This is a genomic window from Paenibacillus sp. J53TS2 (assembly GCF_018403305.1).
Lineage (GTDB): Bacteria > Bacillota > Bacilli > Paenibacillales > Paenibacillaceae > Fontibacillus > Fontibacillus rhizolycopersici.
Window position 1 is genome coordinate 173015 of record NZ_BOSK01000008.1, and the last position, 57671, is coordinate 230685.

Sequence of the window (57671 nt, forward strand, 5' to 3'; positions counted from 1 at the left end):
ACGGGCAAACCCGGATCGTCGTGTCCAAAATTCCGGGCGACTTCGTCGTCTGCAACCTGAACTCGATCCACCTGGCCCGCGCGGTGCCGGCTGGCGTGCTGGAGCGGCTCGTACCGATCCAGACGCGGATGCTGGACAACGTCATCGATATCAACAATATCGAAGTGCTGCAGGCGCAATACACGAACAGCCAATATCGGGCAATTGGCCTTGGCACGTTTGGCTTGCACCATCTGCTCGCGCTCGAGGGCATCCGTTGGGAATCCAAGGAGGCCGTGGAGTACAACGATGCGCTTTATGAGAAAATCAACTACCTGCTGGTCAAATCCAGCATGGAGCTTGCCATAGAAAAAGGGAAATATCCGAAGTTTGCCGGTTCCGACTGGGAAACGGGGCATTACTTTGAAGCTCGGAACTACACGGACGGCACGCGCGAAGGCAAATACGTAACGACCGAACAGTGGCGCGAGCTGCAGAAGGAAGTGAGCTTGAACGGCGTCCGTAACGCCTGGATGTTCGCCATCGCGCCAAACGGCTCGACCTCGATCATCGCCGGTTCCACCGCCAGCATCGATCCGTTGTATGAGCTGCTCTCCTATGAGGAGAAGACGACGTACAAGATCGCTAACCCGGCACCGGATCTGTCCGAAAAAACGATCTGGTATTACAAGACAGCGTTCCTGATCGACCAACACTGGTCGATCGACATGGCCGGCGCTCGCCAGCGCCACGTCGACCAAGGGCAAAGCTTCAACCTGTACGTGCGGCCGGACATCAAAGCCACCGAATTCCTGGAGCTGCACCTGCATGCTTGGAAGGCCGGGCTGAAGTCGACGTATTATGTGCGCAGTCGGGCGTTGACGATTGAGGAGTGCGAAAGTTGTGCCTCATAGGGGACTCATCCCTCCCCACCCCTCCCTTACCGTAAGGGAGGGCGCCCGAGGGCCTGCTGCCCTCTGGGCTCCCGCAATGAGAGGAACGTTGGAGTGACTGAGGCGCTCCTGCACGCTCTCCCCTGCGGGGATACGCTTTAGGTTGGCTCGTGGAACGCTTTTCCCCCTTCGGGTACGTCTTACTTTGGGCGCACCCGGGTGACCTGGTAAACCGCGTGCTGCTCATAACTGCTGCTTTCGTCGCACCCGAGGGACGTGGGCGGGATGAGCGCTTCTCGCCCTTCGGGCCCGCTCTACTGTGGCGCTCCTGCGGGGCGGGAACTGCGACAGTGGCGGTAAACGGTGCTGCAGCGTGCGTACCCCTCGTTGTCCCCTTCGGGGATGCACTTACTTTAAAGAATTGTGAGCGGCAGGGGCGGTTGTAATGCCACTGCGTGCTAGGCGGCGCCACCCCCTGCAGGGGATGCGCTCACGGCTTTGTAATAAAACATGCGGGGAATGGGCCAGAGGGTGAAATGATTCTGAAGAAACGGTAGTGGTCGCCTTTGCGAGTGGATTTCTACAACTTCTGAATCCAGTTCAATCAGAGAAATCCGCGAGCAACAGCGATCGTAAGAACATTTCAGCCGGCGGCCCCCTCCCGCATGATCCACTACAAATTAAGGAGCGAAATCCCATGCAACTTCAAACGATATTCAACACCGAAGCCCCCAACAAATCAACGCGGATCATCGGCGGCGAAAGCTCGGGCATCTTGAACTGGAACGACATCCGCATGCCGCATATGTACAAGCTGTACAAAGTGCTGCTGCTCAACCACTGGATCGCGGATGAGATCCCGATGGCCAAGGACGCGCAGCAATTTGCCCTGCTCGATTCGGAAGAGCAGCGCACCTTTAAGATCAACATCTCGCTGCTGGCGGTACTCGATTCGATGCAAACGATGTTCGTTGGCGACGTAAAACGTTACTTCACCGACTCGTCGCTGGAGGCGATTTCGGCGATCATCGGTCAGCAGGAAGTGGTACACAACCAATCCTACTCCTACGTGTTGTCCTCGATCGTATCGGAGCAGGAACAGAAGGAGATTTTCGAATACTGGAAGCATGACCCGGTGCTGTTGGATCGCAACAAGTTCATCTCTGACATCTATCAGAACTTCCGTAATAACGCGACGCCGCAGACGTTTTTTGAAGCCCTGGTTGCTGACCTTATTCTTGAAGGCATCTTCTTCTACAGTACATTCGCCTTCTTCTACAACCTGGCGCGCGATCAGAAAATGATGGGCACCAGCCAAATGATTTCGTATATCCAGCGGGACGAGAATCAACATTGCTACTTCTTTGCCGAAGTGTTCAAGCAATTGCTGGTCGATTATCCGGAGCTGAACACGAAAGAAAACATCGACTACACCTATCGCACGATCGACCGGGCGGTCGAGCTGGAAACGAATTGGGCGCATTATACGCTAAAAGATGTGCAAGGCATCGACTTGAACGAATTGTCCGATTACATCAAATATATCGCCAACAAGCGACTGACGTTGATGGGTCTGGACAAAGCGTACCAAGGCGTCGATATCAACTGCATGCCATGGATCAAGCCGTTCTCAGACGAGGCGCTGAACGCGACGAAAACGGACTTTTTCGAGGCCAAATCCCGTAACTATGGCAAGGTTGGCGACGACAACGGGTTCGACGACCTGTAAGGACAAGAACGGCGCTACAAATGATGGCGGCTCTTCTGCATTAGCTCTGCGGAAGAGCATTTTTTCGCAAAAAAAGTTTGTCCCATTTAACTTCGGTTTAAAAAAACGGGATATGCTATGATTAACTACCAAATCGGCCCAGTGCCGGAACATCGGAAGGACGTTAGCATTTATGGATTTACTGATTACCGTAATTATGCTTCTGATCTGTCTTGTAGCCTCCAACATCATCAGCCACTATATCCCGTTGATCCCTACCGCGTTGACGCAAATCGCTCTTGGGATTCTGATTGCGCTGGCCTTTAACGGGTTTTCACTGGAACTCGAGACAGAATGGTTCTTGCTGCTGTTCGTTGCACCATTGTTGTACAACGACGGCAGGTATTTCCCCCGCGACCAACTATGGAATATGCGCGGGGCGATTCTGGGGAACGCAATTATCTTGGTGGTATTAACTACATTGGGTGGCGGTTACCTCATTCATGCGGTGATTCCCGACATTCCACTGGTCGCGGCGTTCGCACTGGCCGCGATCCTGTCCCCTACCGATCCGGTGGCGGTCAATGGGATCGCCAAGCGGATTCATCTCCCCGAGAAGGTGCTGAATCTCGTCCGAGGGGAATCGCTAATCAACGACGCCTCGGGCCTGGTAGCCTTTAACTACGCGGTTGCTGCGGTTGTTACGGGGTATTTTTCGCTGCGGGAAGCCGTGTTCGATTTCTCCTATATGTTCGTGACCGGAGCCTTACTGGGACTGGTGCTCAGCTTAATCATGACCTGGATTCGGTTCTCCCTGCTCAAACAAGGGATCAAGGATGCCACGCTGCATTCCCTGCTGCAAATTCTGACGCCGTTCCTGATCTTTATCGTCACGGAGGAATTCCTGCACGCTTCCGGTGTTATTGCTGTGGTTGTGGGCGGTATCGTGCATTCCCTATTGCGGGAGCGGACGGAAACGATGCTGGCGGAGGAACAGGTGTTAACGGAAAATATCTGGTCCACCGTGCTCTTCATCCTGAACGGGATTGTCTTCCTGCTGCTTGGATTGAACATCCCGTCAACGATGCAGGCTACCGTCGACAACCCGAATATTAACAATGTGCTGGCAGTCGGTTATGTGCTTGTTGTTGGGATCGGGATTTTGGCGATTCGCTTCATCTGGTCGCATTTCTTTGCCATTTATGAATACCGGAAGGCTAAAGTCGGCGAGGTTGACAAACCTACGATAAAATCCAGTTTGGTTCTGACCCTGACCGGGGTTCGCGGCGCAGTCACGATGGCCGGGGTATTGTCGATCCCTTATGTGGTCGCCAGCGGGGGTCCGTTCCCGGAACGGTCGTTGATCTTGTTCTTGGCGGCAGGCGTCATCTTGTTTACGTTGATTGTGGCCACGATCTTTTTGCCTATGCTTAGCAAAGGGGGCGCGCCCGGCGAAGAGACCGACGAGTTCCTCGATATGAATGAAGCCCGTACCCGCGTGCTGCGGGTAGCGATGAACAAGATCAAGGAAGAAATGAACGACGACAACAAGACAGCGGCCTACCAGCTCATGGACGAATATAGCCGGCTGCTTCAGCCGGCCTTGGATCAATGGGGAGCTCAGCGTCCGGATCGTCCGGCCATGCTGGGTAAAATCACCGAATTGCACCGGGTCGCACTGAAGGTGGAACGCGGCTACATCCAACAGGTGATGGCAAACGGAGGCATGGACAAAGAGATGTTCGAGGCTTTCGAGAAGGCGCTGGAGTTACGGGAAGAGAAGCTGTCGCAAAGCGGCCGTGCTCGCTTCTTTTTCCTGGTTGGTAGTGCGGTTCGAGACTTTCGGCGCGCGAAACGAAAATACAAGGAGTTCGCCATGAAGGCCGAGGGAAGAACCATCCAAATCCACGCGCTGCAAGCCGCACTTGAGCACTTGCAGGGGCTGAAGAAAGGGAACGAATCGGACAACCTGATCCAATTCGTCATCCTGGATTACAAGCGTGGGATCGCCCGGCTTAAAGGCACCGCGGATCCATTCAGCGAGAAAACGGAAGCGCAGAAGGAAGAGCTGCGGTTGCTGGTCATGGACGCTGAACGCGCGGAAATCAGCCGCATGTTCGAGAATGGCGACATTAACCGGGAACAAGCCCGGGAACTGCGCCGAGCGATTAACCAGATCGAAAGCCTCACCCTCTACGAGCACGAGGAATAGCGATGATTAAGGAGACGGCGGTGCCGCGCGAGCGTAACGGAACGTAACGCGCTTATTCGGCGAAAATGGGCAACACAGAAATCTAACGGAACCAGAAGACGCTATTGGGACTATTTAGCCTGGGATCAGGCCTTAAATAGCCAAATAGCGTCTTTTCGTTCCGTTAGACTGGGTAACTGGCGTTTTTCGCCGAAATAAGGTCTGCTCGTTCCGCTACGCGAGCGTTCCAGCGTTGAGCGCGCCGACGCGCAGCTCCGCCCACGGGAGCGGTAAACCGCCGGGATGCCGCAGGCGGACCGTCCGGCTCTCGCCAGGCAGCAGGTCGAAGTAGTTGTCGCTGAAGCGGACCCCGCCCAGCGGCAGCTCCAGCTTGACCAGCCGGGCAACGCCCTGGCCGGAGGCCGTGACCGTGACGGTCTGCGCTGCTTCATCAATCTGCACGTCCAGCTCGGCGGCAGGCAAGCGCAGCTCCTTCGGGTCGCGCAGATAATAGCGATTCACCGGTGCGGCGAATCCGGTGGTCCTCAGCTCCACCAGCACCTCTTCCGGCGCCAAACCGGCCAGCGCCTTCGCCTCTTCCAAGCCTCCGAACGACAGCGCCGTTTGCGGTGGTATCTTCGCCGCAAACGAAAACCGACGAACGCCTCCCGGAGGAGTGTCCTGCACGCCTGCGGATCCGCCTCCCATTCCCCCGACTTCCTGCGCCCCAGCCAAATCGCCGCTCTGGGCCAACGGATGCACCGTTAACGTCACAGTTCCCTCCAACTCCTCCAACGTGTCGTTGACCACCCACACGCGTAGCGGCTCACCCGGTTCATGTTCCAACGACAGGAGCACGGGATGAAAGAAGGTCTTGCCATAATAATACGAAGCCTTCGGTAGCAGCTCGTAATCGATCATCGACCAGCTCGTCCCCGGCCAGCTGTCATTCAGTTGCCACACCAGCGCGCCGCTGTTGCGGTGACGGTGGCGGCGGAAATGCTCGATTCCGTACTTCAGCCCTTCCGCTTGGGTCAGCATGGAGAAATTCATGTACTCCTCGATGTCCTGCGGAATCCCCGTGTAGCCTTCCATCAGCAAAATCCCTTTGCGATGGTTCGTATCCTTGTTCCGATACGCCATCTCGGCGCTCCCCCAGGTAAACTTCCCTTCGGGAATGTTCTTCGCCAACGTATATCGATTCGCCGAAGCATGCATACCGAACTCACTGCTAAACAAAGCAAGGTCTTGCTTATAGTTCTTAAACGTAACCCCTTCGATGCTATAATCGAGCCGCGGCTTCTCGCCTTGCATACGCGGGTACACCGACCCATGCCACACTTGCCAGTTATGGCGGTCCCCCTGATTCGGATCGTTGGCGTCATACCCGTCCTGCGCGCCATAGGGCGACGAAGGCCAATACGGACGATACGGGTCCAGTTCGGCCAAAAGTCCGGGTATCAGTTCATGATAGATCGTCTCGCCGAAAAAAGCTCCGGTAATGTCACCCGCTGCCGACTTCATGTCAACCAGCCAGTCGATTTCATTGTTGCCGCACCAAAGCGCAAGCGAGGCGCGGTTCCGCAGCCGCTTGACGTTATCGATGATTTCCTGACGCACATTGTCCATGAAGTCGCGGTTAAAGTCCGGAAATAGCGCATTGGCAAAAGCGAAATCCTGCCACACGAGCACCCCACGACGGTCGCATTCCTCGTAAAAAATCTCCTTCTCATAAATGCCGCCGGCCCAAACGCGCAGCATGTTCATATGCCCCTCCACGGCCAGCTCGATCAGTCCGCGATACATGGGTTCCGAGATCGATCCGATCATATGATCTGCCGGAATCCAGTTGGCTCCTTTGGCATAAACCTTAATGCCATTAAGGATAAAGGCAAACGACGGACTGCCGTCGGGATTTTGCAGCGATAATTCCAGCGTGCGTATGCCAAAAGGCTGCTCGTAGCGGTCAATCTCCTCGTCGTCGGCAAGAAGCGTCACCTCCAAAGTGTACAGATAAGGCTCGCCCAAATCATGCGTCCACCAACGCCGCGGCAGGGCGATCCGCAGTTCGGCCGACGCCGATCCCTTCGTTCGAAAAGCCTCCGGAAAGGCTTGTCTCAGCCCTGCTTGAACGCCTAATAGAGCCCCGTATTCCTCCAGCACAGGAAGCTTGGCAGACGTTACCTCCGCCCCATCCCCGTCCAGCAATCGTACGACGGCCACCGCCGTCGTTCCGGAACGAAAGGCCTCCGCTTCGGCGCTCACCCGGATGACCGCCTCCTCCGCCGACGCGGATAACGTTGCGGCATATACGCCGGTCAGCTTCGCCCGTCTGCGCCGCTCCAGCCGAACCGGACTCCAAATGCCGGTCGTCACGATCCGCGGCCCCCAGTCCCATCCGAAGTTCATCGCCGCCTTGCGGATCCAGGGACGCTCCTTCGTATAAGAGGACCATTCGAACTGTTCTTTGTCCCGGTGATGTAGATCTAGCGGATCGAATCGAACCGCCAGCGTATTTCGGCCTTCACGGACGATCCGTGTGACGTCGAACGTATAGCAGCGAAACATGTTGGATGCCGAGCCAATCTCATGTCCGTTGACGTAAACAGTCGCAAACGTGTCCAGCCCTTCGAACGTGAGTTCCATCCGCTCTTCATCCCCCGGTACGGCATTCAACTCAAACGTCGTGCGGTACCACCATTCTTTCCGCTCGATCCAGCGGCACTTCGCATCGTTATGCCCGTAATACGGGGGCTCGATGATCCCGCGTTCCAACAGCGCCGAATGCACATCGCCCGGAACGTTTGTCTCGATCCAGAAGCGGTCGTCCAGTCCGGGGGCGGCCAGCTCCAAAGGTGGTTTCTCCCCAACCTCAAAATGCTGCAGCTTCCATGGTCCCGATAAAATCATGAATCGTCCCTCTTTTCCCGATGGTGATGTAGGATGGCGATTAATTCTCGCTCGCTGTCACGCCTGCCGGATCATAACCCAACGCTTCCTCGCGAAATTCGCTGGGCGTCTTCCCCGTATGCTTCTTAAACAGCCGGCTGAAATATTTCACGTCCTCGTACCCGGTCATTCCGGCGATTTCGCTCACCTTGGCCGGGGATACGACCAGCAGGTCCATCGCTCGGCGCATCCGCAGAGCGGTGACGTAGTCGCCGAAGTTGCTTCCCGTCTCTTTCTTAAACAGCTCGCTAAGATGCCCGGGATGCAGGTGCACATAAGCTGCGATCTGCTGCAAACTTAGCTCCCCCGCCGGGCAGGACTCCATAAACGCCTTGGCCCGCTGCACATGGGAAGCCTGCCCTTCGCCGAGCTGGCTGTGATACAAGTTCATCACGGCATGCAGATGACGAAACAGCTCCTCTTTCAGCTTGCCCCCTTCGATCTGCTGCTGCAGCCATGGCTCGAAGCGCGCTTCTCCTTCTTTCCCTAAAGCCCGGAGCGTTCGCTCTAGCCAACGGTGCGCGGCGACGGCCGCCGATTGCAGACAGGCCTGATACGATTCCGGCGTACATTCCGGGTCCGCGGCCAGCTCGTCGACCAGCCGCTGTGTCCAAGCCCGCAGGGCCATCGGATCCTGCTCCAACAGGATCGCGCCAAGGCCGTTCTCCTCCTCTTGCGATAACACCGTCCTCCCGCCTTTGCGATCGGCGATTTCCCGGTAATCCAGCAATTTATGGCTCATCAGCAGATCACGGTAAGCAAAGGCGGCGGCCGCCGTCACATAACTTCGATGGACCTGTTCCAGATCGTCCACGGCAATACCAGCCGCAAGGCGCAGCCGGCAGTTCAGCAGATTTTCGATCCGTTCAAGTACCCCCTTCAAACGCCCGACCGTAGCGAATGCATCCCCCCTATCTGGCCCGGTCACGCAAACGATTTGACCTTGGTGGATCAATACCGCCGCACCCGGCAGCAAGTCCTCCAGCATATTTTGCACGGCAAATCGCAGCAGCGAATCGGCGTCGTCCTCCTGGCCCCAGCCGTCGGCGGACAAAAGTAAAACCTGCCGGTATCCCGGGCTAATAGAGATTTCCCTTTCCTGATTTTCCTGCTCGGAAAGAACCGGGACCGATCCTACCTCGTCTTCGATCACCCACTTAACCAACTGACGTCGCCGCTCTTCCCGGGCCTGCCGCTGAGCTCGGGAGTCCTCGGCCCGGCGCTCCTGCAGCCGTCGCTTGGCCCGAAGCACCGTTCGGATAATTTCCTCCGGTTTGCTAGTCTTCAGCAGATAGTCGCCAACTCCCTGGCGGATGGCTTGCTGGGTATAGGCAAAATCCCCGTAACCCGACAAAATGATCACCTCCAGCCCCGGCAGCCTTGCGGCCGCTTCCTCCGCCAGCTCCAAGCCGGTCTTGCCGTTCATTCGGATATCGGTGATCAGGATATCCGGCCGCTCCGCTTCCAGCCGCTCGAGCGCTTCCTCCGCGGATGCGGCCGGCGGAAGCAGATTCAACCCGAGCTCGCTCCAGGAAATAACGCTGGCTAGACCGGTCCGGATGATGACCTCATCATCCACTATCAATACGTTCATGGCGATCCCTCCATGATCGGAATAGAGAACGAAACCTGCGTCCCTTCGCCTTCCCGGCTATCTACGGTAAGGCCCGCTTCTTGTCCGTAATGCAAGAACAGCCGCTCGTTTACGTTGCGAAGCCCATATCCAGCGTTCAATTCTGCAACCGTGGCCATCGTAGCCGCGGTCTCTGCCATAACCGCCCCCGGCATCGCCGCTTGATCTTGCGATTTCCCTGTCCCTTCAACTCCCAGCAGCGACAGCGCCTGACGGACTTCTTCCAAACGCGCGGCGCTCATCCCCAGCCCGTCGTCCATGACCATCACATGCATGCGTTTCCCCTCCGGCTGGATCAGGATGGTAATCGTTCCGATGCCCTCGCGTTTTTGAATCCCATGGATCAAGGCGTTCTCCACCAAAGGCTGCAGCAGCAGCTTCAGCATCCATTTATCCAGAAGCCCCTCCTCCACGATATACTCAACATCAAACTTATCGGGAAAACGAATCGATTGGACCCGAACATAGTTACGGATATGCGCCAGCTCCTGCTCAACCGGACAATAATCTCGGCCCTGATTAAGGCTGATCCGCAAGAAGTCGCTAAGCCCCTCGACCATATCGGCGATTCGCCGCTCCCCCGACATCAAGGCGATCCAATGGATCGAAGACAAGGTATTGTACAGAAAATGCGGATTGATCTGCGCCTGCAATGCCCGCAGATCGGCCTCCTTCTTGCGCGCCTCCCCGCGGATGACCTCCCGCTTTAATCGTTCGATATGAGCGCCGAGCATATTGTAGCTCTGACCTAGCCGGCCGATCTCATCATCCGAGGTCGCTGGAAAACGCGGCAAAGGCCGCTCCGGATCGATCCGCGACAAATGTCGGGTCAACACGCGCAGCGGCCGGGTGATCCGGCGCACCGTAAACCAAATCAGCAGCGTGCACGCCAGCACGGAGACACCAACCACCATAGCGGTTAACGTCAAGATATAGCGGTTCTCCGCTTGGTATTGGTCGTAGGGGACACTGCCCACCAGCATCCAGCCGGTCAACGGCTCGCGGCGGTACAGCACCGTCGATTTTGAATCCCCGCTGCCATAGATCACGCTCCCGTTCTCAATCAGGCGGTTGCTGCGCGGTTCCCCTCCGTCGTCCGCCGCCGCGACCCCGCCCGGGATCAAAGCGAACAGGCCGGGCGCAAAGGTATCCAGCGGCTGGCCTAACCTGGACTTGTCGGCGGATGACAGAATGGTACCGTCTTCTCCAATCAATTCGACTTTACCCATCCCCTGGCCAAACTCCGGCGATTCCAGATTGCGGGCAAGCTCCCGTTCGTCAAGGCTGATCGCCAGCCAACCCAGTCGGCGAAAATCATAGATGCTGCGAATCGGCCGGAACAAGGTCATGACCTGCTCCATCCCGGCGTAATCGCGAATTTCGTATACGCCAGACCATGTTTTCACGCCCCCGGCAATCGCTTCCGCCGCCGCAGGCGGGAGCTCATTTTCATACCATGTGGCCGTAGACAGGCGTCCGTCAAACCGTTCGGGATAGATGGCGATATTGGCGATATAAGGCTTGGAGGCCGCCAGATTCGTCATTCTCCCTACTAGCTCGGTCCGCTTAGCCTCATTGTCCTCCGGGCCGGTCAGATAGGTCTGCAAATCCCGTTCCCCGATCAAGAAGATCGACAACGTTTCGATATCCTCCAGCATAAAGCGCAGATTGGCATCCATTTGCTTCAGCATGTCGCTGCCGGTCAGCTTCGTTTTCTCCTCTGTAATGTTGGAAGAGATCAGAAAGGCGAACAAACCCAAAGCCAACATCGGCACGATCATGGACGCCGCAACCACCACCGACAGCTTGCGCTGAAGCGACGTAGTCAGCCATTTATGCATGTTGCGCTCCCCCTTTGCTCCGGTGTAGGATATTCCTCCCTTATCCTTTCACCGCGCCGGCCGTCATCCCCTTCATCATTTGTTCCTGAAACAGCAAATAGAGAACGATGGTCGGGATTACCGACAGCGTCATGCCCGCCAGCGACAAGCCGTAGTCCGTCTGGTAGCCGTCTGCGAAGTTAGCGATGGCCAGCGGCAGCGTCTTGAGCGCCGTCTTGTTGATAAACACGAGGGCGAAGGAGAAGTCATTCCAGGAATGCAGGAAGCTAAGAATGGTCACCGTGGCTAAGGCCGGAACCGACATCGGCAACATGATGCGGAAGAATAACCCCCACAAGCCGGTGCCATCGATAAAAGCCGCTTCCTCCAGCTCGCGGGGCACACTCGTCAGGTACGCCGTCAGCACGAATACCGCCGTAGGCAGCGCAAATGCGGTGTAAGGCAGAATCAACGCCCAATACGTGTTCAGCAGCGACATCTGCTTCATGAGAATAAACAGCGGAACCAGGGTGCTATGAATCGGGATCAGCATCCCGATCACGAAGAAGGTCAAGACCCCACCTTTCCAGCGGAACTGGAAACGGGCCAGGATAAACGAAATCAGCGCGGCTATGAACAAGGTCAGCACAAGCGATCCGAGAGCCACAATAAGCGAATTCCCGAATGCGGTACCGAGCCGCGAGCTCTCCCAAGCCCGCGTGAAGTTGTCGCCATGCCACACCTGCGGCAGCCCAAAGGGACGGGCGTAGAAATCGGCGTTCGTCTTAAACGCGCTGATCACCAGCCAGAAGAACGGGTACAGGGTCACCACCCCATAGAGCGTCAGCAGTCCCCAAAACAAAAGCCGGCCCGTTTTGCCCAGCACCCGCCCGCCGCCGCCATTCCCCGCGTTTTTCGCCGATAGAGGGGTTGTTAGATTCATGTTCATGTTCAATGGGTACCTCCTTTCATCTTAAGCGGCGTCTTTCTTCCGATTGGTCAGCCACTGGCTGGTGCCAATCAATAGCAGACTGATGATCATGATGCTGGTGGAAATCGCACTCCCGAACCCATAACGATAGGTCGAGAAGGTCGAATTGTACATATATGTCGCCAGCAGCTCGGTCGCATGCGCCGGGCCGCCCTTCGTCATGATGTAGACCAGGTCGAAGGACTTGAGACTTCCCGATATGCACAGGACAACCGCCACTTGTACCGTATTCTTAATCATCGGCAGCGAGATCGTCAGGAGCTTGCGAACGCCGGAGACGCCGTCGATCTTAGCCGCGTCGTGGATTTCACCTGGGATGTTCTGGAGCGCAGACATGAAGATGATTAGATAAAGTCCGACATAACTCCAAATCAGCGGCGGAAGAAGCGAATAAATGGCGATATTGCCGTCCGACAACCACTCCAGCTTCCAGCTGGATAGACCCAGCGCGTCCAGCAGAAAGTTCAGGATGCCGATCTGCGGATGATAAATGTACTGCCAGATCATCCCGATCACCACCGTGGACAAGACCATCGGAAGAAAAACCGCCGAGCGAAGGAAGCGCTGCAGCAGATTGCTTTTGTGCAACAACACCGCCAAGGCGAGAGCCAGCGGAATTTGCCCGAACACCGAAGCCAGCACGAACACGACATTATTTTTCAGCGCCCGCCAAAACACCGGATCCCGCAATATTTCCGCATAGTTGCTTAGGCCGGTATATTTCGCTTCGCCGATGCCCGACCAGTTGAAGAAACCGTAATACGCCGACCAGATCACCGGTACGAAAACAAACAACGAGTAAATCACCAGCGCGGGCAGCAGGCCGGTGATGATAAAGCTCTTGCTGCGTAAGGCGTTCATGCTCTCTCACATCCTTTAAGGGAAAAAATAATCCCCCTCCCCTGAGGGGAAGGGGGAACTCTGCTAATTCGAAGCCACAGCCGCGGCTTGTGCGTCCTGAATCTTGCGAGCGATATCCTCCGCTTTGCCGCCCATGAGCAGCTCCTGCAGCCCGTTGTTCACCACTTCTACGGTTGCCGAGCCCAACTTGGAGTCGTAAACGGGTACGATTTTGACACGTTGGATCAGATCATACAGCTCTACGAACAGCGGATGCGCTTTGCTCTTGTCGAGCTCGATGTTGTAGCTGACTAAGGTGCTGCTGTCCAAAGTAGCCTTTTGCCCGTCGGGACCTGCCATCGCGTAGAACAGCTTCATCGCCGCTTCCTTCCGGGCACCGGTCAACTTCTTGCTGACGCCAAGGCCCGTACCGACGACGCCTGCGGTCGTATCTGCGGCTCCTTTGCCGCCATCAATCGTAGGGACGATGGTGATATGCGTGTTGTCCAAGACTTCCGGCGGCGCATTGTTGACCAGGTTGGCCAGCGCCCAACCGCCGTTGACGACCATCGCGGCATTCCCCTGGAAGTACAACTGCATCATCTGCGTCTCGTCGAGGCTATTGAAGCCATCCTGGAACGCCTTGATGTCGCCAAGCTTCTGGAACTTGGTCAACGCCTCGACGAACTCGGGATCTGTAAACTTGGCCCCATCCTGCGCAACGGCCTTCAGGAACCACTCCGTGCCGGTAACCCGGTCGCCCACGGTGCTGAAGAACGTCGATTGTGCCACCCAGTTCGCTTTGTTGCCCAGCGCGATCGGGATCACGCCGTTGTCATTAAACGTTTGGATCGCAGTCTCTAATTCTTCCCATGTTTCCGGTACCTTCACGTTATATTTCTTAAACAAGCTATCGTTGTAGTAAATAAAAGAGCTTGGCGCCAGGTTCATCGGAACGGAGTAGATTTTACCGTCTACCGTGTAACCGTCCAGCGCATTCGGAATGAAGTTGTTCTTCCAATCCGGATTGGCATCCAGTTCATCGTTGATCGGCTGCAGCAAATCGCCTTTGACGAATTCCTTCGTCATCGCGTCCGGCCACATCACGAACAAGTCGGGCATTTCGTCTGCCGCGGCCACTGTCCGCAGCCGGGTCTTCAGCCCGTCCGTCGGCAGCCCTTCGTCAACAACTTCGATTTCGGGATGAGCCGTCCGGAAATCCTCGATAATTTTCCGCATCGCCACCGCTTTGGCATCTTGGCCTGTCCAGTTATGCCAGATCGAGATGCTCACTTTCTCTCCACCGTTATCTCCGCTGCCCGAAGCTTCATTTCCCCCGCCGCAGCCGGCGAGCAACAACGCCAACATGGCGGCGCTGCACAATAGTGATATCCATTTTTTCATCGTATTTGACTCCCCCCTTGCTTTGATTAAACTCATTGTAATGTTAGCGCTCTCAAAACATAAGGAGACGAATCGCGGCACCAGGGGTGAAAAATTTCGGTTTGGAACTTAGACAAAGGGTTCTATTCTGCTTCTAAAGCACACGATATTGCCGTCCGGATCGCGAAAATGCATCGACCTGGCTCCCCAAGGGTACGTGGTAGGAGTCGCCACGAATTCAACGCCCAGCGCTTTTAACCGCCCATATTCCGCATCAACGTCCTCAACATTAAAACCCAAAGTGAAGTTCCCCGATCCCCAATAGGTGGAGAAATCAAACCCCATATCCGTTTCCGCCGCCCGCCGCGAGTAAATCGCGAGTCCCGTGCCCTCGGTCTTCATTTCCACGTGAATCTCGTCCCCCACCGCCGTCGCTTGCAGGACCGTTTCATAGAACCGGGTCATCGCCACCACCTGATCCGTTAAGATCGCGACATCTACAAATTTCATCCTCATCTCTCCTTCCGCGCCAGAATCAAAAACCGATGCTCCCGACTGGATACAAATCCGGTTTGATCTATAATGTTCTGCAACTCGCATAACTTCTCGAAACAACGTTCCACAGAGAAATCGGCAAACTCCCATTCTAGGATTTTGGCAAAATAGACGAGCGCACCCACATCGCGAAACTTCACCTCGGGAAAAGCCTCCTGCTGAACCTCGACGTCGAAGCCCGCTTCAATCATGTCTCGAACCGTATGGGCCAAATCGAACTCGGCGGGCGTCTTCATTGCCCCTTCGCCAAGTAGATTCCGAGACAGCTCCCGGTTGTTCCGCCCACCCACTTGCTGGGTGATAAACACTCCGCCCGGCTTCAGGATTCGATAGACCTCCTTGGCCGAAAACGATTCATGACGGTTAAGGACCAAATTGAAAAATTCATCCTCATACGGCAGCTGGTCATCCTCCTCCACCTTAGACACTTCAATCCCATAAGCCGGCAGCTTGGCAAGGCACAGCTCATAGTTGGGCGGGTACGCTTCCGTCGCATAGGTGCGGCCGGGTGGCGGTGACAAGGACAGCAGAAACTCGCCCCCGCCGGTTCCCATATCGAGCATCACTGCGTTCTCGCTCATCTCCTGTTGAACCAAGGTCCGATAATCCCAAGGCAATTCCTCTTCTTCCAACCGTCCGTCCAGCTCGGAGAAATCCCAACCCTGAAAAACCTTGGCCTCCTCCGCTTCCCACCGCTTCTTCAATTCGCTTCGATCCACTGCCTTTGCTCCCCCTTGTCCTAGTTACGTGCGACAATTTCTTGCAGCGCCTTCCCCAACGTATCGAATCGGAAGGTGAATCCCGCCCGTTGCAGCCGCTCCGGCAACACCCAGCGACTCTTCAGCACCAACTCGGTCTCCGTGCGAATTAGGCGAGCGCCCAGCTCCAGCAGCCAACTCGGCGCGGGCAGGCCGATTGGAACGCCCATTGCCCGTCGCAGGCCGGCCATCAGCTCCCGGTTCGTGACCGGATGCGGGGCGGAGGCGTTAAACACCCCGTCGAGCTCGGGATGCTCCTGCAGGAATCGGACGATCCGGAACAGATCCTCCATATGAATCCAGCTGAACTGCTGGCGGCCGGACCCTTGGGCTCCGCCTAATCCGAAGCGTACCAGATTACGCAATGGGCCCATCACCCCGCCGTCGTCCAGTACGATCGCAATACGCAGCGCGACCCGCCTTGTTGTCGGGAGGTCAAAGGCGAAGAATGCCTCCTCCCATGCTTTTGCGACGTCAACCGAAAAGCCCGAGCCCACTTCTCCGCTTTCCTCCGTCATCGGACGGTCCTCCGCATGCCGGTAAATCGTCGCCGTACTGGAGTTGATCCATAACGCCGGCGGACGCTGGCAGGCCAGGATGCACTCCCCAAGCTGACGCGTTGTTTCCGTCCGGGACTCCAGAATAAGCCGTCGATTCTCAGGGGTGTACCGGCAATTCACCGATCTACCGGCGAGGTTAATCAGCAGGTCCGCCCCTTCCAACGCCTGCACGATGGCACTTTGGTCCTCCCAGGGAATATGGGGCGCTTGTCTTGAGATTACCTTAACCTCGGCTCCCAGTTCCTTGAACCTCTGCGCAAACGCCTGTCCAACAAACCCGGTGCCCCCAGCCAATACCACTTTCGGCATGCGATCCGCTCCTTTGCCCTGACATTTTGTTTTATTATACCATGCCGTTACGGGGGATTTTTCCAATGAAGTTGTTGCTTGCCAGGTGAGGTTAGGCGATAATTCTCCTAAGCAAAGTTAGAGTTACAGTTGAGTTTATAGACACGATATGAGGAGGATGAGGGTGGACAAGTTCGGCATGTACGCTAAATTCACAGCCAAACCCGGGGAACGCGACCAGCTGGTCGGCATCTTGCTGGAAGCCGCCGCCGGCGCCGGGAGCGTTACAGAATGCGAGCTGTATGTGGTGAACGTTTCGGAGACAGAGCCCGAAACCGTGTGGGTTACGGAGGTTTGGAGCAACGCGGAAGCTCATGCCGCTTCACTGCAAGATGAAGCTACGCGAGCGATGATTCAACGCGCGATGCCGCTGATCGCCGGAGTGGAATCCATTCCGATCCGCCCGGTTGGCGGGAAGGGGATCAAGTAGCCGCGCGCGCATGAGTGAGATGCAAAAGTGCAGTTCTTTTTCGCCAATTCGGTTCGATTCAGGCGATCAAGTGCAAAAGTGCAGTCTAAATCCGGCAAATCACCTCTTATTCCCGGATTCGTCCCTGAATCAAATGCACTTTTGCAGTTCAGTCGCGAGATACGAAGGTTTAGCGAAATATCAACTGCACTTTTGCAGTTGGCTGGTTAGGAATCGAAGGCCGCTGAACGCAAAAAAGGGTTCGTCCCAAAAGGTAGTAGATCAGTTCGCGGAAATGTTGCATTTTGGGGTGTATGCGAACGAATCGGCAAAAACTGTTGTACAAACTGTAATATTCTTGCCGGTATCCCGTGTTAGGCCAACAAAGAAAATAATCGGCTCGGTATAAAACCCACCTGGCCGTTTACCTTTTAGGACAGCCCCAAAAAAAGCCCTGTTCCATATCGGAACAGGGCTTCGTTGTTTAGGCTTGCAGATCCTTCACGATGTCGCGTACCGCTTCAACGAGCGGGGTTGCCGGACGGCCCAGCAGAGTTTCCAGGTCACCGCTCGGAACGTCCAGCGCCCCTTCGCGGATCGAGCGCTGAATGGAGACGAGGAACGGCACCACCGGCTCCGGCACGCCCGCACCGCGCATTACATCGGCGTAATTCGCATCGTCGACGTGTTGGACCGGAACTTCACGGCCCAGGGCCTCGCCAATGATCCGGGCCAGCTCGGCATGCGGAATCGGCGTGCCCGAGAGCTCATAGATTTTGTTCTCATGCCCGTTGCCGGTCAGCACGGCTGCTGCCGCTTGCGCATAGTCCTCACGTGTAGCCCAGCCGACTTTGCCTTCTCCAGCGGAAGTCACGAGCGGCGCTCCAGCCAAAATACCTTGGATCGTGCCGGTTTCGTTCTCGATATACCAGTTGTTTCGTAAGAACACATAAGGAATTCCCGTCTTCGCGATCGCTTCCTCGGTCGCTTTGTGAACAGGCGCCAGCTCCAGTGAATTATGCGCCGCATTTACCACGCTTGTATAAGCGATGAGCTGAACCCCCGCCCGCTGCGCCGCCGCAACGGCCGCCAAGTGCTGGCGGATCCGCGTGTCGTTATCGCCTTGCGTCGATACGATCAAGAGCCGCTCCACGCCGGCAAATGCCGGTTCCAACGAAGCGGGGTCCTCGAAATCCCCTCGGCGTACGTCTACACCCCGCGCGCTAAACGCGCGGGCTTTCTCCGGATCACGTACGCTGACCGCCAGCTGCTCTGCCGGCACCTTTGCCAGCAACGCTTCTACCACCTTTGCGCCGAGTTGCCCCGTCGCCCCTGTCACTAAAATCTTCATCCTGGAATCCTCCTTATCGATTGGGTTGCCATGAAGCCATCGATCTACCTGTAACCATTATAGTTACACTAGATAAGGAAGTCAATGATCTTCTCGCAACAGTTCCCTTAGCATACCCTCCCGATGATTGACGAACTCCTTCATGATGATGTAATGATCGGTCTCTTCCAGCGTGGTCTCCTCGATCCCGTCCGGCGTGAGCTCGTACATGAGGCTGTCCGGATACGCCATCAGGATCGGCGAATGCGTGGAAATGATGAACTGGGAGTGGCGTCCGACCAGCTCATGAATCCGCGCCAGCATCGCCATCTGCCGATACGGGGACAACGCCGCCTCCGGTTCGTCCAAGATGTACAGACCGCGCCCGCTGAAGCGGTTCATGAACGCGGCGAAAAACGATTCGCCATGCGACATTGTATGCAGCGATTTTCCGCCATAAGAGTCCCGGATAGGTGGACCGAAGCTTGGTTCCCGATCCAGATTATCGATTTCCGTCGCCAGATTATAATAGCTCTCCGCCCGGAAAAAGAACCCGTCCCGCGGCCGCATCGGCCCCCTTACGGTACGCAGATAGCGATGAAGCTCGGAATGGGTCTCGGCCGTCGCGAAGCTAAAGTTCATCGTGCCGCCTTCCGGGTTAAACCCCAGGGCGACGGCGATGCCCTCCAGCAGCGTAGATTTGCCCATCCCGTTTTCGCCGACGATGTACGTCACTTTCGGGTGGAACTCCAGCTGACCCAGCGACGAGATCGCGGGCAGATGAAAGGGATAGTCGGCAAACGTCGGCACCTCCTGCCGCTGCAGCGTGATCCTCCGCAGATAGGCGTTTAACTCCATTAAACGTCGCTCCCTTCCCCTTCCAGCGCACCGTGGTACAAGCTATGATAGAACCCGTGTCGTCGCAAGAGCTCCTCGTGCGAGCCCTGCTCGATCAAGCGGCCTTCCTTCAAGACCAGAATCTTGTCGGCCTGGCGGATGGTGTTCAGACGATGAGCGATCACGAAGCTCGTTCTGCCTTGCATCAACCACTGCAGGCCTTCCTGGATTTTGATCTCCGTCACGGTATCGATGCTGCTGGTCGCCTCGTCCAGTACAAGGATCGACGGATCCGCCAGTATCGCCCGCGCGATGGCCAGCAGCTGTCGTTGCCCTTGGCTGATGCCCCCGCCGTCTGCGCCGAGTACCTTGTCGTAGCCGCCAGGCATCCGCACGATGAAGGAGTGTGCGTTCGCCAGCTTGGCGGCTTCTTCCACCTCCGCATCGGTCGCATCCAATCGACCAAAGCGGATATTGTCGCGGATCGTGCCCTGGAACAGGAAGGACTCCTGCAGCACGAACGCCATCTGAGAACGCAGGCTGTCGCGCCGGATCGTCCGGATATCGCAGCCGTCGACCGTGATCGTCCCGCGCGATGGTTCGTAGAAGCGCGACAGCAACTGGATCAGCGTCGTTTTGCCGGCCCCCGTCGGCCCGACCAATGCGATCGTCTCGCCCGGATTTGCCGTAAAGCTAAGCTCCTCCAACGTATCGCCGACCTCGTTTCCATTTTCCTCATAAGAGAAGTAGACGTCCGAGAAGACCACCTCACCCCGAACGGACGACAGCTCTACCGACTCTTCCTCGTCGCTAGCTTCGATCTCCTCGTCCAGCACCTCGAACACCCGCTCCGCGCCGGCAATGGCCGACAGCAGCGAGTTCCACTGGTTCGCCAGATCGTTCAGCGGCCGGGTGAATTGCCGTGCATACTCGACGAACACAACGATCACCCCGACGGTCACTCCGGCACTCCCCTGAACCGCCAACACCCCGCCGATCCCGGCCACGATCGCGAAGCTCAGGTTATTGAGTCCGTTCATCAGCTTGGGGATGAAGCCGGATATTGTCTGTGCCCAGAAGCTGGAGCTACGGATTGCCCCGTTACGTTCGCGGAAGTCTTGCAGCACTCGCTGCTCTTGAGAGAACGCCTTAATGATCCGCTGCCCCGACAATGTCTCCTCAATGTAACCATTCAGGTTGCCAAGATCCTGTTGGCGCCGCTTGTACAGCGGCCCCGTCCGCTTCGTGATCCATCGCATCCCGGCCATCATCAGCGGCACGACGAGGAACGTCAGCAGCGTCAGCAGCGGGCTGAGGTACAGCATCACGGCGACCGTGCCAACCAATGTCAGTACGCTGGAGAAAATCTGGATCGCCGAGCTGTTCAGCGTCGAGCTGACATTGTCCATATCATTGGTCAGTCGGCTCATGATCTCGCCTTGCTGGCGTTTCCCATAATACGGAATCGGCAGCCGATGCAACTGGGCGAACAACTCGGAGCGCATGCGGTACACCGTCTCCTGAGCGATTCCGATCATCCAGATGTTTTGCAGCCAGGACGTGAGCGACGAACCGGCAAACACCAGCGTTAATCCGATGAGGAACATTACCCAAGGACGGCCGCCACCTGACTCCAAGTAATCATCCACTGCCATCCCGACCAGGTATGGGCCTAGCAGTGCTAATCCCGAGCTGAAGACAACCATCAGCAAGACGGTCGCCAGCCGGGCTTTATGGGCAGATAGGTAACTCCAAATCCGCCCTAACGTGCCTGACCAATTTTTAGCCCGCACCTTGGGCCTTACGCCGCCGGGTCCGCCGCCATGTCCGGGCCGGCGCGGCGCAGCCGCCGTCGCAGACGGAGCGTCCTGACGAGCCCCTCCGCCCTGCGTTGCCTGCGAGGATGGACCCAGCTTCGGGTACGGATGGCGAAACGGTTCAGTGAAGGTCTTGAACGGCATGGGGTTCCGCCTCCTTTCCTTGCTGGGATTCGCAAATCCGCCGATACAATTCCGAATGCTGCAGCAGCTCCTCATGTTTCCCGCTGGCAATCAGCCGCCCGTCATCCATAAGAAGAATCAAATCCGCCGTAGCTGTCGAGCTAATCTTCTGAGTAATAAGCAGCGTCGTGCAAGAAAGGCTCGAGATCTCCTCCAGCAAAGCTGCCTCCGTGCGGACGTCCAGCGCGCTGGTGCTGTCGTCCAGAATCAGGATGGCCGGCTGCCGCACCAGCGCCCGGGCGATCGACAAACGCTGTTTCTGCCCGCCGGACAGATTAACGCCGCGCTGACCGAGCCGCGTCTCGTAGCCGTGCGGTTGCCGCTCGATCGTCTCGTGGATTTGCGCCTGCCGAGCCGCGGCCTGAATTTGCTCCAGCGTCGCATCCTCGCGGCCCCAGGCAATATTCTCCTGGATCGTTCCGGAGAATAACATGACCTCTTGCGGCACATAACCGATGGCGCGTCGGAGCCGTCTCCGATCGAGCTCGCGGATATCGATCCCATCGATACGGATCGTTCCCTCCGTGGGCTCGTACATGCCGGGGATCAGCTGCACCAGAGATGTTTTCCCCGAACCGGTCGCGCCCATGATGGCGATTCGCTGCCCCGGCTCCACCGTAAACGATACGTGCTCCAGCGCCATCACGTCGCGGCCCGGATAACGGAAGGAGACCTCGCTAAACTCGATGCGGCCTTGGATCGGTGACACTCCCGCTGCTGCCGCCATCTCCGCCGTTACCCCCAACTCTCCATCCGTTTTCTCACCAACCGCCTCCGTCAAACGACCTTCGCGCTCCCCGGCCGGATCATCCTCCTCCAGCACTTCGCGTACCCGTCCGCCTGATGCGGCTCCCCGCGACAGGGAGCTCATGATCCAGGATAAAGCCGATAACGCGCCGATCGTCCGCAGCGAATAGTTGATGACGGCGACGACTTCGCCAACGCTGGCGCCCCCGTCCGCGATTTCGACCCGGCCAAACCACAGCACCGCAATGATCCCGGCGTTCATGATGAACAGCAGGAACGGCATCGTTGTCTCCGTCAGCTTCAGCGCGGCGACTGTGCCCTGACGCAAATCCCGGTTGCGCTGTTCAAAGCGCCCGATCTCATGCGACATCCGCACGAAGACGCGGATGAGGCGCATGCCGGTCAGATTTTCCTGAATCAGGCCATTGACGCTGTCTGTGCGCCGCTGCACCGTACGAAATAAAGCGGACGCTTTACGGATCATCCACAGGACAAATCCCAGCAGCACGGGAACCGTAATCGTCAGCAGCAGCCCCAGCTTCGCATGGACGACCAAAGCCATTACGACGCTCCCAATCACAACCAGCGGCACCCGCGAAGCAAAGCGCAGGCACATAAAAATCACATCCTGCAGAACCGTGATGTCCCCGGTCAGCCGGGTGATCAACGAAGAAGCCGCAAAACGGTTAAATACCTCATACGAGAAGGATTGCACCTTTTCGTACAGCTTGTCGCGCAGGTCATAACCGAAGCCTTGACTCACATGCGAGGCGAAGAAGGAACTGGTAATCCCGGCGAGAAACGCCACCAATGCGCTCGCCATCAGCACCCCGCCCCAAATCCAGGCGACGGACACCTCGTGCTGCCGAATCCCCTGGTCGATGATCCGCGAGATGATCAGCGGCTGAACCAGCTCCACCGCCAGCTCGATCAGCAGCATGACGATCGCCGAAATGGCGGCAACCCGGTATTTTCTAAAAATAGCGGTCATAACGGACATCCTGATTCCTCCAGTCCGGGTGATTCCGTAAGAATCGCCAAATTGGTAAACTCTGCTGTTTTATTATAAAACAGTTGGGGGTGCTTGTGTATTTAGGATAGACTTTGGCAATCCGAATCCGAACCGAATTCCCCGGGAGGCCGCTCTAGTACTCTCGGTTATCCACCTCTAATTCAGCGGTTACTTCAGTAAAGACGGTTTCAGGGGTGACAATCCTTTTGGGCAGCGTCCGCCCTTCCGTCAGCTCTCTCACCGCCTGCATCAGATTCGGTCCAAGCAGGGGATTGCATTCCACCACCGCGTTGATTTTGCCTTCGGCCATGCTTCTTAGCGCCCTGCGCGTCCCGTCGACGGAAATGATCACGATATCCTTCCCCGGCCTAAGCCCGTAAGCCTCGATAGCTTTGATGGCGCCCAGCGCCATATCGTCATTATGAGCGTACAGCACATCCATCTCTCCACCGTGTTTCTGCAAAAAAGAGCGCATGACCTTCTCCCCCTGTTCCAGCGTAAAATCGGCATGCTCACTTTCCAGCACCTTGAATCTCTTATCCCCGAGAACCGTATCCGCAAATCCCCGGCCGCGATCAATGGACGGCGTCGAGCCCTCCGTCCCCTTCAGTTCCACGATTTGGATTGGCCCGGGGTGACCAACCATTTTATCCAGCAGGAATTTGCCCGCCTTCTTCCCTTCTTCGTACAAATCGGAACCGATCAGAGTCACGTAATTGGACGCATCGACCGCCCTGTCGACGATGATCACCGGGATTCCGGCCTCCTCGGCCTCGTCCAGGATCGGTACCCATCCGGTCTGAATAACCGGAGCGATCGCGATCACATCGACCTTGCGCGAGATAAAGCTGCGGACCGCCTCAAACTGCTTTTCTTGAGATTGCTCGGCATTTTCAAACAGCAGCTCGATCCCCGCCTCTTTGGCCGCTGTCTTGATCGATTGGCTATTCGCGTTCCGCCAGTCGCTCTCCGAACCGAGCTGGGAGAACCCCAGCACAATGCGGTATTTCTCCGCAGCCGGCTCTCTTGAGGAAAGCTCAGGCCCCGAGGTGACATAGGTCATGGCCGTTTGATCCGCTTCAGGGTGAACCCAAGTCTCCTCCGCGGTTCCGGCCTGGCAGCCGGAGAAGATGAACAGAAGAGCAAGCAGGGCCAGAAGAGGCATGGGTTTCCATAATGTGAAGCGATTGCGCCTACGCATAACACGTCTTCCCCCTATTTCGTGATATCCCATTAACCGGAAGCTTATCACAAGCGATTTCACCGGAAAAGAGCGAAAAAAACCTGAGCGTCTCGCCACAGGTTTTTTTCGTAAGCCTCCCCGTTCGTTCCTTACCCTCGCTCGGCCAGCCGACGCTCACCAAGCAGCCTCTGCAGCAAGATAAACAGCAGGAGCAATACGCCGATCACGATCCGCGTCCACCAAGAGCTAAGGGTACCTTCAAAGCTAATAATCGTCTGAATCACGCCCTGAATCATGACCCCAAAGAAAGTACCAACAACATACCCAACGCCGCCGGTAAGCAGCGTTCCGCCGATCACCACGGCGGCGATCACGTCCAGCTCCATCCCGTTCGCATGGAGTCCGTAGCCGGACAGCATATAGAATGTAAACACAACTCCGGCCAATGCGGAGCAAAGTCCGCTGAAGCCGTAGACCATCAATTTCGTGCGGGCTACCGGCAACCCCATCAGCAAAGAGGATGCCTCACTCCCCCCGATGGCGTACGCGTTTCGTCCGAATTTCGTGTAATGGGCCAAATAAATGCCAAGGGCAACCACGACCAAAGCGATGATGACGCTAATGGATACGAAGTGATCGCCCGGCAGCTTGATCTTCGTCTGGGCCGCCGCCGTGTAAAAGGCATTATCGATCGTAATCGTGTTGATGCTGATGACGTAGCACAGGCCGCGGGCCAGGAACATCCCCGCCAACGTCACGATAAACGGCTGAATGTTGAAATAATGAATCGCCGCCCCCATCGCCGTTCCGAATCCCGTCCCCATGATCAGAACGAGTAAAATCACGAGCGCGGGCGGCCACCCCTGCTGAAGCAGGCTCGCGGAAACCATCGTCGTCAAGGCGATCACCGAGCCGACCGACAAGTCGATCCCCCCGGACACGATCACGAAGGTCATGCCGACCGCGGTAATAAGCAGAAAGGCGTTGTCGATCAGCAGATTGAGCAGCACCTGCCCGGAGAAGAACCCGGTATACCGGAACGAGCCGGCGACGAACATCAGCAGAAACAGGCCGATCGTTACCCCTAACGGAATGTAATTACGTTTAAGCATGCGGCTTCACCCCCGGTTTCGCCGCAGTCGGCGTTCCTGGCTTCTTCCGATTCCCGCTCAGGGCAGCCCGGAATTGATCGGATTGGATCAAACAAACCGCGAGAACGACAACCGCCTTAACGACCAGCGTGATTTCCGGCGGTACGCCCACCATGTAAATCGTTGTCGTCAGCGTCTGAATAATCAGCGCCCCCACCAGTGTCCCCGCCAAATGGAATCGCCCCCCGTTTAAGGAAGTCCCGCCGACAACCACGGCCAAAATCGCGTCCAGCTCGTACCATTGCCCGGCATTGTTCCCGTCCGCGCTCGAAACGTTGGAGCTGAGAAGCAGACCCGCCATCCCTGCACATAAGCCGCAGAACGAATAAACGGCCAAGGTCACCGTCCGAGACCGGACACCCGCCAACCGGCTGGCCGTGGGCTTGCAGCCGACCGCCTCGATAAACAGTCCTAATGCGGTTTTGCGGGTCAGCAAGGAGGCGACCACAAATACGGCCGCAACCACAAAGATCGAAAACGGCAGCGAAAGCCAAAATCCGGCTCCCAGATATTGATACTTGGAGCTCTGTACCGTAATGATCTGTCCGTTTGTAATCAGCTGCGCGATCCCTCGCCCGGCTACCATCAGGACCAGGGTGGCTATGATCGGCTGGATGCCGACCCGGGAGACCAGAAATCCGTTCCAGAGGCCAAGCACGGCGCACAGAACCAGCGCGAGGCCGACGGCGGACAGAACGGGAATCAAGCTATTCTGGTCCGTCGCCCGGCTAATCTGCAAACAGGCCATCGCTCCCGCAATCGCTACAACCGAGCCGACAGACAGGTCAATGCCTCCGGTCGCAATCACCAGAGTCATCCCGATCGCCACGAGAATTAGCGGAGAACCAAAATTCAGGATGTCAATCAAACTGCCGTAGAGATGGCCGTCCCGCATTTTGATGGAGAAGAAGTCCGGCGAATAAATCAAGTTAAACAAGAGCAACAAGGCGAGCACGAGCAAAGGCCATACCAAACGATGTTTTCTCATCCCTTCTCCCCTCCGGCGATCGCCTGCATCACCTGCTGCTGATTCATTTCGGCGCCCCTCATTTCCTTCACCTTCCGGCGGTCGCGGAGCACGGCGATCCGATCGCTCACCCGCAGCACCTCCTCCAGCTCGGAAGAGATAAACAACACGCTCATCCCCTTCTCCGCCAGCGTCAGTACCAGCTTCTGAATTTCCGTCTTAGCGCCGATGTCGATTCCGCGGGTCGGCTCATCCAGAATGAGCAGCTTGGGCTCGGTCACCAGCCATCGGGCTAGCAGAACCTTCTGCTGATTGCCGCCGCTCAAGTTGCGGATCAATTGCTCCGAATCGGGCGGATGAATATTCAGCAGGCGGATATACTCCTCCGCAATTTCCTCTTGGCGTTTGCGCGGAATTGCGCGAGACCACCCCTTCGCCGCCTGAAGCGCCAATACGATGTTCTCCCGAACGGTCAAATCGTCGATAATGCCTTCCTTCTTCCGGTTCTCGGAGCAAAAGGCAATGCCTTCGTCTATGGCCTGACGGGGGGAGTGAATACTCCCGCCGCTGCCGGCCATTTGAAGGCTTCCCTGATCGTGCCGGTCGGCCCCGAAGAGAAGGCGGGCCATTTCGGTCCGACCGGAGCCAAGCAATCCGGCTAACCCGACAATCTCCCCTTGGTGAATCTGCAAATCGAAGGGCTCGATCGACCCTTGCTTCCCCAGTCCCGCCGCGTTCAACAGCCATTCGCCATCCGGCTTACCGCCGTCCGCCGCCGAGCTTGGGAATTCCTCCAGCAGCTCCAGTTCTTTGCCGATCATCTTCGACACCAACTCGATGCGGGGAAGCTCATTCACGAGATACTCCCCCATGAATTCCCCACCGCGAAGGATCGTAATGCGGTCGGAGATTTCGTAGACCTGATCCAAAAAATGCGTGACGAACAAAATCGCCAGTCCCTCTTCTTTCAGCTTCCGCATAATGGCAAACAACTGCCGAACCTCGCTCTGATCCAAGCTGGAGGTCGGTTCATCCAGAATCAACACTTTGGCGGAAATGCTGAGCGCCCGTGCAATGGCGACCAACTGTTGAACCGCAACCGAATAAGTTTCGAGCGAACGGGTCACATCGATGTCCAAATGCAGCCTTTCCTTCAGCAGACGCTCCGCGTTCCGGTTCATTTCCTTCCAACGGACCCGGCCGAACCGGTAAGGCTCGTGGCCGATATAAATATTTTCCGCAACAGACAAGTTCGGGCAAAGGTTGATCTCCTGATAAACGGTGCTGATGCCGGCAAGCTGCGCCTCCTGCGGACTATGCACCCTGATCGGTGACCCTACCATCTCCACAAGGCCTTGATCCGCGGCGTAAACCCCGGTCAACACCTTGATCAAGGTCGATTTGCCGGCACCGTTCTCGCCCATCAGCGCATGCACCTCACCGGGAAACAGCCGGAAATTCACATTTTTCAGTGCTATTACGCCGGGAAATGTTTTATGGATCCCCGACATGTGCAGAATCGGTTCCATAGGCTCCATATCCATCATCTCGCTTAATACTTCCGGTTAGGCAGCTCACGCTTGGCGTCTTCGGAAGTAAACACGCCTTCTTCGGTCACGATCCGCTTCTCGATTTCCTTACCGTCGACGACATCTTGAACGGCTTGCATCAGTTGGGGTCCCAGCAGCGGGTTACATTCCACGATAAAATTGATTTTGCCTTCGCTAGCCGCGACGAACCCGTCTTTGACCCCGTCCACCGTGATAATGAGGATGTCCTCACCCGGCTTCAACCCGGCCGCTTCAATCGCCTGGATGGCTCCTAGTCCCATATCATCATTGTGGGCATACAGCACATCGATCTTCTTATTCGCCTTCAGGAAGGACTGCATGACTTCTTTCCCCTTCGCCCGCGTAAAGTCACCGGTTTGCGAAGCAATCACTTTCAGATTCGGATTCGCCGCGATCACTTCCGCAAAACCCTTCTGGCGGTCGATCGCCGGTGCGGAACCCGTCGTTCCCTGCAACTCCACGATGTTGATCTCCTCGGTCGAGTCCTTGAATCGATCCACCAGCCATTTTCCAGCCCGGCGTCCCTCTTCCACGAAGTCGGAACCGATAAACGTCTTGTACAGCGAATCGTCTGGGGAATCGACCGCACGGTCAGTCAGAATCACCGGAATCCCGGCGTCCTTCGCTTCCTTCAGCACGGTATCCCAACCCGACTCCACCACCGGCGAAAAAGCGATGACATCCACTTTCTGCTGGATGAAGGTACGAATCGCTTTAATCTGGTTTTCCTGCTTCTGCTGGGCGTCGGAGAACTTCAGCTCGAAGCCGGCCTCTTTGGCCGAATCTTGAATCGATTTCGTGTTCGCCGTTCTCCACCCGCTTTCCGCGCCAACCTGCGAAAATCCAAGCACGATTTTTTTGCTTTCCGCCGTTGTGTCCTTCGCGTTTTCCGTCGTTGTGTTGCTTGCCGAATTGGATTGCTCCGCTTGTTTGCCGCCGTTATTCGCCGGCTCCTGGGCATTCCCGCCCGAGCCGCTGCCGCCGCATGCGGACGCCAAAAGAAGCAGCAAGGATGCCGCAACAATCAGTCCGGATTTTTTGATCGAAACCATCTTCAAATTCCTCCCCTTTTTGGATCACCATGGTCTGGCGTGATCCGATTATAAAACGCTTACATCCTCTCGAGATACGGAGTTTCATCGCAGACGTTTGCGTTTTCTTTCGTTTCTATACTCCGCTTCGATCTGTCCAGTTTGTTTTTTTGCGGCGTTCCTTTGTTTTTTTATGAATGATTGCGTTTTCAAGGGGGTTGCTTCATAATATGGGATCAAAAGAGCCCTTCTTGAAAGGCAGGCCTCCCATGAAGCTGATCAATTGGATCTCCTCCGGCCTGCGCGCGAAGCTCCTCCTGATGTTCCTGTTCCTGACGGTCATTCCGCTCATCGCCATCGGGTTGGTCGCTTATCAGAAGTCTTACAACACGGTCTACGAGAACAGCAAAGCCAGCGCAGTGCTCACGGCGGATCAACTGGCGCGAAGCCTGGGAACGTTGTTCACCGACAGCAGTAAATTGCTTGAACTCGGCAACCATTCGCAGGTGCTGCATTTTCTCTACTCGCAAAACGACACCTATGAGGATGCCAAAGAGATCCTGCGGACGATCGACTCCTACCGTCAAACCTACAAATATGAAAGCGTCCTGAATATTACCATGATCAACCTGTACGGGAGGGGCATCAGCGAACGGCGCGGTGTATTTGTGCTGGATAAAAACCCGCTGCGTAATCCCCATTTCGCCTATTTAATCGACAATCCCGATGTCGTACTCACCGTCCCTCCGCTTGACGCCCTGACGTTGGACCATCCCGACGGACTTCAGGAGAAACCCGCCATTTCGATCATGGCCGCCGTCAAACAGCGGATTACGCACGAAACGATCGGCTTCATCGTCATCGATGTAGATGCTTCGGCGGTCAGCCGATTCTGCGACGAGGTCAAAGTGGGCGAAACCGGATTCTTCTATATCGTCGACGCCAGCGGTCGTCCCATCTTCATGCCGTCCGGGCTCGCCCCGGATCAGGTCTTGCCGGAGCGGGACGTCTTGGCCCGAATGGCTACCGGCGCTTTGACCAGTTATGTCGATAAATCGAACGGAGGGCCGAAGTTCATCTTCGCCTCCTCCCCCCAGGCCGCAGGCTGGAAAATCATCGGCCAGGTCAACTTGCGCGAAATCGTCAAAGAGGCCGATTCGATTCGGCAACTCATCATCGTCAGCGTGGCGCTGAGCATTTTGTTTGCCGTTTCTTTGCACTTTTTTATTTCCTCCCGGCTCACGCGCCCGCTCAAGCTGCTGAAGAACAAGATGAAGCTGGCCGCATCCGGCTTTCTGGAATCCAAGGTCACACCCGCAGGCAATGATGAAGTCGCTGACCTGGGGCGCAGCTTTAACATTATGCTTGGGAAAATCAAGGCCCTGCTCGAGCAAAGCATCCGGGAACAGGAAGAGATCAAGAAAGCCGAATTGCGCGCCCTGCAAGCCCAGATCAACCCTCACTTTCTGTACAATACGCTCGATTCGATCCTGTGGATGGCGGAGGCGGGCAAGAACGACAGGGTCATCACGTTGGTGCAATCGCTCTCCCGACTGTTCCGCATCAGCTTAAATCGCGGGCGCGACTGGATCCCCTTGGAGAAGGAAATTGAACATGTCCACAGCTACCTGATCATTCAACAGATGAGGTATCGTGATATTTTGGAGTACCGGATCGAGGTGGAGCCGCATCTCCTCCCCTGCTCCGTTCTCAAAATGACGCTCCAACCGATCGTGGAAAACGCGCTGTATCACGGCATCAAGAATAAGCGGGGCAAAGGAATGATTACGGTATCTGCTCAGGAATCCGGGCGTGAGCTTCAGCTAACCGTAAGGGACAACGGGTGCGGAATTCCTGCGGATAAGCTCGAACGGCTGCGCCGCGATTTGCTGAACGGACGCCTGCCCGTGGAAACCGGCGAAGAAGTGTCGGGCGGCTTTGGACTTCATAACGTCCATCAGCGGATCAAGCTCTTTTATGGCGAACCCTACGGGGTCGTGATCGACAGCGTTGCCGGAGAAGGCACGACCGTAACGATATCCATTCCAAGAGGCAAGGAGGAATGACCGATGAAGAAAGTGCTGCTCGTCGATGATGAGATTCTCGTCAGGGAGAACATTCGGGATTGCATTCCGTGGGAACGGGAAGGGTTCGATTATCTCGGCGACGCTTCCGACGGAGAGATGGCTCTGCCGATGATCGAGCAGTTGCAGCCCGATATCTTGATCACCGACATTAAAATGCCGTTTATGAATGGCCTTGAGTTATGCCATGTGGTGCGCGCTAAATTCCCTCAAATCAAGATCATTATTTTGAGCGGACACGGGGAATTCGATTATGCCAGAAAAGCGCTCAGCCTTGGCGTGGAGGAGTATTGTCTGAAACCGATCAGCGCCTCGGATCTGGTTGGGTTGCTTCGGGCGGTAGGCGACAAGATCGATAAGGAGCGAAGCGAAAAGGAACAGCTCGCGGGGTTGATGCGCCGGGAACTGGAGAAAGCCGGGAATTCACGGCACAAGCTGTTAAGCGATTTATGCGGAGGGATGTTGTCCGCACCGGAGGCCATTCAAACGGCCGAAACTTTATCGGTTCCGTTGGTTGCCCGCTGGTATGCCGTAACGATTATCGATCTGCGTCCTGCGGAACCTTCAACCGGAGAAATGGATGTCGAGGGTGCCGCGGATTGGACCGATCTGTTAGAGCATATTCGGAAAGAGTGCGATCATCGCCAGATGCTGCAGTATCCAGCCAGCCGGACCAAAAAGGTATGTATCGTCAAAGGGGATACGGAAAGTGCGATCAAGAAATTGCTGGAGCCTTTTCGCCGAGTGCAGGCCATCCTCGAAGAACCGGCCTGCCGCTTCCCGCTTTCCCTCGGGATCGGCTCGGGACATGAGCGTATCCAGGGCATTCACCTTTCTTTTCTCGAAGCCGAGGAATCGCTTCACTGGCTACGGCTCACGAGGCAAAACCGGCAAAACCTGCTGGAGGCGACGCGCAGCTCCATTCAACACAATATTTTGCTGGACCGGCAGGCCTTTATTCGGTTTCTAAAGATCGGAACCTCCCGGCAACTGTCTTCCTTTATCCCTGAATTCGCCGCCGTACTTCAGTCGATCGATTGGGATGCCTCTCTGACCGGTTACTACATCCTGAACGACCTGACGTTGGAGGTGTTCAAGGTGGCCGAGGAGTCCATCCGGGGACCCGGGGACTCGGGCCAGAGCCTCCGGTCGTTTCAGGGGCGGATCGAAGCGGTGGACCGCTGGGAGGAAGCCTGCGCATATTTGACCCACCTGGTGGAACAATTCTGGTTGTGGCGCGCCAGATCCACCGACCGTTACGCTGATTTACTTCATCGGGTGAAGGATTATATCGCTGCCAATTATGACAAGGGCTACATTTCCCTGCAGCATGCCGCCGAGCATGTCAGCATGAGCCCGAGCCACCTGAGCAAAATCTTCAGTCAGGAAACCAGTCAAACGTTTATTGAGTTTCTGACGGAAACACGGATTCGCAGAGCGATGGAGCTGCTGCAGTCGACGCAATGCAAAACGTATGAAATCGCTTGTCAGGTCGGCTATAGCGATGCGCATTATTTCTCGAACCTATTTAAGCGGGTGACCGGGATGACGACAACCGAATTCCGTAAACATGGCGCGTTGACCGCTGTCAAAACCAGCATCCGCCTCACAAGAGAGGAGCCGCATGATCATGCCGTTTCAGAGTCGCTGGAATAAACGCTCGATAGGGGGCGCTTGGTTGGGAAGGCTGATGAGCGGACGTACCTTGGGGCCGGCGTTGGGTTTGCTGTTGGTGTTGGCGCTCACGGGATGCCAGAGGGCTCCGGCGTCTGTCGCGGAGGGTGGAGGTGCAAGCACTACGGTCTCGACCGCCGCCCCTGCCGCCGTCCTTCCGCCTTCAACTTCGTCTAAGCTCCAAGCGCCGAAGTACATTTTCGGCATCATCTATCCGATGGCGCATCCTTTCTATGAGGAAATCACCCGGCTTGCGGAAGAGGCGGGCTCTCCCGAAAAGGTGAGGCTTGTTGTCAAAGCCCCCGAAACGGTAAGCGTGGAACAGCAAATCCATATGATGGAGACGATGATCCAGCAGCAGGTTGACGGTATCGCGATTTCACCGATCGATTCCGTCGCGCTCACCCCGATGATCAACAAGGCGGTAGACGCCGGAATTCCCGTCATCTGCTTTGAATCGGACGCCCCGGATAGCCGACGTTCGGCTTATATCGGCACGGACAACGTGGAGGCCGGGGCGGAAATGGGCCGCGTGATCCAGAAACGGATGAAAGATAAAGGCATGGTCCTCGTCGCATCCGGCGTTTCTTCGATGAGTCAGGATCGGGAACGGCTGGAGGGATTGCTGGACTTTTTGCATGACGAAACGAATATTCAGGTGTTGGAGATCCGCCACAACGAGGGGGACGACGGCAAGGCGCTGGCCGACCTGGAAGCGATGATTGACGCCCACCCCCATTTCGATGCCTTCATCTCGGTCGATCTTACCTCCAGCTCCGCCTCCGTGCTCGTCTGGAAAGCGATGGGACTAAACCGTTATGCCGTCGCCTTCCATATGACGCCGGAAATGAAGGAGGGCTTGCGCAACGGACAGATCACTTCCGTGCTTTCGCAAAATGAGGATGGGTGGGGTGGATTGCTGGTCGGCCAATTGCTACGGTTGGCCCGTGGAGAGTCGGTTCCCGCCATTAGTGATACCGGGTGGACGGTCATCGATGGCTCACCCAAAGCGATGGCATCCAAAACGAAGTAAGAGGCATAAGCAAAAGCCCTTCCAGCGGCACAACCGCGGAAAGGGCTTCTTTGTCGTTGATTAAGCTTGTCCTTCTTCTCCCAAAACAAAGCGATAAACGCTGTCGACCTTCTCCTCCGTCAAATCCCCGCTGTTGTCGAACACTAGGATAGAGGAAGCCGGGATGTCCCAATTGATCTCCGGTACGAACTGCACACGGTGCTTGAAATCATCCCAGTGCTCCAGCTTCCAGGTATCGCGGTCCGTGCGACGGTCAATAATTCTTTCCTTTTGGGTCTCCATGTCCTTCAGCGCGACGACCACAACCTTGACGTCCACTTCCCTTTTGGACAATCCCGCCTCTTGAAGGAGCGTTTCTAGCCACGCTTTGTTTTTCAGTTCCGCCGTGAATGGAGAAATCATAAATACGTTTTGGCCGGCCGCCAAGTTTTCAATGCAGATGTCCCGCGTCGTATCGTATTCCAGATCACGCAGATGCTTCTTGTAAAATTCGGAGTCCCGGTCGTTCACGTCCAGACCGTTCATCTCCAACATTTTCTCCACACAGCGTCCCCCTACGGTATCGCGGTCCAAAAAAGCCGCCGGTATCCGTCTTGCCAACTTGCGGGCCACCGTCGTTTTCCCCGTTCCAGCGACTCCTACGAAAAAGACCAATTTCAGCATGATGTCCAAATATCCTCCTTCGGCAATTGCGAGCAGTTATGTATTTTGTCCTATTGTAACATTTTTTCTCCCATTTGCGCCGTTGGCTGGCCGCCACAAAAAAACCGGCCCGGGAAATCTCCCCGAAACCGGCGATTGAGGCCCGTGTTCCGCACGCCATCGCAATGGCTTAGGATTGCTGCTGCCGCAGCCGCGTCTCCCGGGCGAGCTCCTTGACGTTGTCCTCCAGTCGGCTGCGCAGCTCCTCGGCGATTTCGAAACCACCCGCTTCGGTGCGCGCCACTTGGGTGTCCACCGCATACACGCCGCCCAAGATATAACGTGCGCCCAGCACGGACAAGACCGGCTTCAATGCGTAATCAATCGTAAGCAGGTGAGCAAGACTCCCCCCGATAAAGAGCGGCAGAATCACTTTTCCGGCCAAGCCCTTTTGCGGCACCAGATCCAAGAACGTCTTCAATACGCCGGTATACGACGCTTGATAGACAGGGCTGGCGACGATCACTGCGTCCGCTCCAGCCACCAGCGCATTCGCTTTAACGATCGCTTCACTTTCAAATTTGGTGTGGATCAAATCCTCCGGCGGCAACTCCCCCACGTTCAAATGGCTGACTTCGAAGCCTTCCCCTCGCAACAGCTCCTCGGTCAACGCGATCACCGCTCCCAGCCGGGACCCCAGTGTTGGATTGCCGTTAATCACCGTAACTTTCATTTGGATTCTCCCCTTGTCTCATTCGGACGTTCGCCTTCCCTCGAATCCCCGACGAATTCCCTAAATTTTAAAACGATGCTATCAAGATTTGAATGAAAAGTCAATGCAACCAGGGTGCCTTCCCTAGGCAGGCGAGCCGCTCGGTCAGGCTTTTTCTACAAAGCCTCGATGATGTCTCCGGCGAGCAGCGACGCCGGGTTGCCCGTGCGGGCCGCGGCCGCGCGCTCGCCGGCCAGGCCGTGCAGATAGACGCCGAACGCCGCCGCTTGCACGGCGTTCAAGCCTTGCGCCAGCAGCCCGGCGATGAGGCCGGTCAACACGTCCCCCGAGCCCCCGGTCGCCATGCCGGGGTGCCCGGTGACGTTGACGAACACGCGGCCGTCCGGGGCCGCTACAACGGTGCGAGCGCCCTTCAGCACGAGCGTCACGCCGTGCTGTAAGGCAAAGCGCCGCGCCAGGCCGATGCGGTCCCGCTGTACTTCGGCCGTGGACAGGCCGGCCAGCCGGGCCATCTCGCCGGGATGCGGCGTTAGGATCGTCGACGCCTCCCGGCGCTGCCACGCCGCTAAGCCGTTCGCGGCGGCGAGGATGTTCAGGGCGTCCGCGTCCACCACGAGGGGACGCGGAGCGCCCTCCCACACGGCGCGCAGGAAGCCGTCTTCGCCCGGGAAGCGGCCCAGCCCCGGGCCAACGGCGAGCACGTCGCGCGCCGCCAGCAGCCGCAGCAGCTCGGGGGCTGCTGCGGCGTTCCACGCGCCGGCTTCGGGAGCGCCGCCGGCCGGCGCGAGCATCAGCTCGGGCACGGCCCCGAGCACATGCGGCAGCAGCGCCTCCGGCAGCGCCCATGTGACGAGGCCGCTGCCGGCGCGGAGCGCGGCTTTGGCGGCCAGCAGGCCGGCGCCGCTCATCGTGAGGCTGCCCGCCGCCAGCAGCACGTGCCCGTACGTGCCCTTATGGCCGTCGGCCTCGCGCCGCCGGCTGGGGTCCACCCCGAGCTCGCCACGCAGCGCCTCCTCGGTGAGCAGCACCCCCGCTTCCGCCGCAAAGTCCGGCGGAAGCGCGCGGGGGATGCCGATATAGCGGACGATCACGTCCCCTGCGGCCTTCGCGCCCGGATACTGCGTCAGCCCCGCCTTCAGGAAGGCGAGGCATACGGTGATCCGGGCCTGGATGAACGGGTCGTGGACCGCGCCGGTATCGGCGTCCAGCCCGCTGGGGATGTCGGCTGCCACGATCGGCAGCCGGCTCTCGTTCGCCTCCCGGATGAGGGAGGCGTAGGCTCCCCGGGGCGCGCCCTTCGCCCCGGTGCCCAGCAGCGCGTCCACGATCCCGGTCACCCCGCGGGATCGGGCCGCGGCCACCGCGCCGGGTGTGTACGCCTCGCCCGGCAACCCCAGGGCTGCAGCGATGTTGTGCTGCAGCCCGGCTTCACCGCCGAGTCGCTCCGGCTCCTCGGCGTACAGCAGGCTCACCTGCACGCCTGCATCCGCCAGATGGCGTGCGCACACCAGACCGTCACCTCCGTTATTCCCCTTGCCGACGAGGATCAGCCAATGCTCCGCCGTCTTCTCCTCCTCCGAGACCGGCTCCCCGCCGCTCACCCCGGCATGACGCTCGCGAATCGTCTCCGCCGGGCGCTCCGGAAGCCGACCTTCCCGCCGCAGCCGGCAAAAGGCCAACACCTCCTCGGCAATCGCCCGTCCGGCGTTCTCCATCAAGGCGACCGGCGGGATTCCGATTTGCACAATGGCATGGTGGTCAATGGCGCGCATTTGCTCCGACGTCACCAATTTCATGGTTTCTCCCCTCCCCCTGAACTTACTTGCGCCAAACCACTCTTCCCTAGTACCCCACCGTGAATCGGGTGCCGATATAATACGGGTCCTCCGCCTCGTCAAGCAAGGCTGCCGCGTAATCCTCCGTCGTAATCCGGCTGTTGTCGCGCTCGTCGGTAACTAATCGGTCTAGGCCCAACCGGAACATGCCCGTGCGGTTACCCGGCTCGATGAGCGCCGGCGGGCTCAGCACGGTCCATTCGAGATCCGACGCCTGGTAAATACTCAGCGCCTCTTCATGGGCTCGGGCCAGCGGCCGTACTTCCTCCGGGAACTCCGGCGTATCCATCAAGCGCACCCCCGGTGCGACCTCAAGGCCGCCGGCCCCGCCAACGGCGATCAGCCGGCAGACGCCGCCGCGCTTGACGCCTTCAATCAGCGAGCGCGTCGCTTCCAGCAGCTCGTCCTCTTCCCCAAAGCGCGGCCCGTACGCGCTGATCGCGAGGTCCTGCCCCTGGACCAGCCGGGCGATCGATTCAGGGACCAAGATGTCCCCTTCCTCCAGGAACAAATGCCCGGCCTTTTTGGTGTCCGCCGGGACGAGGTCCGGTAACCCCATCTCGGCCGCCCGCGTCCGATCTCTGACCACCGCCGTCACTTCATGTCCGCGCCGCACCGCTTCTTCCGCAATTCTTTTTCCGATCGAACCGGTCGCGCCAAATAATACGATCTTCATCTATGTCTCGCCCTTTCCTCGCGTTGGATGGTAATCCCAGGTTTTGCTGTTTACATTATAATCATCCTGCCCCAGCAAGTCCAAAAGAACAAGGCCTCCCCGCTGCCGCGCAGCCAGAGAAGCCCACTGTCATCTGCAGAGGACCCATTGTTGTATTTTGTGCAACATTTTCATCGGTCCGTGCTGGGATGGATCTATTTTCTTGTCCTTGTTGCAACATTTTCGGCACCTTTTGCAGCATTTTCACCTAAATTAGTTCGGGCTGTATGGATAGGTTGCCTAATTTGCAACAATTCGGGGATCGCTCGCTTTTACGTCGTTCCCCACATCCAATCGCAGCCCGTTATCCTGCTTTGCCTAACGCGAAGCTTAAGATCAAAATCACGAACACCACCGTGGTGATGATCACATACCGGTAATCCCGCTCCGCCCAAAACAGGAACAAGGAAACGAAAACGCGGAATACTGGCGTCAAGATCAGCAGCAAGAGGCCGGTCTGGATCACCGCTGCAGCCTTGAAGGCTATCAAGCCGGACACGATGGCACCGAAGCTGGTCGGATACGTATCCCCCGGATACCCGCTGTCGCCGGTGACTAAATACTGGATGAGTCCGGTTACGATGACGATTGCGGCAAACATGACGCCGATTCGCAGCATTTTGCTTATCGCCGTTTCGATTTCGAAGGTACGGCTTTGCGACGATTCGTTAGAGCCAGCCATATCAACCCCTCCATCCTTGGTAGATCATTTGAAATGCGACGTACACCATGACCGGGATAAAAAGCTTGCGGATCGTCTTGCTCTTCATCCGCTGCATCAGGCGAGACCCTACGGTTGCTCCTATCAGCACACCCAGCGCTACCGGCGCCGAAATGATCGGTATAATATCGCCGCGGAGCAAATAGATGCCTGCGCTTGCCGCTGCCGTTACGCCCATCATAAAGTTGCTGGTCGCTGACGACACCTTTAGCGGCATTTTCATAAACACGTCCATCGCCATGACCTTGAAGCTGCCGCTGCCGATGCCCAGCAGTCCGGAAATGACGCCCGCGCCGTACATTACCCCGAAGCCCTCGTATACCCGGTCCACGTTATAAGCGACGGTTTGGCCCAGCGCCTTATCGTAATACTCGCCCTGCAATCCGAGCTTTTGAGCTACCGGATGCAGCGGGACGTTCTCCGGCACTTCCTGCTTGCCCTTTTTGATCATGGCATACGCGGAGTAGAGCAGCAGCAGCGCGAAAATAATATACAGAAACCGCGGGGCAATCAAGACCCCGATAAACGCACCGGTAATCGCCCCGACGGTCGTGGCGATCTCCAGAAACATGCCGACCCGCAGATTGGTGATCCGATCGCGGATATACGCCACCGCCGAGCCGCTTGATGTAGCGATGACGGAGATGATGCTCGCCCCGATCGCATGGTTGATGTCAACGCCAAACAACAAGGTTAACGCGGGGGTTACGATGATTCCTCCGCCCAATCCGAGAACCGAGCCGACGATCCCCGCCAAAATGGCGATCATGAAGATTTCAATTACTGTAGAAGTCAATCCGATGGCATCTCCTTTGCCCTTTACTTTCATGGTGGCCTGCCCCTACCACCGCGTTCATGTCATTGCTTTCTCCAATACATCCCGAGACCGCTGGGAGCGGTGTATTCGAAGCCGAAGCTCCGGTACAATGGATCCGCCGGGACGTCGGCAATCAGACTGACGTAAGTTAGCGGCAGCGCATGCCCTTCCAGAAATCCCATGATTTCTCCCATGATCCTTTTGCCTAGGCCTTTTCCCTGAAGATCCGGACGTACGATGATATCGACGACCTGCAAAAAGCACCCGCCGTCGCCAACGATTCTTCCCATCCCCGCCAGCCCCGATGCATCATGCAACGAGACAGCAAATATGGAGTTGGCTAAGCCCGTGGCTGCTCCTTCTGCGCTGCGCGGGCTCATTCCGGCTTGCTCCCGAAGCCTCAGATAATCGTTAACTTCAGGGGCCACCCGTATGATTTTAACCTCAGCACCGGGTGTCCGTTCATTCATGTTGTTCCCTCCGTCTGCCGTTTATTTTCACAAGTTTTCATCAGTTTCCAAGTATACCATATTTCCGAATCTCTTGAACCAAGCTTGAATCCGAACGGCACGTGTGCAATAGTGAAAGGAGGAATATGGAAAGGGTGATCACCATGTCACTGTCGGAATGGGTTACCTGGCTGCAGACGTCTGAACATTCGGCAATAGCCGCTTTCCTGGCGTTATCAGCGTTTCTCGCGCTTTACGGTGCGACACGCCGCAAAATCGACCGGGATGAACACAGACGACTGGAATACGTCAACTCCACTTTGGATCGTTATGCTTCGGCTGCCGGGTCTTTAATGACAGCTATGGATCTGTCATCGCAAACTTCCCTGGACCCGGACCTAGGCCTCCTACGAGACAAGCTGCTCGCTTGCCGAGCCGCGCCTTATACCAGTGAAAATCTTCTGGCCCAAATCGCCGCTTTTGTCGAGGACAGCGATGCTTCCCGCCTTCCTCTGATGCTGAGAACGATCGAACGGGAAAGCGAGGCTCTCATCGCCGAGCGGGACAAGTTGCTTCGCCTGATGGAACGGCCCGGCTGGGGAAGTTGGCTCTGGCGCGTTGTCCGGCCTCTTTTGCCGGTGTTGTTCGCCGCTGCTTTCTTTCTAACACTGCTTTGGTTATGGCGCTTGCTGGGAACGAGCCTCTCCAGCGAGACGGTAACTGAAGACGTATGGGAGGTGGCGACGGGCTGGATGCAATTAGCCTCATGCTGGTTTGCGCTGCTGCTGCTCTACATGGCAATCATGGGCGGGCGGAATCGGCATGACAACGCCGTCCCCGCTCGTCTGCTGGCCTCCTTCATCGCCGTGTTAGCCGTGGGCCATTTAGCTGGAGGTCAGTTAGCCCCTTATATTTTGGGCGCCCAACTGCTTCTGTTTCTCGGCGGGTTCCGCTTAAACAGCCGCAAGCCAAGGAAGGCGCGTCCGTACGTCGGCCACGACCCACTACCGATGTCACCGGGGGCTGGTGAAACGCCCCTTCCCGGAGCCGTGCAGGCGGAAGGCCGACTGGGAGAAGGCGAAATGCCGCAATAAACACAAACAACCCCGATTCCTTGTGGGCAGCGCAGACCTCGCTGCCTGACCGCCCGGAATCGGGGTTGTTCTTATGGAAACCGTTATGCGAGTTACCGCTGTCCGGATTCGCGCAAAGGTTTGGCCGTATGACGGGAAGCACCGGAAGCCCTGGAGGCGCTGCCTGGATTCAACTCGTAACGTTTGCGCTCCGTGCGTTCCATTTGCACGATTTGGCCTTCATGAACGACGATGTTCAGCGAACCGAATTCCATGCCGCCCAGCAGTTCCGCGATCCGTTCCAGCCAGATTTCGTCGACTTTCAATGGTTTCGCCATCCCCCTACCCCTCCCCTTATACAGGTAAATCAAAAGTTATCTTTGGATCACGAAGCTATTATCAGGGCTGCCTCTCGGCGGCGAATCTTGAATTCAGCCGAGCCTTCCGTTGCTCACGTAGCTTACAGCTACGCTCCGCTACTCTGTCTCTAGCTTCATCCAACCTTCTTGGTGCTCCCAACCTAACTTTTGATTCTTGATTTAACGCGGTAAATCAAAAGTTATCTTTGGATCACGAAGCTCTCTCATTAAGAAGCCTATCCGACGGCGAATCTTGAATTCAGCCGAGCCTTCCGTTGCTCACGTAGCTTACAGCTACGCTCCGCTACTCTGTCTCTAGCTTCATCCAACCTTCTTGGTGCTCCCAACCTAACTTTTGATTCTTTATTTTACGCGGTAAATCAAAAGTTATCTTTGGATCACGAAGCTCTCTCATTAAGAAGCCCCTCCGGCTGCGAATCTTGATTTCAGCCGAGCCTTCCGCCCGCACACACGTCGTTAACCAGCGCCTAACGTCAGCTCAACCGGTTACTCTGCTAACTACTAACTACTCACTTACGCAACGCCCTACTACCGCTGCTTCCTCCGCATGAACTCCGCTACCTCCAACTAACTTTTCGCCTTCTAACGGAACCCAGAGCCGTTATTTGTCCGTTTCGCGAATGATCTAGTTTCTAACGGAACCAGGAGACCTTATTTCGGGCAAATACAGTCCATTCTCCGCGAGATGAGCCCAATAAGGCCTCTGAGTTCCGTTACAGCGGGAAATAGCCGGGAAATGAGCAAATAACGGCGCTACGTTCCGTTAGAAGTTGGCTGCTCGGTTCACGGTTCACAGTTTACCGCACACGGCACCTACTACACGTTCCCAGCAAACCTCCGTATTACGTCCCCCAACCGCCGAACCGCTTAACCCCATTAAGCAACTTGGCGGCGGAGCTTGCGTTTCTACCTTAATGGCGGCTTTGGCGCGTGAACCAGCCTTTGAGCAGCAGAGTCACGAGCGCCAGTAGCAGCAAAAGAGAGGCTACGGCAAACGATGCGGCAAATTGGTATTCGTTATACAAAATCTCCACATGCAGCGGCAATGTGTTTGTTTCTCCCCGGATATGGCCCGAGACGACGGAGACGGCACCGAACTCCCCCATCGCTCGCGCGTTGCAAAGCACAATTCCGTACAATAGACCCCATTTGATATTCGGGAGCGTGACCTTCCAGAAAATCCGGAAGCCCCGAGCTCCCAACGTGACCGCGGCCTCTTCCTCCTGCTGCCCCTGATCCTCCATCAAGGGGATGAGCTCACGGGCAACGAACGGAAAAGTCACGAACAACGTCGCCAGGATAATGCCTGGCAAAGCAAATATGATTGAAATCTGATGTTCGTCCAGCCACGGTCCAAACCAGCCGTGCGAGCCGTATACCAGCACATAAATCAGGCCGCCGATGACCGGAGATACGGCAAACGGCAGGTCGATCAACGTGACCAGCACCTGCTTGCCGCGAAATTTGAATTTGGTGACGGCCCACGCGGCGGCTACCCCAAAGATTGTATTCAGCGGTACGGTTATTAAGGCGACGAGCAAAGTCAACCGCAATGCGGACAACGCATCCGGATCGCGGATCGCCGCAACGTACACGTCCCAGCCTTTCTTAAGCGCCTCCGTCAGCACGACGGCAAGCGGCAAGACGATCAGCCAAAGCAGAACGAGTGCGGCCGCCGTGATCAATACCCACTTCATGGCGCCGCCCCTCTTCCCCACCTGTCTACGCGGGGCCGTCGGCTTACTTGCAGCTAATGGCACAGAACCGGCCATAATCTTCCCTCCCTATCGAGTTCGTATCTTACCGCGCGGTCTTGCGGATCCGGCGCTGCAGCGTATTGATGAGCAGCAGCAGCACGAACGAGATCATCAGCAGCATCAAAGCTACCGCCGTCGCTCCGGCATAGTCGAATTGCTCCAGCTTCGACATAATGAGCAGCGGAGCGATCTCCGTCTTCATCGGCATGTTGCCAGAGATAAAGACGACGGAGCCGTATTCGCCGATGCCGCGGGCAAACGCGAGCGCAAACCCCGTTAGGAGCGGCGGCAGGAGCTCCGGCAACACCACTTGGCGGAAGGTGCGGAAGCGGCTTGCACCAAGCGTCGCCGCCGCCTCCTCCACCTCGGCGTCCAGATCCTGCAGCACCGGCTGTACGGTGCGTACGACAAACGGGATGCCGATAAACATCAGCGCAAGCGTGATGCCTGCCGGCGTAAATGCGATGCGGATCCCCAGCGGTTCAAACAAGGAACCGATCCAGCCGTTAGCCGAATAGATCGCGGTAAGCGAAACGCCGGCCACCGCCGTAGGCAAGGCAAAAGGAAGGTCGATCATGGCATCAAACACGTTTTTGCCGGGAAAATCGTACCGGACCAGCACCCAGGCTAGCAGCAGCCCCAATACGGCATCAATAAGTCCGGCCACCGCCGCGGTCACAAAGCTCACCTTGTAGGAAGCCAGTACACGCGGGTCGGTCGCGACATCCCAAAATTTCTCCCAGGTTAGTCCTGTAGAATTCAGCAGCAAGGCGGAAAGCGGGATCAGCACGATTAAACTGAGATACAGCACGCTGAATCCCATCGTCAGCCCGAAGCCGGGCAAAACGCCGCGCTTTGTGGTGCCACTGTGCATATTTTTTCGCCTCCGATTCGTTACGGTCGGTTTGGATTATTGTGGTACATAGATCTGACTGAAGATGCCGCCGTCATTGAAATGCTTCGCTTGCGCTTCGGCCCAGCCACCGAATTCCTCAATCGTAAACAGCTTGATCTCCGGGAATTTGTCGGCATACTGCGTCTTCACGCTATCCAGTGTCGGGCGGTAGTAATTCTCCGCGGCTATTCTCTGGCCTTCTTCCGAATACAGGTATTTCAAATAAGCTTCAGCTACTTCACGGGTGCCCTTGGCATCCACGTTCTTGTCTACCACCGCGACTGGCGGTTCGGCCAGGATGCTCTCCGACGGATAGACGATATCGAATTTGTCCGGACCTAGCTCCTGCACAGACAACCAGGCCTCATTCTCCCACGCCAGCAGAACGTCACCCAGCCCGCGTTCCACGAATGTCGTGGTTGCGCCGCGTGCTCCACTGTCAAGAACCGGAACATGCTTGAACAGTTCCTGCACGAACTCCCGTGCTTTCGTTTCATCGTTATTGTTATGATGCAGGGCGTATCCCCATGCCGCCAGGTAATTCCACCGTGCTCCGCCAGAGGTTTGCGGGTTCGGCGTAATGACCTCGACGCCCTCTTTGATCAAATCGTCCCAATCCTTGATCTCTTTGGGGTTGCCTTTGCGAACTAGAAATACGATGGTCGAGGTGTAGGGCGAGCTGTTGTGCTCGTATTTTTGCTGCCAGCCTTCACCGATCAGACCGCTTTGCGAAATGGCGTCAATGTCGTATCCGAGGGCCAATGTGACCACGTCGGCTTTCAAACCGTCGATGACCGCCCGGCTTTGTTTACCCGATCCTCCATGCGACTGCTTGATTGTCACTTTCTGTCCTTTTTCCTTCTCCCAATAGGCCGCGAAGGCTTTGTTATAGTTCTCGTATAATTCCCGTGTCGGGTCGTAGGATACGTTCAGCAACTCCACCGCTTTGGGCTTCTCCCCACTGCCGGAATTGCCGGCTGCCGCGCTGGCTGCCTCGTTGCCCCCGCTATTGTTCGCCGAGCAAGCCGCCAGGACTCCAACCAATATCAACGTCAAACCTATTAGAACCCCTTGCTTCAACCTTCTGTTCATCGTATCACTCCCCATACTCACTTTCTTCTCGCTTTACTAGGGCAGGGCTGTCATCTACCGCATCAGAATCCATTGGAAAAAGGAAAACGGAGAAACGCCCCACCCCCTACGGTCAAACCGAGCCACTACCCGTGTCTGCCAAGGCAAGTAGAGCGTTCCTCCGTCCGTACGGTGAGAACATTTTTAATTATTCCTACCTGTTTAGTATGCTATGGTGTTATTTTATATGCGGCAGCCTAAAAATGTCAAACCTTTTTATGCAAAAAAATCAAATTATTTATAAGCTCCCCTTATAGCCGGGACAGGCCCTGGCCTGGAGCGCTATATGCCCCCTTCCACAAAAAAAGAACCCGGAAGCCAGCGGAGTGCGGGCCTTCGGGTTCTTGGGTCGGAACCTTCGTCTTTCATTTGAAATTGAAGCTTCTGCTTCACTTGGTACCTGCCGGCCGCTGGGCGTTTTCCCTACTAGTAGAGATATGCCATTTCAGGCTTCCAGGTTCCTTGACGCTTCGAAATTCTTCCGGAATTACTTCAACATCCCCGCCACAAGGTTCGCCGGAAGCGGCTCGACGCAGGACGGCTTATCGACCTTCAAGCTATGCGCGGTCGGCGTAAGATGGCCGCTCTTCGGATCCCGGCGTAAAGCGGCGATATTGCCGCTGTTCTGATTCACCACCAGGACGTAATCTTCCAAGACCGCAAAATTACGCGGCCAACTCCCCTCCACACTCGTCCATGCCGGGTCATCCAGACGTCCGGTCTTGGGGTCCAGGTGGAAGCGGACAATGCTGTCATGTCCACGGTTGGAGCCGTATACGTATCGACCGTCTGGCGAGAAGTGAATATCGGCCGGATAATTCTCCCCATGGAACTCAGTCGGCAGCGAGCTGACGTGCTGAATCACCTCAAGCCGCCCCTCCATCGGATCAAAGGCGTAAGCCGTCATCGTGTTGTTCAGCTCGTTCATGCCGTAAGCAAATCGCTCCGATGGATGGATTACGAAATGCCGCGGCCCCGCTCCCGGCGGCAACTCCGTCACCCCGTGCTTCACGAGTTGCCCGCACTCCAGACGGTAGATCACGATTTGATCGGTTCCTAAATCGGAGACGAATGCGAACCGACCGTCCAGACTTGGCACAGCGCTATGCGCATGAGCCGATTCCTGGCGTTGCCGGTTTACGCTGCTTCCCTCATGGCGGATGAGGGAGATCATGTCCCCCGGCGCACCCTCCGGATCGAGGGCAAACGCATTGACATGACCGCTGGAATAATTAGCGACCAGTAAGTGCCGCTCTGGCCCAGGCTGTAAAGCCAGATAGCAAGGATCTGCCCCAAGCGTAGCCTTTTCGCCTTTCATCGACAGCTTCCCGTCCTTCGGATCTACCTCGAAACCGGCGACCCGCCCTTCCGCTTGTTCACTTACCGCATACAACCGCAGTCCCTTGGCATCGAGTGTCAAAAAGGATGGATTCACGAGACCCGAAATGCTGTGAAGAATCCGCATTTCCCCGGTGCCTCGCTGCAGTTCGCAGAGATAAATTCCCGGATCCTTATTTTCGGCGTAGGAACCCGTATAGAACAGCCAGACATCTTGGCTTTTTTCACTCATTAAATCCTCTTCCTTCCTATGATCGGGTTCATCCAGCAACCGTTTCACCTCGGACAAAGGCAGCCGGTCAAAATACATCTCCACCTGATGCTCCGCCCCGCCATAAATCTGGTTCATGACGGCAGGGATATTCGAGGAAATGGCACAGGAGGAATGCTCGCTGCCGGAGCACCAACTCGGACGCAGCGAACCTTGGGCGAAGATGCGATACAAATCGCCGAGAGACACCTGAGAGAGCTCGGCCTTTAGCAAGTATCCGCCGTGCGCCCCCTCTTTGGTGGTCACGAGCTCGTGGCGGCGAAGCAGGCTAAGCACCTTGCGCACTCTCGCTGGATGTGTCGCCACACTGCAGGCGATCTGTTCGCTGTTGGCCATGCGCTCTTCCCTGGAATTCAAAAACAACAAGCAATGGACGGCAACCGTCAATTCGCTGTTCATCTTTCTTCCCCTTTCCCTTACCGATTTGAAACAAGTGCAGGTGAGTATGATATAATGTTCTCGCGAATCTCTATTACCTAGTAGCCATTATTGTTGGGTACAGCGCACAATTACCTACAGAAAGGGAACCTCTATGAAGCTGATGAATCCCTCTTATATGCAAATCTTTTTTACTTTCGGTGCGATGGCCATGGCCGTCGCAGTTCTGTTTATCCGTCTGAAAGCGAGCCGTCGGCCTGTCACCGTGAAGAAGATCGTCATTCCGCCGCTTGGGATGACTACCGGCCTCATCATGTTCGTCGTCCCGGAAACGCACATTCCATTCCTGTGGGGCGTGATCGCTTTCGCTTTCGGCTGGCTCCTGTTCTCCTATCCGCTGATTCGAACAACCAAGTTCGAGAAAATCGACGACGAGATTTATGCGGAGCGCTCTCGCAGCTTTATCCTGATCCTGGTCGGGTTGCTGGTCGTTCGTCTCCTGCTCCATGAAGTCGTGGAACAGTATGTCTCCGTGATGCAAACAGGAGCGCTGTTCTTCCTACTCGCATATGGTATGATCATTCGCTGGCGTCTGTTTATGTTCAAGCAATACCGGGTCATGACCGAGAATATCGAGGCCTCCTGACCCTAATCAGGCGCAGGAGGCAAAACTCTTAACCTTCCACAACCGATCGGTTGCGCCCCTCTTCCTTTGCCCGATAGAGGCAGCGGTCTGCACGGCGGATTAACTCCTCCGCCTCCATCGGATCAAAGGGAGCAAGGCGATATCCCCCGATGCTGATCGTAACGTATGGCTCCGCCTTGGAGCGTTTATGCTCGACGGCCAGGCTGGCGATCGCTTGACGCAGCCGCTCCGCAGCTTCCAAGGTTTCCTGCGTCTCAAGTCCGGACAGGACGACCACGAATTCCTCTCCCCCATACCTGGCGGCAAAGCCCTGCTCCTGCTTCGCCACACCATATATTGTCCAAGCGATCTCTTTCAAGACGTGATCCCCGCCTTGATGTCCATAATAATCATTATAGGCTTTAAAACAATCGATATCTATGATCAGCAGCGACAGCGCCGTGTTTCGCTCCTCCGGGGAGACCAATTCCCAAGCCAGTATCTCATCAAACCGCCGGCGATTAGGTATCTCCGTCAACCCGTCGAGATTGGTTAACCGAATCAGCTGTTCGTTCGCATGCTCGAGCTGCAAGCCGGATTCCATCAACTGGCGATGCTGCTCCGATAACCGGATAAATAGTCGATTCACTTCATTTACCACTGCACAAATCACGACTGTCGAAGCGATAACCGAATTGATTTTGGCTACATACCACCCCAGAGTAAAGCGCATGCCGGCAAACAGCGTCAGCGTCACGTCCATCAGTAAGGCAAGCATCGCCACCGCCAACCATAAGTGCAACATCGACCATCCTTTGATTCTTCTCCATACCGCCATCAGGGCAAAGAAATTCAAAATCCACAAGACGGGTCCGATCCCTGAGGTGTTTAGTTTGCGGTAATCGTTCTCTTGAATGATGTCAGGCAGCCAGCGATCGCCTAAAGCGGTGAGCTCAAACACGGCAAATACGCTCAACAACGTCAATGTGATACCGGCTGTACCGTAATTGAAAATCATCTCTTTTGAGCTTAGTGGCTTGGACCACTTTCGATTCACCCAAGCGTACAACAAGATACCAAAGGAAAATCCGCTATGCCAAATCACCCATAGCCAGCCCGCGGTTTGCCCCCCGGCCCCTATCATCTCCCCCAACCCGCCAAAGAGATCGGGAAAAGTTAGTATATGCAAAAACGTCATTAATCCACTATATAAATAGGTACAGCTCAACACGAGCAACGCCGGAAGACCGGAGGCCCGATATTGGCTGTAGATGATGAAGGCCGTTAGCATATCCCCAAAAATCAGCCATCCAATCGCGGCGGAGAGAAAAGTTTCTGTGGCGGGAAGCGCTGTCATCCCAAATGGCAAAGCCACGAGCGACATTGAGATAATCAGAATGCCGATGAGAATGGCCAGCTTCCTTTGCTTGCTGCTGGAAGGAATATCGAAGACTTGAGAAGCAACCTTATAATTACCGTGCATCGATGCGGGGGTTCTCCCTTCTGGATGTCAAACATTGTAGTAGTTCAAACATATTAAATTTTTAATATAGATGCAATCCTTTTATTGATATTTCATTTTTGCATACCCAAAAAAAAAAACAAAAACAGCCGTATTCGCTTTGATGCGAATACGGCTGTGGCTGCTGTCAGCGTCCACCGATTCCGGCGGCGTCCTCGTCTATGCCTTCTTGGCCGACGATCTTTGATCGGAGCTTGGATTACTCAGTTGGGGGAGCATGCGCGTTCCCATGACCATCTCAGACGAGCAAAGCGGACAAGCCGGACTATGTTCAAACGTGAAGTTGTCACGCATCCATCCATTGCAATCGTCGCTCGTGCAGGTCCATACCGGTGTATTTTCCTCAGGAATTTCTTCTAACGTTTTTTTACGGTAGTTCATAATTCCCCTCCTTCAAGGTGAGCGTTCTAACCGGGTGCATAGATGTGGTTCGTCATAGTGCTATATGTACCATCAGAAGCGAGGTTTCCGAATGTTAACCTCATGAATGATCTTTGAGTAGAAAAACTGCCCTCAATGCGAGAACGCATTAAGAGCAGTTTCTGGCTAGCTTACAGTTTTACAACGTTTTCGGCTTGAGGGCCGCGGTTGCCTTGAACCACGTTGAATTGTACGCGTTGGCCTTCGTCGAGGGTTTTGAAGCCTTCGCCAGTGATCGCGCTGAAATGAACGAATACGTCATTTCCGCCTTCCACTTCGATGAAGCCAAAACCTTTCTCAGCGTTAAACCATTTTACTGTTCCGGTTTCCATAGGGGAATACCTCCTGTTTAAAGATTAACATGATTCATTTTTTTAACAGAAGTCGCTCAAAAGGGCTGACCCTTATGAACATGCACCACTTGTATAAAAAAAATTCACACATTGAAAAAAGTTCCAGGTTTTAAATAGTGACACTCTTTTCAATGGGTGAATGATCTTCTTTCTAAAACACGAGATGAACTCATTATATCCTTTTGCCAGATAAAAAGCAAATCCCCTATTTTTGCAAACCTGTTCGGAAAGACTGGACAAATGCGGCAAGCGAAAACTATAATGACAGTTGTAATCTGCAGTCATACTGTTCAGGGGTGCTGGAATTGGCCGGCTGAGAGTGTATCCCTCAAAGATACTGACCCTTTAACCTGATCTGGATAATGCCAGCGTAGGGAGCTATACTATATGGATATGAACTCGTTATTCATTTCATTTCCATTGCCTATCGCGTCCCGGATCCGGGACGTTTTTTTGTATCCGAAATTTGGATTGCGCTTAAGGTCGCATTTCCAGGGTTATACCAAGAACAAAGCTGCGGAAATTTAAACAATCGAAGGAGAGAATGTGTCGTGAAAGTTCAACTACGCACCGTGCTGGCGCTGTTCCTCGGCTGTATGCTGCTAATTCTGTCTGCCTGCGGCGGAGCCAACGGAAATAGCGCGGGCAAGGCTGCTGCAGGAAACCAAGGCGGGCAAAATGCCGAGAATGCCGCGCCTAACCAGGCGACCGGCGAAGAGCTGCGCAGCGTCAAGGTTGTGCTCGACTGGAGCCCTAACACCAATCATACCGGCCTTTACGTCGCTAAGGACCAAGGGTATTTCGCCGAGGAAGGGCTGAATGTGGATATCCTCCTTCCCGGCTCCGGCGGCGCTGAGGCGATGGTTGCCTCCGGGGAGGTCCCGTTTGGCGTCAGCGTACAAGAGAACGTCACCCAAAGCCGGCTCCAAGGCGTCCCGCTTGTATCCATCGCCGCAATCATTCAGCATAATACATCCGGCTTTGCTGCACCTGTTGCCAAGAATATCAAGACACCTAAGGATTTTGAGGGCAAAGCCTACGGCGGATGGGGGTCTCCTGTGGAAGAAGCGGTCATTAAATCCATTATGGACCTGCAGGGCGCCGATGTCGGCAAGGTAAAGTTCCTCAACATCGGGGATGCCGATTATTTTACGGCCGTGAAGCGGGATATCGACTTCGCCTGGATCTTCTACGCATGGACCGGCATCGAAGCCGAACTGCGGGGTGAGCCGCTGGATATGCTTTACGTTAAGGACTTCTCCGAACAGCTTGACTATTATACGCCGGTGCTTGTCACCAACGAGAAGACGATCAAGGACGACCCGGAGCTCGTGAAGGCGTTTATGCGAGCGGTGTCCAAAGGTTATGATTATGCAATCGCCCACCCTGAGGAGTCGGCGCAAATTTTGCTCAAGGCTGTACCGGAACTCGACAAGGACCTGGTAGTTGCCAGTCAAAAATGGCTGAGCCCAAAATACAAGGACGACGCTCCGCGCTGGGGCGAACAGAAGAAAGAAGTATGGCAGAACTACTCTGATTGGATGCATGAGCGTGGCTTGCTGGAGAAACCGCTTGAGGTAGATGCCGCTTTCACCAATGAGTTTTTGCCGAGCGAATAACTCCCTGAAATTATGTTTTCAACCAATTCCCATTATCGAAAGGATGAACTCATCGATGCCAAACGCACTTTTAAGCATTCAAATCATTCCAAAAACGCCAAATGGTGAAGACGTGATACCGTATGTAGACCGGGCCATTGAAGTGATTCAGGCTTCCGGGGTGAAATATCAGGTCAATCCCCTGGAGACAACCATGGAGGGGGAACTCGACGAGTTGTTGGCTATCGTGAAGAAAATGAATGAAGCCGTCATTGAGTTTGGCAGTACAGGCATCATTTCGCAAATCAAAATCTCGTATAACCCCAAAGGCGTCAGCATGGATAAGCTGATTGAAAAATATCGGCCATGAATCTCCGCAGCCTTTGGCACAGCATCTGGCCGCCCCTTGTGGCGGTCATGCTGTTTTTGCTGATTTGGCAGGGCGCCACCGCCTGGTTTCACATTGAAAAATGGATCCTCCCCAGCCCGGTTGATATCGGGCGTGAAGCGGCCGCCGGTGCGGCCAGTTTAGGGGAGCACACGCTGGCAACACTACGGCTGATGCTGATTGGTTTTGCCATTGGAACGCTCGTGGGCTTGTTGATGGCGTTTGTGCTCCATTATGTCCCGTTTCTTAAAGCGTCGCTGTATCCGTTGATCATCTTGAGCCAAAACGTGCCGACCATTGCGCTGGCCCCACTGCTCATGATCTGGTTCGGGTTCGGGATCCTGCCGAAGATCATCGTCATTACGCTCGTCTGCTTCTTCCCTGTTGCGGTGGCGACCATGGACGGACTGAGCCGCACGGATCGCGCGATGCTGGATTATATGCGGATGATCGGTGCGTCCAAGGCGGATATCTTCCGCAAGCTGGAGGTGCCCTACGCGATCCCCTCGATCATGTCCGGGGTTAAAATCGCCGCAACTTACAGCGTCATGGGTGCGGTCATCGCCGAATGGATCGGTGCGGACAAAGGAATCGGCTATTATATGATGCTGCAAAAGGCGTCGTTCCGCACGGACAAAATCTTCGTCGCCATCGCGATCATCGTAGCGATCAGCCTGGCGATGTTCGCCTGCGTTGCTCTTTTGGAAAAATGGCTTATCCGCTATAAACCGTCGAACGACCGGAGTTAACGCAGCTTACAGAAAGGGTGGCTCGGTTATGAGTGAAAAATCAACGATAAGGGATCTGGCCGTACCGGCGCTCGAGGTCCGGCAGATCCATAAGACATTCCGCGACCGGCGACGGGAAGTCCCCGTACTGCGCAATATCTCGCTACGTGTGCCTGCCGGCGAATTCGTGTCGATGATCGGCCCATCCGGCTGCGGCAAAAGCACGCTGTTTCACATCATCGGTGGGTTGACGGCCCCGGAACAAGGAGAAGTCCTACTTCAGGGACGCCCGGTTACCGGTCAACGCGGGCATATTAGTTACGTGCCGCAGCAACCCGCGCTGTTCCCCTGGCGGACGATCGAGGACAACGTCGTTTTGGCGCAGGAAATCGCCGGAACCAGAAGCCGCAGCGATCGTAAGGAAATCCAGCATTGGCTTGCAAAGGCCGGGCTAGGCGGTTTTGAACGAGCTTACCCCCATATGTTATCCGGCGGTATGCAGCAGCGAGCTTCTTTCCTCCGGGGGCTGCTCGCTCCCCAAGAAGTGATGTGCCTCGACGAGCCGTTTAGCGCCCTTGACGCGCTGACGCGCAGCGAAATGCAGCGTTGGCTGCTGGATATTTGGGAAGAGAATAAGCGTTCTGTCTTGATGATTACGCACAGCATCGAGGAGGCGCTGATGCTCTCCGATACCATTTATTTATTCTCGAGCCGGCCGGCGAGCATCCTGCATGCCATTCAAGTGCCTTTCCCCCGACCGCGGCGTGAAGAAATGACGGAAGATCCCGACTTTATTCGTTTGAAGCGAGAAATCGCATCCATGATGGCAGAGGAACAACGCAAAACGACAGCAGGAGGAGTCTAGATCATAGACTCCTCCTGCGATTATGTATTGATTTCGGCGACAGTAACTTGATCCACTTCCAGCATCAATTCTACCCATCTTTGCAAATGCTCGGCTTCCCCTGCGAAGGCAATCAGCCAGGTCACGGATTCAATGGATTCATGAGTTCCCTCCGGATCCACGAGATCCGGCATTCGGGCAAGCACCCGCTCATAGGCGTTCAGCTTTGCGTCGATCAGCCGGAATCGTGCCAGCCTCTGCGCACAATCGGGAAATAAGGTCACGCGAAGGGACAGCAATTTCCGGTCTGCCCGTTTGGCTTCCTCCAGTTCCGCCGGAGATACAAGACGGCTCCAGGACCCATTATCCATGCCCATCCCCCCCCCCCTTGTAACCGCGACATTTACATGATCGAGTAAATGTTCAACATCTCATCGGACAGCTGCATTAACGCATCGACAATCTCCGGGTCGAACTGGGTTTCACGATGACGGAGCAGCTCCTGCTTGGCTTCAGCCATCGTTAGCTTCCGCTCCCGGTAATGCCGATCCGATGTCATGGAATCAAAAGCGTCGACAACCCCGCAAATTCTCGCATTATAGGGGATTTCCTCCCCTTGCAGCCTGTCCGGATATCCAGCTCCGTCCCAACGCTCATGATGCCACCGGACGATATCCGCGATACCTGGGCCAAACGCCGGATCCGCTTCGACGAGTTCCGCCCCGATGACCGGGTGCAGCTTAATGATCTTCCACTGCGCTTTCGTAAGCGGCTCCCGCTGTTCGATGATCGCACGAGGAATCATCGTTTTGCCGATATCATGCATAAAACATCCGCGGACCAGCATGTCCTTCTCCGCCCCGCGAATCTCAAGCGGTTCGGCGATCTTCTCTGCCAGCATGGCTACTCGAATACTATGATGATAGGTTTCTGGATGTTTGCGCACGAGCAGGTTAAACCACTTCACTGCATCTGGGCTATTGTCCATATACAGTTCATCAATGAACTCATTAAAAACAGTCAACCGTTCTGCCCCCTAAAACCTGTGTCTTCATTTGCCTTTCCCGTTCTGGATTCGCACTTTCCTTCCTTCCCTGAAGAAAAAAAGAACTTTTCGCTAAAATCCAGTTAAATTTTTATGCTTTTTACCCGATGATGAATCAGAGCAAACGGATGAAAAACAGATCATGTCGTACAATAACAATTATGCGACAAATCTAAGTAAAAAATGGTCAAAATTTGGCAAGGTTTGTAATTAACTCTTGTTACATTATAGGACAAAAGGGCGATTTTTGCATTATTTTCAGCAAAAAAATAGACAAAAAGCACTAAAATTTTTGAGAGAACTACATAAATTCCATCAAGCAGTCCTGCACGTAGTCGGGGGCGGCCTTTTTCATTTGCTCGACGGTGTGTAAGTAACGTTGGGTCGTGTTGATATGAGCGTGCCCCAAGGTTTCCTGAACCTGCTGCAGCGAGGCGCCCTGAAGTAAGGCCAAAGTCGCGTTGGTATGCCTTAACCAGTGGGGTGTCGGTTGCTTCTGGATCCCGCTTGTGGTCCCCGCTTGTTTGATGATCCGTTCGATTTGCCGCGGCGTTATCGCAAACAATACCAGTTCCGGGTCCGGTTCAGGGGAACCCGCCAATTTTCGCGCATGCTCCTGATACATCCTCCAAAGGTCATGCGGAATCTTGACCTCGCGCGTTTTTCCGCGCTTTGCGTGAGAGACGGTCAACCACACGGACGTTTCTAGCAAATCAGCGTTAAAATCCTTCCATTTGATTCCGCACAACTCGGATACACGAAGCCCTAACAGCACCAACGAAAGACCGATCAGATAATTTCGCAGGCTTTGACGCCGCAATGTTTCCAGCAGCTTGCCGACTTCATTGCGTGTGAGATAATGCCTGCGGCTCGTAACGACAATCGCAGGGATGCGAATATTTTGTGCCGGGTTATGATCAAAAAGACCGATACCGCGGTCGCTCCCCCATTTGTAAAACGACTTCAACGGCGCGATAAATGCAGCCACGCTGGCCGGAGCAAGCGGTTTTTGGGCATCTCGGTAGAATCCTTTCGTCAGGTAGATTTTATACGCTTCGATTTCCCTCCAGGACACCTCTCGAAACGGGACCCCTGAAAGGAATTGCCTAAATTGCTCCAGCGCCCGATAATAGTTTCTGCGGGTATTTGGCGCTTTGGCGCACGCGGTCAGGAACATCTGAATGATTTGCTCATCCTGATATTCCTGTGCGGATGATAAATGAAAGGGATATTGTTGGGCTACAGCCGACAAATAGTTAATTGCCATATTTTGTAGTGGACCTCCTGTTGACGTAATTTTTGTCGCATAATTGTTATTGTACGACATGTCTGCTCGGCTGTAATAAAAAACCATTTACAGAGGGTCCGCTCCCCTTGCAAAAAAAGGTATAAAAGCCGCAGAAATCGCTGAACTGCATACCCAAAAAACAGGTATAATAAAGACATGCTGGTAACCTGTTTCTGGAAAGGGTCTGGTGAGATGTCCTGCGTTCTTCATGGTTTACCGTTGGAAACTCAAATCCCGTTGATCGACGCCCATATTCATTTGGACCTTTACGACGAGGTCACCCGGGAACGTCTGCTGCAGGAACTGCCGGGATGCGGGGTTGAATCCGTAATTGCCGTTTCGATGCATCTGGCCTCTTGCAAGCTGAACAGCGCTTTGGCGGAGCGCCATCCGAACCTGGTACGCCCGGCGTTTGGATTTCACCCTGAACAGCCAATTCCCGCGAATCGGGAAATCGATCTGCTACTGGATTGGATCAAGCGACATGCCGGGGAGATGATTGCGGTAGGCGAAGTCGGGCTCCCTTATTATGCTAGGCAAGAGGCGCTGGAACAAGGAAACCCGTTTGAGCTTGAGCCCTACGTGGATTTACTGGAGAAATTTCTAGTTCTAGCCAAGGAGACGGGTAAACCGGTCGTGCTGCATGCGGTATACGAGGATGCCGACCTTGCCTGCGACCTGCTGGATCGGCATGGTATCACCAAGGCTCACTTCCACTGGTTCAAAGGCGCGGAATCGACGGTCCAACGCATGGCTGAACGGGGCTATTTTATTTCGTTTACGCCGGATATCGTCTATGAAATGGAAATTCAGGAGTTGGCCCGACGCTATCCGCCCGAGCAGGTTATGGCCGAAACCGATGGCCCTTGGCCATTTGAGGGGCCGTTTGCGGGTCAGATCACCCATCCGCGTATGACCAGTCACGTCGCCATGGCTTGGGCGAATCTCCAGGGCATTCCCCCGGAAGAGGCTGCAGCGACGTTGCATCGGAACACGCGGCGTTTTTACGGATTGTGAAGGAAGCGACTCTTAAAACAAAAGCTGTCCCCCAGGTCACCACAACCTGGACGGACAGCTTCTTTGCTGTTATTTCAATTCAAAACCGCGTTCGGCCAAAAATTCACGCATATGAAGGCGCGCCGGTTGAGCCAACTTCTCGGCCATCAGCTCGGACCAAGTCGTATCCTTCGCCCCGCCGGTCCGTTCGCGCAGATACTTCGACATCACCTCGTCGTAGGCGGCCACTTGTTCATCCTGACCGACGGTGTCATAGCCGTTCCAATGCAGCACGGCCGGCAATGGAAGACGCGGCCGTAAACCCGGCTCCTGATCCGGGTAACCCAGACACATCCCGAAGACGGGATACGCCAAATGCGGTAAACCAAGGAGCTCAGCCACTTCTTCGCTTCGGTTGCGGATACCGCCGATGTACACGATGCCAAGCCCCAGCGATTCCGCGGCAACCGCAGCATTTTGCGCCGCCAGCGCCGCATCGACTGTAGCTACGATGAAGTTCTCCGTCGTGTCTTCGTAAGTTTTTTGCGATGGAATATGCCGCTCTGCTGCCCTTTTTAACCTGGACAGATCCGCGCACCAGACTAGAAACACGGGGCACTCCGCCACATAGGACTGTTGCCCGCAAAGCTCTGCCAGCTTGACTCTTCGACCCGCGTCCGTCACCGCGATTACGCTATAGGCCTGCACATTGCTCGAACTGGAGGCCATTTGCCCCGCGGACACAATTTGCTCCACCAGTTCCTTGCCCACCGGGCGATCGCTGTATTTGCGAATCGAACGATGCTCCATCAATCTGGATATCGTCTCGTTCATCTTCCACACTCCTGTTCCCTGCATGATGTTAGTCCCATTATGGAACTTTCCTCCACTGGAAGCAAGGCGACCACTCGATCACTAGCCCTGATTCATCAACCGCTTCTCCCAAAGCACCACTACGAATTACCGACAGCAACACCCGTGTACAGCATATAAATCGCCATTCCCCATACGATCAGTGCAGACACCCGATTGATCCCCCGCAGCAGCGCGCCTCCCCGATCCAGGCTTCCAATGGTTTTCCCCGCCATCGCC

At 55.7% G+C, this 57671-nt stretch carries 52 protein-coding genes and 1 riboswitch (2 of these 53 running past the window's edge); of the genes, 14 read left to right on the forward strand and 38 right to left on the reverse strand.

Translation table 11 applies throughout. The features are described from left to right. The 3 genes from KJS42_RS17680 to KJS42_RS17690 all read left to right on the forward strand — a co-directional run. Window positions 1-893: the final stretch of a ribonucleoside-diphosphate reductase subunit alpha gene (locus tag KJS42_RS17680; RefSeq protein ID WP_213623632.1), read on the forward strand. The gene continues 1441 nt to the left of window position 1, outside the view; the window shows 893 of its 2334 coding nt (coding positions 1442-2334); the start codon falls outside the window, past its left edge; it ends in the stop codon at window positions 891-893. A 676-nt stretch (window positions 894-1569) separates the two neighbouring features. Next, on the forward strand, window positions 1570-2601 hold the full coding sequence (locus tag KJS42_RS17685; RefSeq protein WP_155608267.1) for a ribonucleotide-diphosphate reductase subunit beta: 1032 nt from the start codon (window positions 1570-1572) through the stop codon (window positions 2599-2601). Between the two features lie 172 nt (window positions 2602-2773). Beyond that, window positions 2774-4792, forward strand: a complete 2019-nt coding sequence (locus KJS42_RS17690) for a Na+/H+ antiporter (protein WP_213623633.1) — start codon at window positions 2774-2776, stop codon at window positions 4790-4792. A gap of 213 nt (window positions 4793-5005) precedes the next feature. On the opposite strand, the gene KJS42_RS17695 is transcribed toward KJS42_RS17690, so the two are convergent. The 9 genes from KJS42_RS17695 to KJS42_RS17735 all read right to left on the reverse strand — a co-directional run bounded on the left by KJS42_RS17695 (window position 5006) and on the right by KJS42_RS17735 (window position 16569). Continuing rightward, window positions 5006-7681 (reverse strand): beta-mannosidase, encoded by a 2676-nt coding sequence (locus KJS42_RS17695; RefSeq protein WP_213623634.1) that lies wholly within the window; start codon window positions 7679-7681, stop codon window positions 5006-5008. A 40-nt stretch (window positions 7682-7721) separates the two neighbouring features. After that, window positions 7722-9314 carry a helix-turn-helix domain-containing protein gene (locus KJS42_RS17700; protein WP_213623635.1) on the reverse strand — a complete coding sequence of 531 codons (1593 nt, stop codon included), beginning with the start codon at window positions 9312-9314 and terminating at the stop codon, window positions 7722-7724. Beyond that, window positions 9311-11194, reverse strand: coding sequence for a cache domain-containing sensor histidine kinase (locus tag KJS42_RS17705; RefSeq protein ID WP_213623636.1), 1884 nt, complete (start codon window positions 11192-11194; stop codon window positions 9311-9313). The genes KJS42_RS17700 and KJS42_RS17705 overlap by 4 nt, the downstream gene beginning before the upstream one ends. 40 nt (window positions 11195-11234) lie before the next feature. Beyond that, window positions 11235-12128 carry a carbohydrate ABC transporter permease gene (locus tag KJS42_RS17710; protein ID WP_430149910.1) on the reverse strand — a complete coding sequence of 298 codons (894 nt, stop codon included), beginning with the start codon at window positions 12126-12128 and terminating at the stop codon, window positions 11235-11237. A gap of 18 nt (window positions 12129-12146) precedes the next feature. Continuing rightward, window positions 12147-13025, reverse strand: coding sequence for a carbohydrate ABC transporter permease (locus KJS42_RS17715; RefSeq protein ID WP_193416675.1), 879 nt, complete (start codon window positions 13023-13025; stop codon window positions 12147-12149). Window positions 13026-13088: 63 nt separating this feature from the next. Next, window positions 13089-14408, reverse strand: coding sequence for an extracellular solute-binding protein (locus KJS42_RS17720; protein ID WP_193416676.1), 1320 nt, complete (start codon window positions 14406-14408; stop codon window positions 13089-13091). 108 nt (window positions 14409-14516) lie between these two features. Beyond that, window positions 14517-14897 carry a VOC family protein gene (locus KJS42_RS17725; protein ID WP_167521283.1) on the reverse strand — a complete coding sequence of 127 codons (381 nt, stop codon included), beginning with the start codon at window positions 14895-14897 and terminating at the stop codon, window positions 14517-14519. A gap of 2 nt (window positions 14898-14899) precedes the next feature. Continuing rightward, window positions 14900-15661: a class I SAM-dependent methyltransferase gene (locus tag KJS42_RS17730; protein WP_213623637.1), complete on the reverse strand. Its 762-nt coding sequence runs from the start codon at window positions 15659-15661 to the stop codon at window positions 14900-14902. 20 nt (window positions 15662-15681) lie between these two features. Beyond that, the gene (locus KJS42_RS17735; protein ID WP_213623638.1) at window positions 15682-16569 is read right to left on the reverse strand and encodes a TIGR01777 family oxidoreductase; all 888 of its coding nucleotides are present in this window, start codon (window positions 16567-16569) and stop codon (window positions 15682-15684) included. A 157-nt stretch (window positions 16570-16726) separates the two neighbouring features. Between KJS42_RS17735 and KJS42_RS17740 the strand changes: the two genes are divergently transcribed. Beyond that, a complete protein-coding gene (locus KJS42_RS17740) occupies window positions 16727-17038 on the forward strand; it encodes a putative quinol monooxygenase (protein ID WP_483311284.1) in 312 nt (103 codons plus the stop codon). A 463-nt stretch (window positions 17039-17501) separates the two neighbouring features. Here the strand turns inward: KJS42_RS17740 and KJS42_RS17745 are convergent, their stop codons facing one another. The 9 genes from KJS42_RS17745 to KJS42_RS17785 all read right to left on the reverse strand — a co-directional run bounded on the left by KJS42_RS17745 (window position 17502) and on the right by KJS42_RS17785 (window position 28867). Continuing rightward, window positions 17502-18368: an SDR family oxidoreductase gene (locus tag KJS42_RS17745; protein WP_213623640.1), complete on the reverse strand. Its 867-nt coding sequence runs from the start codon at window positions 18366-18368 to the stop codon at window positions 17502-17504. 81 nt (window positions 18369-18449) lie between these two features. Then, window positions 18450-19205: an AAA family ATPase gene (locus KJS42_RS17750; RefSeq protein WP_155608279.1), complete on the reverse strand. Its 756-nt coding sequence runs from the start codon at window positions 19203-19205 to the stop codon at window positions 18450-18452. After that, the gene (locus tag KJS42_RS17755; RefSeq protein ID WP_213623641.1) at window positions 19205-21145 is read right to left on the reverse strand and encodes an ABC transporter ATP-binding protein; all 1941 of its coding nucleotides are present in this window, start codon (window positions 21143-21145) and stop codon (window positions 19205-19207) included. The genes KJS42_RS17750 and KJS42_RS17755 overlap by 1 nt, the downstream gene beginning before the upstream one ends. Then, on the reverse strand, window positions 21123-22931 hold the full coding sequence (locus KJS42_RS17760; RefSeq protein WP_193416683.1) for an ABC transporter ATP-binding protein: 1809 nt from the start codon (window positions 22929-22931) through the stop codon (window positions 21123-21125). Before KJS42_RS17760 ends, KJS42_RS17755 begins: the two co-directional genes overlap by 23 nt. 145 nt (window positions 22932-23076) lie before the next feature. Next, window positions 23077-24144: an ABC transporter substrate-binding protein gene (locus KJS42_RS17765; protein ID WP_244868536.1), complete on the reverse strand. Its 1068-nt coding sequence runs from the start codon at window positions 24142-24144 to the stop codon at window positions 23077-23079. A 131-nt stretch (window positions 24145-24275) separates the two neighbouring features. Further along, window positions 24276-25238 carry a galactofuranose ABC transporter, permease protein YjfF gene (gene yjfF, locus KJS42_RS17770; protein WP_155608282.1) on the reverse strand — a complete coding sequence of 321 codons (963 nt, stop codon included), beginning with the start codon at window positions 25236-25238 and terminating at the stop codon, window positions 24276-24278. Next, a complete protein-coding gene (locus tag KJS42_RS17775; RefSeq protein WP_213623642.1) occupies window positions 25231-26265 on the reverse strand; it encodes an ABC transporter permease in 1035 nt (344 codons plus the stop codon). The genes yjfF and KJS42_RS17775 overlap by 8 nt, the downstream gene beginning before the upstream one ends. After that, on the reverse strand, window positions 26262-27782 hold the full coding sequence (locus KJS42_RS17780; RefSeq protein ID WP_213623643.1) for a sugar ABC transporter ATP-binding protein: 1521 nt from the start codon (window positions 27780-27782) through the stop codon (window positions 26262-26264). Before KJS42_RS17780 ends, KJS42_RS17775 begins: the two co-directional genes overlap by 4 nt. A 14-nt stretch (window positions 27783-27796) precedes the next feature. After that, complete coding sequence (locus tag KJS42_RS17785; protein ID WP_213623644.1) at window positions 27797-28867, reverse strand: ABC transporter substrate-binding protein; 1071 nt, start codon at window positions 28865-28867, stop codon at window positions 27797-27799. 248 nt (window positions 28868-29115) lie between these two features. Here KJS42_RS17785 and KJS42_RS17790 point away from each other — a divergent pair, with 248 nt between their 5' ends. From KJS42_RS17790 to KJS42_RS17800, 3 genes are read left to right on the forward strand one after another with little or no spacing between them, the layout of a single operon-like run. After that, window positions 29116-30912 carry a cache domain-containing sensor histidine kinase gene (locus KJS42_RS17790; protein WP_213623645.1) on the forward strand — a complete coding sequence of 599 codons (1797 nt, stop codon included), beginning with the start codon at window positions 29116-29118 and terminating at the stop codon, window positions 30910-30912. Window positions 30913-30915: 3 nt separating this feature from the next. Then, window positions 30916-32586 (forward strand): response regulator, encoded by a 1671-nt coding sequence (locus tag KJS42_RS17795; protein ID WP_213623646.1) that lies wholly within the window; start codon window positions 30916-30918, stop codon window positions 32584-32586. Between the two features lie 22 nt (window positions 32587-32608). Then, entirely contained in the window at window positions 32609-33637 is a 1029-nt protein-coding gene (locus tag KJS42_RS17800; RefSeq protein ID WP_244868537.1) for a sugar ABC transporter substrate-binding protein, read from the forward strand. Window positions 33638-33697: 60 nt separating this feature from the next. Here the strand turns inward: KJS42_RS17800 and KJS42_RS17805 are convergent, their stop codons facing one another. The 7 genes from KJS42_RS17805 to KJS42_RS17835 all read right to left on the reverse strand — a co-directional run bounded on the left by KJS42_RS17805 (window position 33698) and on the right by KJS42_RS17835 (window position 39570). Then, the gene (locus tag KJS42_RS17805) at window positions 33698-34300 is read right to left on the reverse strand and encodes a P-loop nucleotide/nucleoside kinase family protein (protein ID WP_155608287.1); all 603 of its coding nucleotides are present in this window, start codon (window positions 34298-34300) and stop codon (window positions 33698-33700) included. A gap of 169 nt (window positions 34301-34469) precedes the next feature. Beyond that, a complete protein-coding gene (gene ssuE / locus KJS42_RS17810; RefSeq protein ID WP_213623647.1) occupies window positions 34470-35012 on the reverse strand; it encodes an NADPH-dependent FMN reductase in 543 nt (180 codons plus the stop codon). 155 nt (window positions 35013-35167) lie between these two features. Then, window positions 35168-36808, reverse strand: coding sequence for an NAD(P)H-hydrate dehydratase (locus tag KJS42_RS17815; protein ID WP_213623648.1), 1641 nt, complete (start codon window positions 36806-36808; stop codon window positions 35168-35170). A gap of 46 nt (window positions 36809-36854) precedes the next feature. Next, window positions 36855-37523 carry an NAD(P)-dependent oxidoreductase gene (locus tag KJS42_RS17820; RefSeq protein WP_213623649.1) on the reverse strand — a complete coding sequence of 223 codons (669 nt, stop codon included), beginning with the start codon at window positions 37521-37523 and terminating at the stop codon, window positions 36855-36857. A gap of 343 nt (window positions 37524-37866) precedes the next feature. Beyond that, complete coding sequence (locus KJS42_RS17825; protein WP_213623650.1) at window positions 37867-38244, reverse strand: DUF1634 domain-containing protein; 378 nt, start codon at window positions 38242-38244, stop codon at window positions 37867-37869. Window position 38245: 1 nt separating this feature from the next. Beyond that, complete coding sequence (locus KJS42_RS17830; RefSeq protein WP_418888761.1) at window positions 38246-39052, reverse strand: sulfite exporter TauE/SafE family protein; 807 nt, start codon at window positions 39050-39052, stop codon at window positions 38246-38248. 89 nt (window positions 39053-39141) lie between these two features. Continuing rightward, a complete protein-coding gene (locus KJS42_RS17835; RefSeq protein WP_155607419.1) occupies window positions 39142-39570 on the reverse strand; it encodes a GNAT family N-acetyltransferase in 429 nt (142 codons plus the stop codon). Window positions 39571-39704: 134 nt separating this feature from the next. On the opposite strand from KJS42_RS17835, the gene KJS42_RS17840 reads away from it, so the two are divergent. Beyond that, window positions 39705-40643 carry a hypothetical protein gene (locus KJS42_RS17840; protein ID WP_155607420.1) on the forward strand — a complete coding sequence of 313 codons (939 nt, stop codon included), beginning with the start codon at window positions 39705-39707 and terminating at the stop codon, window positions 40641-40643. 92 nt (window positions 40644-40735) lie between these two features. On the opposite strand, the gene KJS42_RS17845 is transcribed toward KJS42_RS17840, so the two are convergent. From KJS42_RS17845 to KJS42_RS17865, 5 genes are all read right to left on the reverse strand, one after another. Next, a complete protein-coding gene (locus tag KJS42_RS17845; RefSeq protein WP_155607421.1) occupies window positions 40736-40960 on the reverse strand; it encodes a YezD family protein in 225 nt (74 codons plus the stop codon). 953 nt (window positions 40961-41913) lie between these two features. Beyond that, window positions 41914-42774 (reverse strand): sulfate ABC transporter permease subunit CysW, encoded by an 861-nt coding sequence (cysW, locus tag KJS42_RS17850; RefSeq protein WP_155607422.1) that lies wholly within the window; start codon window positions 42772-42774, stop codon window positions 41914-41916. A gap of 28 nt (window positions 42775-42802) precedes the next feature. Continuing rightward, window positions 42803-43633 (reverse strand): sulfate ABC transporter permease subunit CysT, encoded by an 831-nt coding sequence (gene cysT / locus KJS42_RS17855; protein ID WP_155607423.1) that lies wholly within the window; start codon window positions 43631-43633, stop codon window positions 42803-42805. A 36-nt stretch (window positions 43634-43669) separates the two neighbouring features. Further along, window positions 43670-44746: a sulfate ABC transporter substrate-binding protein gene (locus KJS42_RS17860; RefSeq protein WP_155607424.1), complete on the reverse strand. Its 1077-nt coding sequence runs from the start codon at window positions 44744-44746 to the stop codon at window positions 43670-43672. A gap of 526 nt (window positions 44747-45272) precedes the next feature. Then, window positions 45273-46793 (reverse strand): beta-propeller fold lactonase family protein, encoded by a 1521-nt coding sequence (locus KJS42_RS17865; RefSeq protein WP_213623651.1) that lies wholly within the window; start codon window positions 46791-46793, stop codon window positions 45273-45275. Between the two features lie 133 nt (window positions 46794-46926). Between KJS42_RS17865 and KJS42_RS17870 the strand changes: the two genes are divergently transcribed. Continuing rightward, on the forward strand, window positions 46927-47418 hold the full coding sequence (locus KJS42_RS17870) for a CcdC family protein (RefSeq protein WP_155607426.1): 492 nt from the start codon (window positions 46927-46929) through the stop codon (window positions 47416-47418). Between the two features lie 28 nt (window positions 47419-47446). Here KJS42_RS17870 and KJS42_RS17875 read toward each other — a convergent pair whose 3' ends face one another. From KJS42_RS17875 to KJS42_RS17885, 3 genes are all read right to left on the reverse strand, one after another. Next, the gene (locus KJS42_RS17875; RefSeq protein WP_213623652.1) at window positions 47447-48880 is read right to left on the reverse strand and encodes a sensor domain-containing diguanylate cyclase; all 1434 of its coding nucleotides are present in this window, start codon (window positions 48878-48880) and stop codon (window positions 47447-47449) included. 198 nt (window positions 48881-49078) lie between these two features. Continuing rightward, a complete protein-coding gene (locus KJS42_RS17880; protein ID WP_193416699.1) occupies window positions 49079-49300 on the reverse strand; it encodes a cold-shock protein in 222 nt (73 codons plus the stop codon). A 170-nt stretch (window positions 49301-49470) separates the two neighbouring features. Continuing rightward, window positions 49471-49671, reverse strand: a complete 201-nt coding sequence (locus KJS42_RS17885) for a cold-shock protein (RefSeq protein WP_009223993.1) — start codon at window positions 49669-49671, stop codon at window positions 49471-49473. Between the two features lie 303 nt (window positions 49672-49974). Next, window positions 49975-50087, forward strand: a riboswitch (TPP riboswitch). Window positions 50088-50243: 156 nt separating this feature from the next. Here KJS42_RS17885 and KJS42_RS17890 point away from each other — a divergent pair. The 4 genes from KJS42_RS17890 to KJS42_RS17905 are packed head-to-tail and all read left to right on the forward strand — an operon-like array spanning window position 50244 to window position 53271. Continuing rightward, on the forward strand, window positions 50244-51311 hold the full coding sequence (locus KJS42_RS17890; protein WP_244868538.1) for an ABC transporter substrate-binding protein: 1068 nt from the start codon (window positions 50244-50246) through the stop codon (window positions 51309-51311). Between the two features lie 55 nt (window positions 51312-51366). Beyond that, window positions 51367-51660 (forward strand): MTH1187 family thiamine-binding protein, encoded by a 294-nt coding sequence (locus KJS42_RS17895; RefSeq protein WP_059042346.1) that lies wholly within the window; start codon window positions 51367-51369, stop codon window positions 51658-51660. Next, window positions 51657-52427, forward strand: coding sequence for an ABC transporter permease (locus KJS42_RS17900; RefSeq protein WP_213623653.1), 771 nt, complete (start codon window positions 51657-51659; stop codon window positions 52425-52427). The genes KJS42_RS17895 and KJS42_RS17900 overlap by 4 nt, the downstream gene beginning before the upstream one ends. 28 nt (window positions 52428-52455) lie before the next feature. Beyond that, complete coding sequence (locus KJS42_RS17905; RefSeq protein ID WP_213623654.1) at window positions 52456-53271, forward strand: ABC transporter ATP-binding protein; 816 nt, start codon at window positions 52456-52458, stop codon at window positions 53269-53271. A 20-nt stretch (window positions 53272-53291) separates the two neighbouring features. Here KJS42_RS17905 and KJS42_RS17910 read toward each other — a convergent pair whose 3' ends face one another. The 3 genes from KJS42_RS17910 to KJS42_RS17920 all read right to left on the reverse strand — a co-directional run bounded on the left by KJS42_RS17910 (window position 53292) and on the right by KJS42_RS17920 (window position 55562). After that, complete coding sequence (locus tag KJS42_RS17910; RefSeq protein ID WP_213623655.1) at window positions 53292-53627, reverse strand: hypothetical protein; 336 nt, start codon at window positions 53625-53627, stop codon at window positions 53292-53294. A 26-nt stretch (window positions 53628-53653) separates the two neighbouring features. Continuing rightward, window positions 53654-54274, reverse strand: a complete 621-nt coding sequence (locus KJS42_RS17915) for an HD-GYP domain-containing protein (RefSeq protein WP_155607432.1) — start codon at window positions 54272-54274, stop codon at window positions 53654-53656. A 322-nt stretch (window positions 54275-54596) separates the two neighbouring features. Beyond that, the gene (locus tag KJS42_RS17920; RefSeq protein ID WP_193416703.1) at window positions 54597-55562 is read right to left on the reverse strand and encodes a tyrosine-type recombinase/integrase; all 966 of its coding nucleotides are present in this window, start codon (window positions 55560-55562) and stop codon (window positions 54597-54599) included. A 213-nt stretch (window positions 55563-55775) separates the two neighbouring features. Between KJS42_RS17920 and KJS42_RS17925 the strand changes: the two genes are divergently transcribed. Continuing rightward, window positions 55776-56600 carry a TatD family hydrolase gene (locus tag KJS42_RS17925; protein WP_213623656.1) on the forward strand — a complete coding sequence of 275 codons (825 nt, stop codon included), beginning with the start codon at window positions 55776-55778 and terminating at the stop codon, window positions 56598-56600. 69 nt (window positions 56601-56669) lie between these two features. On the opposite strand, the gene nfsA is transcribed toward KJS42_RS17925, so the two are convergent. After that, complete coding sequence (gene nfsA / locus KJS42_RS17930) at window positions 56670-57413, reverse strand: oxygen-insensitive NADPH nitroreductase (RefSeq protein ID WP_213623657.1); 744 nt, start codon at window positions 57411-57413, stop codon at window positions 56670-56672. Between the two features lie 119 nt (window positions 57414-57532). After that, window positions 57533-57671 carry the end of a LysE/ArgO family amino acid transporter gene (locus KJS42_RS17935; RefSeq protein ID WP_213623658.1) on the reverse strand. Its footprint extends 485 nt past the window's final position, so 139 of the gene's 624 nt are visible here — the last part of the coding sequence; its start codon lies off the right edge, out of view; it ends in the stop codon at window positions 57533-57535.

Excerpts from the sequence above, each read along its gene's own strand:
- KJS42_RS17685 (WP_155608267.1), top strand. The coding sequence starts at position 1,570 with ATGCAACTTCAAACGATATTCAACACCGAAGCCCCCAACAAATCAACG.
- KJS42_RS17690 (WP_213623633.1), top strand. The coding sequence starts at position 2,774 with ATGGATTTACTGATTACCGTAATTATGCTTCTGATCTGTCTTGTAGCC.
- KJS42_RS17695 (WP_213623634.1), bottom strand. The coding sequence starts at position 7,681 with ATGATTTTATCGGGACCATGGAAGCTGCAGCATTTTGAGGTTGGGGAG.
- KJS42_RS17700 (WP_213623635.1), bottom strand. The coding sequence starts at position 9,314 with ATGAACGTATTGATAGTGGATGATGAGGTCATCATCCGGACCGGTCTA.
- KJS42_RS17705 (WP_213623636.1), bottom strand. The coding sequence starts at position 11,194 with ATGCATAAATGGCTGACTACGTCGCTTCAGCGCAAGCTGTCGGTGGTG.
- KJS42_RS17715 (WP_193416675.1), bottom strand. The coding sequence starts at position 13,025 with ATGAACGCCTTACGCAGCAAGAGCTTTATCATCACCGGCCTGCTGCCC.
- KJS42_RS17720 (WP_193416676.1), bottom strand. The coding sequence starts at position 14,408 with ATGAAAAAATGGATATCACTATTGTGCAGCGCCGCCATGTTGGCGTTG.
- KJS42_RS17725 (WP_167521283.1), bottom strand. The coding sequence starts at position 14,897 with ATGAAATTTGTAGATGTCGCGATCTTAACGGATCAGGTGGTGGCGATG.
- KJS42_RS17735 (WP_213623638.1), bottom strand. The coding sequence starts at position 16,569 with ATGCCGAAAGTGGTATTGGCTGGGGGCACCGGGTTTGTTGGACAGGCG.
- KJS42_RS17740 (WP_483311284.1), top strand. The coding sequence starts at position 16,727 with ATGAGGGTGGACAAGTTCGGCATGTACGCTAAATTCACAGCCAAACCC.
- KJS42_RS17745 (WP_213623640.1), bottom strand. The coding sequence starts at position 18,368 with ATGAAGATTTTAGTGACAGGGGCGACGGGGCAACTCGGCGCAAAGGTG.
- KJS42_RS17750 (WP_155608279.1), bottom strand. The coding sequence starts at position 19,205 with ATGGAGTTAAACGCCTATCTGCGGAGGATCACGCTGCAGCGGCAGGAG.
- KJS42_RS17755 (WP_213623641.1), bottom strand. The coding sequence starts at position 21,145 with ATGCCGTTCAAGACCTTCACTGAACCGTTTCGCCATCCGTACCCGAAG.
- KJS42_RS17760 (WP_193416683.1), bottom strand. The coding sequence starts at position 22,931 with ATGTCCGTTATGACCGCTATTTTTAGAAAATACCGGGTTGCCGCCATT.
- KJS42_RS17765 (WP_244868536.1), bottom strand. The coding sequence starts at position 24,144 with ATGCGTAGGCGCAATCGCTTCACATTATGGAAACCCATGCCTCTTCTG.
- yjfF (WP_155608282.1), bottom strand. The coding sequence starts at position 25,238 with ATGCTTAAACGTAATTACATTCCGTTAGGGGTAACGATCGGCCTGTTT.
- KJS42_RS17775 (WP_213623642.1), bottom strand. The coding sequence starts at position 26,265 with ATGAGAAAACATCGTTTGGTATGGCCTTTGCTCGTGCTCGCCTTGTTG.
- KJS42_RS17780 (WP_213623643.1), bottom strand. The coding sequence starts at position 27,782 with ATGGAGCCTATGGAACCGATTCTGCACATGTCGGGGATCCATAAAACA.
- KJS42_RS17785 (WP_213623644.1), bottom strand. The coding sequence starts at position 28,867 with ATGGTTTCGATCAAAAAATCCGGACTGATTGTTGCGGCATCCTTGCTG.
- KJS42_RS17790 (WP_213623645.1), top strand. The coding sequence starts at position 29,116 with ATGAAGCTGATCAATTGGATCTCCTCCGGCCTGCGCGCGAAGCTCCTC.
- KJS42_RS17795 (WP_213623646.1), top strand. The coding sequence starts at position 30,916 with ATGAAGAAAGTGCTGCTCGTCGATGATGAGATTCTCGTCAGGGAGAAC.
- KJS42_RS17805 (WP_155608287.1), bottom strand. The coding sequence starts at position 34,300 with ATGCTGAAATTGGTCTTTTTCGTAGGAGTCGCTGGAACGGGGAAAACG.
- ssuE (WP_213623647.1), bottom strand. The coding sequence starts at position 35,012 with ATGAAAGTTACGGTGATTAACGGCAATCCAACACTGGGGTCCCGGCTG.
- KJS42_RS17815 (WP_213623648.1), bottom strand. The coding sequence starts at position 36,808 with ATGAAATTGGTGACGTCGGAGCAAATGCGCGCCATTGACCACCATGCC.
- KJS42_RS17820 (WP_213623649.1), bottom strand. The coding sequence starts at position 37,523 with ATGAAGATCGTATTATTTGGCGCGACCGGTTCGATCGGAAAAAGAATT.
- KJS42_RS17825 (WP_213623650.1), bottom strand. The coding sequence starts at position 38,244 with ATGGCTGGCTCTAACGAATCGTCGCAAAGCCGTACCTTCGAAATCGAA.
- KJS42_RS17830 (WP_418888761.1), bottom strand. The coding sequence starts at position 39,052 with ATGATCGCCATTTTGGCGGGGATCGTCGGCTCGGTTCTCGGATTGGGC.
- KJS42_RS17835 (WP_155607419.1), bottom strand. The coding sequence starts at position 39,570 with ATGAATGAACGGACACCCGGTGCTGAGGTTAAAATCATACGGGTGGCC.
- KJS42_RS17845 (WP_155607421.1), bottom strand. The coding sequence starts at position 40,960 with ATGGCGAAACCATTGAAAGTCGACGAAATCTGGCTGGAACGGATCGCG.
- cysW (WP_155607422.1), bottom strand. The coding sequence starts at position 42,774 with ATGGCCGGTTCTGTGCCATTAGCTGCAAGTAAGCCGACGGCCCCGCGT.
- cysT (WP_155607423.1), bottom strand. The coding sequence starts at position 43,633 with ATGCACAGTGGCACCACAAAGCGCGGCGTTTTGCCCGGCTTCGGGCTG.
- KJS42_RS17860 (WP_155607424.1), bottom strand. The coding sequence starts at position 44,746 with ATGAACAGAAGGTTGAAGCAAGGGGTTCTAATAGGTTTGACGTTGATA.
- KJS42_RS17865 (WP_213623651.1), bottom strand. The coding sequence starts at position 46,793 with ATGAACAGCGAATTGACGGTTGCCGTCCATTGCTTGTTGTTTTTGAAT.
- KJS42_RS17870 (WP_155607426.1), top strand. The coding sequence starts at position 46,927 with ATGAAGCTGATGAATCCCTCTTATATGCAAATCTTTTTTACTTTCGGT.
- KJS42_RS17875 (WP_213623652.1), bottom strand. The coding sequence starts at position 48,880 with ATGCACGGTAATTATAAGGTTGCTTCTCAAGTCTTCGATATTCCTTCC.
- KJS42_RS17880 (WP_193416699.1), bottom strand. The coding sequence starts at position 49,300 with ATGAACTACCGTAAAAAAACGTTAGAAGAAATTCCTGAGGAAAATACA.
- KJS42_RS17885 (WP_009223993.1), bottom strand. The coding sequence starts at position 49,671 with ATGGAAACCGGAACAGTAAAATGGTTTAACGCTGAGAAAGGTTTTGGC.
- KJS42_RS17895 (WP_059042346.1), top strand. The coding sequence starts at position 51,367 with ATGCCAAACGCACTTTTAAGCATTCAAATCATTCCAAAAACGCCAAAT.
- KJS42_RS17900 (WP_213623653.1), top strand. The coding sequence starts at position 51,657 with ATGAATCTCCGCAGCCTTTGGCACAGCATCTGGCCGCCCCTTGTGGCG.
- KJS42_RS17905 (WP_213623654.1), top strand. The coding sequence starts at position 52,456 with ATGAGTGAAAAATCAACGATAAGGGATCTGGCCGTACCGGCGCTCGAG.
- KJS42_RS17910 (WP_213623655.1), bottom strand. The coding sequence starts at position 53,627 with ATGGGCATGGATAATGGGTCCTGGAGCCGTCTTGTATCTCCGGCGGAA.
- KJS42_RS17920 (WP_193416703.1), bottom strand. The coding sequence starts at position 55,562 with ATGGCAATTAACTATTTGTCGGCTGTAGCCCAACAATATCCCTTTCAT.
- KJS42_RS17925 (WP_213623656.1), top strand. The coding sequence starts at position 55,776 with ATGTCCTGCGTTCTTCATGGTTTACCGTTGGAAACTCAAATCCCGTTG.
- nfsA (WP_213623657.1), bottom strand. The coding sequence starts at position 57,413 with ATGAACGAGACGATATCCAGATTGATGGAGCATCGTTCGATTCGCAAA.